Annotated in this window: 34 protein-coding genes and 2 tRNA genes; 22 read left to right on the top strand and 14 right to left on the bottom strand. The window is 24.4% G+C overall.

Annotated elements, in window-relative coordinates; all coding sequences use genetic code 4:
• The 9 genes from mip to rbfA form a co-directional block, all read left to right on the top strand.
• On the top strand, positions 1-1,351 hold a 1,351-nt coding region (gene mip, locus U744_RS0102485; protein WP_025755514.1), incomplete at its 5' end, for an Ig-specific serine endopeptidase MIP.
• 30 nt (positions 1,352-1,381) lie between these two features.
• A complete protein-coding gene (locus U744_RS0102480; protein ID WP_025755513.1) occupies positions 1,382-2,875 on the top strand; it encodes an MSC_0624 family F1-like ATPase-associated membrane protein in 1,494 nt (497 codons plus the stop codon).
• On the top strand, positions 2,875-3,411 hold the full coding sequence (locus tag U744_RS0102475) for an MSC_0623 family F1-like ATPase-associated protein (RefSeq protein WP_025755512.1): 537 nt from the start codon (positions 2,875-2,877) through the stop codon (positions 3,409-3,411). The genes U744_RS0102480 and U744_RS0102475 overlap by 1 nt, the downstream gene beginning before the upstream one ends.
• Positions 3,411-4,313, top strand: a complete 903-nt coding sequence (locus tag U744_RS0102470; protein WP_025755511.1) for an MSC_0622 family F1-like ATPase gamma subunit — start codon at positions 3,411-3,413, stop codon at positions 4,311-4,313. The genes U744_RS0102475 and U744_RS0102470 overlap by 1 nt, the downstream gene beginning before the upstream one ends.
• A 5-nt stretch (positions 4,314-4,318) precedes the next feature.
• Positions 4,319-4,783: an MSC_0621 family F1-like ATPase epsilon subunit gene (locus tag U744_RS0102465; protein WP_156921629.1), complete on the top strand. Its 465-nt coding sequence runs from the start codon at positions 4,319-4,321 to the stop codon at positions 4,781-4,783.
• 3 nt (positions 4,784-4,786) lie between these two features.
• On the top strand, positions 4,787-6,871 hold the full coding sequence (locus tag U744_RS0102460; protein WP_025755509.1) for an MSC_0620 family F1-like ATPase-associated subunit: 2,085 nt from the start codon (positions 4,787-4,789) through the stop codon (positions 6,869-6,871).
• Positions 6,871-8,394: an MSC_0619 family F1-like ATPase alpha subunit gene (locus tag U744_RS0102455; RefSeq protein WP_025755508.1), complete on the top strand. Its 1,524-nt coding sequence runs from the start codon at positions 6,871-6,873 to the stop codon at positions 8,392-8,394. Before U744_RS0102460 ends, U744_RS0102455 begins: the two co-directional genes overlap by 1 nt.
• On the top strand, positions 8,394-9,779 hold the full coding sequence (locus tag U744_RS0102450; protein WP_025755507.1) for an MSC_0618 family F1-like ATPase beta subunit: 1,386 nt from the start codon (positions 8,394-8,396) through the stop codon (positions 9,777-9,779). The genes U744_RS0102455 and U744_RS0102450 overlap by 1 nt, the downstream gene beginning before the upstream one ends.
• 39 nt (positions 9,780-9,818) lie before the next feature.
• On the top strand, positions 9,819-10,157 hold the full coding sequence (rbfA, locus tag U744_RS0102445; RefSeq protein ID WP_025755506.1) for a 30S ribosome-binding factor RbfA: 339 nt from the start codon (positions 9,819-9,821) through the stop codon (positions 10,155-10,157).
• 22 nt (positions 10,158-10,179) lie between these two features.
• On the opposite strand, the gene U744_RS0102440 is transcribed toward rbfA, so the two are convergent.
• The 5 genes from U744_RS0102440 to U744_RS0102420 all read right to left on the bottom strand — a co-directional run bounded on the left by U744_RS0102440 (position 10,180) and on the right by U744_RS0102420 (position 14,946).
• Positions 10,180-11,814: an APC family permease gene (locus U744_RS0102440; RefSeq protein WP_245578673.1), complete on the bottom strand. Its 1,635-nt coding sequence runs from the start codon at positions 11,812-11,814 to the stop codon at positions 10,180-10,182.
• A 145-nt stretch (positions 11,815-11,959) separates the two neighbouring features.
• The gene (locus tag U744_RS0102435) at positions 11,960-12,424 is read right to left on the bottom strand and encodes a Sua5/YciO/YrdC/YwlC family protein (protein ID WP_025755504.1); all 465 of its coding nucleotides are present in this window, start codon (positions 12,422-12,424) and stop codon (positions 11,960-11,962) included.
• Positions 12,425-12,436: 12 nt separating this feature from the next.
• Positions 12,437-13,036, bottom strand: coding sequence for a hypothetical protein (locus U744_RS0102430; protein WP_025755503.1), 600 nt, complete (start codon positions 13,034-13,036; stop codon positions 12,437-12,439).
• Positions 13,020-13,724: a 23S rRNA (guanosine(2251)-2'-O)-methyltransferase RlmB gene (gene rlmB / locus U744_RS0102425; protein ID WP_025755502.1), complete on the bottom strand. Its 705-nt coding sequence runs from the start codon at positions 13,722-13,724 to the stop codon at positions 13,020-13,022. Before rlmB ends, U744_RS0102430 begins: the two co-directional genes overlap by 17 nt.
• Before the next feature lies 1 nt (position 13,725).
• Positions 13,726-14,946, bottom strand: coding sequence for a class I tRNA ligase family protein (locus U744_RS0102420; protein ID WP_025755501.1), 1,221 nt, complete (start codon positions 14,944-14,946; stop codon positions 13,726-13,728).
• Positions 14,947-15,246: 300 nt separating this feature from the next.
• Here U744_RS0102420 and rpoE point away from each other — a divergent pair, with 300 nt between their 5' ends.
• The 6 genes from rpoE (at position 15,247) to ftsZ (ending at position 20,661) form a co-directional block, all read left to right on the top strand.
• Positions 15,247-15,495 carry a DNA-directed RNA polymerase subunit delta gene (rpoE, locus tag U744_RS0102415; RefSeq protein WP_025755500.1) on the top strand — a complete coding sequence of 83 codons (249 nt, stop codon included), beginning with the start codon at positions 15,247-15,249 and terminating at the stop codon, positions 15,493-15,495.
• Between the two features lie 9 nt (positions 15,496-15,504).
• Positions 15,505-16,371 (top strand): class II fructose-1,6-bisphosphate aldolase, encoded by an 867-nt coding sequence (fba, locus tag U744_RS0102410; RefSeq protein ID WP_025755499.1) that lies wholly within the window; start codon positions 15,505-15,507, stop codon positions 16,369-16,371.
• A gap of 149 nt (positions 16,372-16,520) precedes the next feature.
• Positions 16,521-16,973, top strand: a complete 453-nt coding sequence (locus tag U744_RS0102405; protein ID WP_156921627.1) for a division/cell wall cluster transcriptional repressor MraZ — start codon at positions 16,521-16,523, stop codon at positions 16,971-16,973.
• Positions 16,966-17,865 (top strand): 16S rRNA (cytosine(1402)-N(4))-methyltransferase RsmH, encoded by a 900-nt coding sequence (rsmH, locus tag U744_RS0102400; protein WP_025755497.1) that lies wholly within the window; start codon positions 16,966-16,968, stop codon positions 17,863-17,865. Before U744_RS0102405 ends, rsmH begins: the two co-directional genes overlap by 8 nt.
• Before the next feature lie 16 nt (positions 17,866-17,881).
• Positions 17,882-19,093, top strand: a complete 1,212-nt coding sequence (locus tag U744_RS0102395; RefSeq protein WP_025755496.1) for an MAG3720 family protein — start codon at positions 17,882-17,884, stop codon at positions 19,091-19,093.
• An 11-nt stretch (positions 19,094-19,104) separates the two neighbouring features.
• Entirely contained in the window at positions 19,105-20,661 is a 1,557-nt protein-coding gene (gene ftsZ / locus U744_RS04515) for a cell division protein FtsZ (RefSeq protein WP_025755495.1), read from the top strand.
• Between the two features lie 145 nt (positions 20,662-20,806).
• Here the strand turns inward: ftsZ and U744_RS0102385 are convergent, their stop codons facing one another.
• The gene (locus U744_RS0102385) at positions 20,807-22,477 is read right to left on the bottom strand and encodes a hypothetical protein (protein ID WP_156921625.1); all 1,671 of its coding nucleotides are present in this window, start codon (positions 22,475-22,477) and stop codon (positions 20,807-20,809) included.
• Between the two features lie 105 nt (positions 22,478-22,582).
• On the opposite strand from U744_RS0102385, the gene U744_RS0102380 reads away from it, so the two are divergent.
• Genes U744_RS0102380 through pfkA form a run of 3 tightly spaced genes read left to right on the top strand, consistent with a single transcriptional unit; the run spans position 22,583 to position 26,882 of the window.
• A complete protein-coding gene (locus tag U744_RS0102380; RefSeq protein ID WP_025755493.1) occupies positions 22,583-25,072 on the top strand; it encodes a valine--tRNA ligase in 2,490 nt (829 codons plus the stop codon).
• Positions 25,060-25,890, top strand: a complete 831-nt coding sequence (locus U744_RS0102375; protein WP_025755492.1) for a bifunctional 5,10-methylenetetrahydrofolate dehydrogenase/5,10-methenyltetrahydrofolate cyclohydrolase — start codon at positions 25,060-25,062, stop codon at positions 25,888-25,890. The genes U744_RS0102380 and U744_RS0102375 overlap by 13 nt, the downstream gene beginning before the upstream one ends.
• A gap of 17 nt (positions 25,891-25,907) precedes the next feature.
• A complete protein-coding gene (pfkA, locus tag U744_RS0102370) occupies positions 25,908-26,882 on the top strand; it encodes a 6-phosphofructokinase (protein ID WP_025755491.1) in 975 nt (324 codons plus the stop codon).
• A gap of 61 nt (positions 26,883-26,943) precedes the next feature.
• Here pfkA and U744_RS0102365 read toward each other — a convergent pair whose 3' ends face one another.
• The 4 genes from U744_RS0102365 to ligA all read right to left on the bottom strand — a co-directional run bounded on the left by U744_RS0102365 (position 26,944) and on the right by ligA (position 32,882).
• A complete protein-coding gene (locus U744_RS0102365) occupies positions 26,944-28,845 on the bottom strand; it encodes a YbhB/YbcL family Raf kinase inhibitor-like protein (RefSeq protein ID WP_025755490.1) in 1,902 nt (633 codons plus the stop codon).
• Positions 28,846-28,982: 137 nt separating this feature from the next.
• A complete protein-coding gene (locus U744_RS0102360; RefSeq protein ID WP_025755489.1) occupies positions 28,983-29,501 on the bottom strand; it encodes a hypothetical protein in 519 nt (172 codons plus the stop codon).
• Between the two features lie 170 nt (positions 29,502-29,671).
• Positions 29,672-30,652, bottom strand: coding sequence for an aspartate--ammonia ligase (locus U744_RS0102355; protein ID WP_025755488.1), 981 nt, complete (start codon positions 30,650-30,652; stop codon positions 29,672-29,674).
• 10 nt (positions 30,653-30,662) lie between these two features.
• On the bottom strand, positions 30,663-32,882 hold the full coding sequence (gene ligA / locus U744_RS0102350) for an NAD-dependent DNA ligase LigA (RefSeq protein ID WP_036431849.1): 2,220 nt from the start codon (positions 32,880-32,882) through the stop codon (positions 30,663-30,665).
• Positions 32,883-32,950: 68 nt separating this feature from the next.
• Between ligA and U744_RS0102345 the strand changes: the two genes are divergently transcribed.
• The gene (locus U744_RS0102345; RefSeq protein ID WP_025755486.1) at positions 32,951-34,102 is read left to right on the top strand and encodes a trigger factor-related chaperone; all 1,152 of its coding nucleotides are present in this window, start codon (positions 32,951-32,953) and stop codon (positions 34,100-34,102) included.
• Between the two features lie 36 nt (positions 34,103-34,138).
• Here the strand turns inward: U744_RS0102345 and U744_RS0102340 are convergent, their stop codons facing one another.
• Positions 34,139-34,930 (bottom strand): alpha/beta fold hydrolase, encoded by a 792-nt coding sequence (locus U744_RS0102340; protein WP_051449498.1) that lies wholly within the window; start codon positions 34,928-34,930, stop codon positions 34,139-34,141.
• A gap of 113 nt (positions 34,931-35,043) precedes the next feature.
• Here U744_RS0102340 and U744_RS0102335 point away from each other — a divergent pair.
• A tRNA-Ser gene (locus U744_RS0102335) sits at positions 35,044-35,134 on the top strand.
• A 54-nt stretch (positions 35,135-35,188) separates the two neighbouring features.
• Positions 35,189-35,279: transfer RNA gene (locus tag U744_RS0102330), tRNA-Ser, on the top strand.
• Positions 35,280-35,341: 62 nt separating this feature from the next.
• Here U744_RS0102330 and U744_RS0102325 read toward each other — a convergent pair.
• A complete protein-coding gene (locus U744_RS0102325; protein ID WP_025755484.1) occupies positions 35,342-35,896 on the bottom strand; it encodes an inorganic diphosphatase in 555 nt (184 codons plus the stop codon).
• 81 nt (positions 35,897-35,977) lie between these two features.
• Positions 35,978-37,162, bottom strand: coding sequence for a phosphoglycerate kinase (locus tag U744_RS0102320; RefSeq protein ID WP_025755483.1), 1,185 nt, complete (start codon positions 37,160-37,162; stop codon positions 35,978-35,980).
• Positions 37,163-37,326: 164 nt separating this feature from the next.
• On the opposite strand from U744_RS0102320, the gene U744_RS0102315 reads away from it, so the two are divergent.
• Entirely contained in the window at positions 37,327-38,334 is a 1,008-nt protein-coding gene (locus tag U744_RS0102315; protein ID WP_025755482.1) for a nicotinate phosphoribosyltransferase, read from the top strand.
• Between the two features lie 51 nt (positions 38,335-38,385).
• On the opposite strand, the gene U744_RS0102310 is transcribed toward U744_RS0102315, so the two are convergent.
• Positions 38,386-40,950, bottom strand: coding sequence for a PTS transporter subunit IIABC (locus tag U744_RS0102310; RefSeq protein WP_025755481.1), 2,565 nt, complete (start codon positions 40,948-40,950; stop codon positions 38,386-38,388).
• Positions 40,951-41,079 lie beyond the last annotated feature (129 nt).

Genomic DNA, 41,079 nt, shown 5'->3' with positions numbered 1-41,079 from the left:
CAAAGATATTGCGCTTCAAACATTTCAAACTAGTTTTTCAAATAAAGCATTTGATGAAAATGGTAAAGAAATTGAAAGAACTACTAATGTAGGTCATGGAACTATGTGAATTTTGGATTATCAAAAAAGAAATGATGAAAAATATCCAACTAAATGATACTTTGCAACTAATTTACATGTAGCTAAACTTTTAACAAATAACACTGTTTCAATTAGATTAACTAGATTAAAAGAAGATGCTCCAATTCATGCTAAACTAAAAATTGCACCATTTGATACAGAACATTTTGAATCATATACAATACCATTATCTAATAATAATAATAATAATAATAATAATAATCCAGCTAAAATTATTTTTACAGGAAATGATTTCCTTAAAAAAGATCCTAAAGACTATCTTGCAAAAAATCAAAAAGAAAAATTTAAAAATGCAAAAGAATTTGTTGATTTTGCTGTAATTGAAATTGATTTTGAAAAAATTAAATTAGATTCTAATTTTGTTTTAAAAAATTTAAGCAAAGATAAAAATGGACAAATAAGCGCAAGCCAGTTATCTGAACGTGTAACTGCAAATTATGCAAATCAAAAAGATAAACAAATTAAATTTTTAAAAAAATCATATTTAAATGATTATAGTCAAATAAATGTTCCTTTACTTTCAAAGCAACTTGCATCATATAAAGGAGATTCATTGTATGCACTTGGATATCCGATAGCAATTTATGATGGATTTTTAGATCAATATGAAGACTCATCACAAATTAAAGAAAATAAACACAATTTTAGTCTTTGAATAAATTCAGATGCTAATTTTTATGATAATATCAAAAAAATTGATGAAAAATATATTCCAGAAAAATCCAAATGAGATAAAGGGGATTATTTATCATATCAAATTGGTTATAGAAATTTTATTGATAAACCAGGGATTTTAGATGAATTTATTTCCCATGCACACAGTGGATCTAATTTTTTTGAATACAATGGTGTACAATTAATTAATTTTGGACTTTCATACACTCCAAAACATTATTCTCCAGGTGGGGGTGCATCTGGATCATCAGTTAGAAATCAAAATAATGAATTAGTAGGAATATTCCATACAGGGAATCCTTCAACTAATACTGGAGTGGCTTCAGCTTTTAGATCAGAAGGATACGATTATAAGGGAATATATGGATTATATAATTTGCCTCAGTATGATTTAATTTTTGGTGGAGGAAAAGATCAACAAAATTCATATCGACAAGCACTATCCAAAATATATCAAAATTTAAACAACATTAAAACAGCATTATTTTCTAATGGTTTAAATGAAATTCCAATTGAATATAAATTTAATAAATAAATTTTGTTCTTTAATTTAAGAAAGGATTAAATGAAAGAAAATCAACTATTATTTCAAAAAAAATTTTCTTTAAAGATAAGCAATAAACAATTATTAAAAATTTTAAATTGTTTTTTAATTAGTTGACTGTTTTTAGGTAGTTTGTTTTTATTATTTTTTTACAAAAATACTATTTTTCAACATGAAACTTTTTTAAATATTTTTCTTGATTTTAGCACGCCCACAACAAGAGAAATTAATTTTCTAATTTTATTTAAGTCATTGTCATTGTTTTTTATATTTTTTTACTCACTTGCAAAAAATTATTACAACCTTTTTTTATATAAAGAAATTTTAAAAAAATACTTTTTTTGATTTGTAATTTATTCACTTTTTTCGATTATTGCTTTTGGTTTGCTACTTGGATTTAATCCATTTAGCATCGGATATGCTGAAGCTTCAAAGCAAATTAATTTAATTTATTCTTTTTTTTATTTATCTTTTATTTTTATTTTTTTAGTAATATCAAATATTGCACAATTGTTTCATTCATATATTGTCTTTAAAAAAGTAAAACCATTAGATCACATTAATAAATGAGTGTTTATAATCAATGCTATTTCACAAGTAATTATTTTAATATTAGGAATATTATTATTTTATTTTTTAATTGAAAAAGATTTAACCACAAATCGAAATACTATTTTAAATAAAGGACAAACATTTGAATTTTTACAAACTTTATTTTCAATAAAAAGTGCTAAAAATTTATTAATTATTATTTTTAGTTCAATTGGGTTGGCAATTTTGATTTTTGGAATTAATTTAGTTAAAATTTTTGCAATATTAACAAAAAAAGAAAACATTTTTTTATTTAAAAAACAATTTATTTTTCTATTGAGTATTACTTTAGCTGCTTTAATTTGATATTTATATTTATTAATTAAAATCAACAACAAAGCAAATGAATTTATCATCTCTGAAATTAATTTTTCAATTCTTTTTGGAGGTATTTTAACCTTAATTGTATTATCTAGCATTAGTTATTTTATTTTAAATCACTTAAAATGAACTAAAACTAAAAACAAAATTATAAATGAATTTTATTTATTTGTTCATTTATTTGTTATTTGAATTTCAGTGTTAATTTTTTACTATTTTTACTCAGAAAATTACTTTTGAATTAACATTATTGTTTTTATTGCTACAACTATTACTTTTCTAATTTTAATTATGCATTTAAACAAGAAAATTAACATAACTTTAAAAATGATTATTTTGCTTGTTATTTTAGTCGGAATTTTAATTGAAAATATCCTTGCTCATGGAATTAATCAAATTATTTTATTAGCTGATAATCAACAATTGCTCATTTTTAGTCAACACTTTTCATTTGGATTTATTTCTATTGTTTTAATTTTAGTTACTTGTCTATTGTTATTGTGTAGTAGTTTGATTGAATTTTTTAATTTAAACCTAAGCTTGTTTCAATTTAAAAAAATAACTTCAAAATCAAACAACCAAACTAAAAAGGAAAATAAATAATGACTAAAATATTTAAAAATTTAATTAAAAAAAACAAAAATCAAATTAAAAAATATGAAATAATGTTCCCTTTATTTGATTTATTTAAAGAATTTAATGAACTAAAAAATTTGGATTATTTTATTTCATATGATCAACTAATGTCTTCAGTTTTATTTAAAACTAGTTTAAGTTTTAATAGTGATATTTATCTAAAATATCTTTCAACTTATAGCTTGGCGCTTGAAAAAAAATACCAAATGATTTATAAAACATTTATTATTTCTTTTGGTATTGATAGTAGAATTGGAAATAAGTTTTTAATCCCAATTGTTCAAAACAGTAAAAATGATAGTATTGATTTTGTTATTTTTACTTCTTCATCTAATTTAAATGAAAATTATTTTTATGAATGTTTGAATAATGAAATAAATGCACTTTTACAAAAATCTAAAATTATTGAAATTTTACCTTCTATTTTAATTTATTACTCAAAAAATTCTAAAACATTAAAAATATCTATTGATAAAAATCAAGTTAGTGAGATTAAAAAATAATGCATTTAAAATTAATTACTAAAAAGAAAAATAATTTAATGAAAATTAAATCAAAAGTTAATAATGAAAAAAATATTTTACTTATTAATATAAATAAATTAAACAATAGATTAAAATTTTACATAAATAATGCTTTTATTAATAAGGAAATTATTAAATCCTTATCAAATAAATACAATATAATTCACCCACTAATTGAAAAAAAATCAAAAAAAAATTTTTTAGTTTATTTCAAAATAAAAAAGCAAAACTCAAAGCATTTATGAATATATTTAAAAGAAGAACAAAAATATTCAACTGATTCATATACACGTTATGAAGAAATGATTCTAGAACATGTTAAAAAAAAGAAAATTGATTTTATTGCTATAGGTGAAAAATCTCTTGAATTTTTAAAAAAACATAAATTAAAAGTAATTAATTTTTTCTCACATGAAAACAAAAACATTGCTTCTGAATTAGCTTTAATTATTAAATTTTTATATTTAAATGAAAACTATTCACAAATTAATTTTGTATTTAATTCAAATAAAAATTATAATGGATATTTTACGATATTGCCAATGAACCAATTTGACATTAATAAATTAGTTGTTAATGAAAAATTAAAAAAAGAAATTAATTTTTCTGAATTTAGTATTTATCCTAACATTAATGAATTTATTGAAAATAGTTTTAATGTATATTTGGAAAACTCAATTAAATCATTAATTATTGAATCAACTTTTTATAATACAAAAAATAATTTAGTACGAACTAAAAAAATTATTAAAGAACTTGATGAAAAAATTTCAAAAATAGCACGTCAAATTACTAAGACTAAACGTGAAAATGAAATTGAAGAAATTGTGATGATTACCAAAAATAATCAAAAATTTCATCAAATAATTGAAGAGGTTTAATGATAATGAAACAAACTAAAAAACACATATACAAAATTATTATCAATTTCACTGAAAATAAAATTTGAACTATTTTTAATGCTGAACTAGAACTTTATTTAAATGATGAATTAAAGTGGATTAAGCTAAATAAATTATCAATTGCAAGTTTTGAAAATATTTTAGTTAAAATTCAAGATCACTATGAAAATAAAATTTATTATATTTTTTTAAAAAATGCAAATTTTATTGCAGAAGATAATAAAATTGAAATTATTTCAAGTAATGAATTTAATTATTATTATAAAACAAATAAGCAAAATAAATTAAGTGAAAAAATAAAAATAACTAAAAAAGAACTTTCATATTTTAAGACCTTAAATAAAATTGAAATTGCTATTGAAAATATCATTAAAATAAATGAACTTAAAACAAAATTATACACACTTGAAATGATTGAAAAATTTTCACTTAGTAAATGAGAAAGTTAAACAATGAAAAAATTAAAAAAATATGTTCGACACTTTTTTTTGTTATTAACATTACCTGTTTCAATTGGATTAACTACTCAAATAAGTGTTAAAACAGAAGCAAAAAATGATTCAAAATTTAATGATTTTTCTAAATTAGTTGAAAATGCACTTAATAAAGCTTTTAGTGAAGCAATTAATATAACAATTTCTCGACTTGAACAAATTCAAAATCAATTAAAAGAAAATAATGAAATAAATTTTCAGGAAAAACTACGTAAAATTTATTATCTTGAAGTTGTTATTGCATTTTTAAAAACAAATAAAACTCAAATTATTCAAAATCGATCTAAATTTGGTTTTAATACTATTTTTTTAAACACTCTTTCAAATGAAAGAAAATATCAAATTGGAACAATTACTTTTCAAGATGAAACTTATAATAATGTAATTTTTAAGTTAGGAAATAATTTAACTGATTATAAAAACTTTATTGGAAATAATGGAACTTTAAAAAAAGAAAGTGATGAAATTAATATATTAAAAACAGAAGATGTCCAACAAATAATTGCAAAGTATTCAAATGAAATGCAAAAACAATTTAAAGATATTATTTTTAATGAAAAAGATATTGACAATTTAAATGAAAATTTAACCTTTGAAACTAAAACAATTACTCAACTTGATGGTTCTTCAATTAGCGCTCTAACTTTTAGTCCTCCAAAAGAATTTAAAAATTGAGATGAATATTTAAAATTAAAATATCAAGATAGATTTATAAAGTTTGATTTAGAACAAAATAAATTAAAAGATAATGAATCAAAAAATCAAAAAGATAATTCAACAAATGAAATTAATCCAATTGATTCAATTGAAAATGAAAATACAATTTTTGAACCAGTTGATATTGAAATTGAAAAATTAATTGAAAAACTTCCAACTTTACCTGCAAATTTAAAAGCTAATTTTATAAATTTAGATTTAAACAAAATTAGTTCTGATGCTAATTTAGAACAATATTTCTTTTTTGATAATCCGATTAACACTAGATTTAAATATAAATTAATTAAATTATCAACAACATCAGAAAATTCATATTTAGCTGATGTTGAAATTTCTGATTCAATAAATCCAGAACACAAAAGAACTTACAAAATTAAATTAAATAATAATAAAAGCTATGGATATCAAAAAATTTATGAATCTTATGTAAATGAAATTAAAAATAAATTTATTCAACTTTATAAGTCTTTGCAATTAGATGAAAATTTAAATTTTAAAACAATTGAAGTATTTAATTTAGCAAATACATTAATTAATTTACTTAACACAATAGTGCATGATCTTTATTATAATGAAACTTTTTCTTTAAAAAGAGATAATATTATTGATAAATATGCTTCACAAATAAATTCAAACACTTCTGAAAAAGAAATACATAAAATAGTAAATCAATTAAGTATTCAACTTATAAGTTCATTAAAAACATCAAAAATTAACAATAATGCACTTTTTTCTGTTTTACCCAACACTTATAAAAGAGCTTTAAAACGTTACAATGAGCTATTTATTCAGAAAAAAGACCTTTCAAAAAATTTAAAACAGTTATTTGAAAAAAATAATTTAAATACCACAGTTTTTTATAAATTAATTGAACAAACAAAAAAATATATCACTTTAGCAATTAATCATTCAAATTCATTAACTTTTGATACTTTAAAGTGATATGATAATTACACTGAATTACTAAATAAAATTTCAAATAATTATAACTTAATTAAAGATTTTATAAAAGATGCTTTTCAAGAAAATAATCAAAATAAAATTGATGAGAAAAAATTATTTCAAAGATACAATCAAGCAAAACTAGAAATAACAAATGCTAGCTATCAAAAAAAATTATTATTAATAATTTTAGGCTCAATAATGTTAATTTTTGGATTATCTTCAATTGCTTTACTATTTTTTAATAACATCAATAAAAAACAAAACAACAAACTTAAAAAATGAATCACTAAAACAAATATTATTTTTATTTTACTATCAACAGTTATTTTAATTTGCTCAACTGTTTTAATAGTTTTAGGAATAATTGAAGGGATATTATAATGTTAAAAATTAATGCTATTTTTGACTATATTGTTGAAATTTCAGGAAAATACAATTACAAACAAAGACAAAATTTTATAGTAAAAAATTTTCCTCACAATAAAATGATTTTAATTAGTGCATCTAAAAATAATGCTTTTCTTTTATCTGATAATAAAATATTGGAAAGTATTAAAATTGGTGATGAAGTAATTGAAGATAATACTAAAAATATTGTAAAAACTAGTAAAGAATTTTTTGGAAAAATAATTGATATTGAAAATAATATTATTTTTCCAAAAAATAAAAACATTAATAAATTATCTTTTTATCCAAACCAAAATTCAATTTTTGGTAATGCTCATAATTTGATGACTGTTAAAACTTTAAATGAACAATTATATACTGGAATCATTTCTTTGGATTTATTAATTCCAATTGGAAAAGGACAAAGACAATTAATAATTGGAGATAAACAAACTGGAAAAACACATATTGTAGTTAACACTATGATCAATCAACTAAAAAATAATGTTAAAACAATTTATGTTGCTATTGGTCAAAAACGTGAAGATCTTTCAAAGTTGTATCAAACTTTGCAAGAATATGGTGCCCATGAAAATACAATTATTATTGATGCTCCAGCAACTAGTTCTTACCAACAATATTTAGCCCCTTATATTGCTATGGCGCATGCTGAAAATATTTCATATCATGAAGATGTTTTAATTATTTTTGATGATTTAACTAAACATGGGAATATTTTGCGTGAAATTGCACTATTAACTGATAAACCAGTTGGAAAAGAAGCTATGCCTGGTGATGTTTTTTTCTCGCATTCATCCTTGCTTGAAAGAGCTGGTTCATTTGTTGATCGCAAAACAATTACTGCTCTTCCAATTTTAAAAACAGTTGATGGTGATATTACTAGCTTATTAGCTTCAAATTTAATTTCAATCACTGATGGACAAATTGTAACTAATATAGATTTATTTTCAAATGGAAGATTACCAGCTATTGATTTAGATTTTTCGGTTTCAAGAACTGGAAGTTCAGTTCAATCTAGAACAATGACTAAAATAGCAGGTGATATTGGAAAAATTTATCGCTCATATAAGCGTAATTTAGAATTAGCCCAGCTTGATTTTGATTTTAACAAAGAAACAACATCGCTAATTTATAAAGGTAAAATAATTGACAAAATGTTTCTTCAAAGAGGTTATTCATTATATTCAAATAAATTTGTTTTACTAATGTCAAAATTAATTTTATGAGATACCTTGAAAGGAATTACAAATCAGCAAAAAGCAATGACATTTTTAAATGTATTAATTGATAACAATCATGAAGCTAAAACAGCTTTTGAAAAAATTGAAAATAATGAAGTATATGATGAAACATTAATTAAAAATTTTTTTAGATATGCTTTACTTCAATACTCAAAAGCACAAAATTTAAATTGGCAAATTGATGTTGAACATAAATTTGTTGATTTTTCAAAAGAAGAAATGAATAAATTAATAAATTTGGTAGGTAATAAATAATGCAATATGGACAAATTCTTAAATTTTGAAATGATGTTGTTGAAATTCATTTTGAAGAAGGTTATCTTCCAAAACTTAATACTATTTTATCTTTGCACAATAACAAGACCTTTTTATTAGTTAAGCACTTAATTAATAAAAACACAATTATGGCTATTGTTATTTATTTAGACAAAGAAATCACTTTAACAGATCAAGTAATTAATACTGGACATAGCTTTTTAGTTCCAGTTGGAATTGAAGCTCAAAATAATATTTATGATTATCGTGGAACCCCTTTGATAACCAATAGAATCAATAAACCTAAATACATTGAGATGAATTCAATTATAAACAAGGAAAGAATCATAAATCAAAAGGCAGAAATTATTGAAACAGGAATTAAGGCTATAGACTTTTTTATACCAATTGTAAAAGGTTACAAACTTGGTATTTTTGGTGGAGCTGGAGTTGGTAAAACTGTTTTAATGAAAGAAATAATTTTTAATATTAATAAAAATAATTCACAAACCTACAATATTTTTATTGGTTCAGGTGAACGATCTCGTGAAGCTATTGAATTATTTAATGAGCTTGAATCTTCTAACTTGATGAAAAATTCTAGCATGTATGTTTCAAAAATGAATGAATCTCCTGGAGCTAGAATGTCAATTGTACCAATTGGTATTACAGCAGCTGAATATTTAAGAGATATTGAAAAAAAAGATGTTTTGCTTTTTATTGATAACATTTATCGATTTGTTCAAGCTGAAAATGAAATTAGCTCATCAATGGGTAAAAAACCATCAATTGGTGGATATCAATCAACCTTAGAAAGTGATATTGCAGCAGTACAAGAAAGATTATTTAAAACTGAACATGCAGGAATCACTTCATTTCAAACTGTATTTTTGCCAATGGATGATATTAGTGATCCTTCAGCGGTGGCACTATTTAATCACTTAGATGGAAATTTAGTTCTTTCTCGTGCACAATCAGCAAAAAATATTTTTCCTGCTTTTGATCCTTTAGCTAGTTCTTCAAATTCAGTTGACCCAAAAATAATAGGTCAAAGACATTTTAATGCTATTATTGAAGCAAAGGCAATACTAAAAAAATATAAAGATTTAGAAGATGTTATTTTAATTTTAGGTTTTGATGAACTAGATCATGAAAACAAAAATATTGTTAAAAAAGCTCTCCAACTTGAAAATTTTTTCTCACAAAATTTTTTCATGACTGAACATTTTACAAAAGAAAATGGAATTTATGTTCCTCTTAATGAAACAGTAGAATCAGTTATTCGAATTTTGCAAGGCGAATATTTAAATCAAAGTCCTGAAATTTTTAGTTACATTGGTTCAAATTTAAAAATTTTAACTGATAAGGAATTAATTTTAAAATAAAATTTAAAATTATTAAACTTCAAATAGTATAATTCAAATATGAATAATATAAATCTCTCACGAAAAGAATCTCAACTTCAGCAAATTCTTGCAAATATTTTAACTTATGATTTAACTAACTCAAATATTATTGATCCAGTAGTTATTGATGTTAAATTATCTTCTGATTTATCATTTGCTAAAGCCTATGTTACTTTATCAAAAAATAAAAATAAAGGTATTAAATCATTAAATAATGCTTCAGGATATATTCGCACAATCTTATCAAAAAACTTAAAGTGAAGAAAAGTACCTAAAATTATTTTTTTACTTGATAATGTAATTGATCATGGAATTTTAATTGATAGCATTATAGGAAACTTGAAAAAAGAAAAATAAAATCAAACATTTAAGTTTGATTTTATTTTTCGTTATTTTTTTTAAGTTTATTTTTTAAAAAATCAGCTTCTACTTTATAAAAATTATTTTCTTTTTCTTTTAAAATTTCTTCTTTGTTATTTAAATTAATAACTTCATTTTTAGATTCATTATTTTCTTTGACATCTTCAACTGTTAATGCAAACTCTTGAATGATGTTTCTCTTGAAAAATACTTTTTCTAAGAAGTAATTTAAAAATGGTATGGTTACAAGTGTACTATAGAATATAATGTATAAAACTAAAGGAATATATCTTGCAATTGTTGCTTCTTTGCCTCCATCTTTAAATACTCCTCATGAAGAAACAAATTTTAGATTAAACAAATCAGTAAACATTGCTACAATGTATGAAAATTCTACAATTACAATTCCTAAAATTGCTATAGCTGCAAAGCAGTAAAATAAAATATTGTTTATTTTTCCAGTTTCAGAAAGTTTATGACGCTTAATTGTATACAAGAAAATAACAAGCGCATAAACAACAAAAAAGAATATGGTTGGAAAATTTGACATTCCATCAATTAGTTTATCATGATTTAAAATTAAACTTGGTACAAATAGTACAACTGATCAAATAGTCATTGTTACAATAATATAAATTCATTCAGTTTTACGTGTTCCAATTTTAGATTTTAATGTCTTACTTGCAAAAATTCCATTAGTGCTAATTAAATTTGAAATTTCATTTTTAAATCCTAGTGAAATACCATTTAATACTCCGTATGATGAAACCAAAATAAAAAAAGTTGTTCCAGCAACAATGTTTTTTTGTACATTTGTTGATAAAGTCGCTTGAAGCAATCCTCAAACAAAACCTTGATTGTGTAAGATAGATGAAATAGCAAAAAGAGAATACAAAATTACAACTGAACTCATTCCTAATAAGATAATTCAAAATAAATTTTTTCTAGCATTTTTAATTTTATTTCCAATAGATCCTGCAATTAAAAATGCATCATAAGCAAATAAAATTGAAGGTAAAGCAATAATAATTCCTTTTATGCTAAAAAATGTTTTTCCGCTTGTAAAAGCATTAAAACTTCCATCAATATTATTTGTTTTAAACATTACAATTCCAGCTACAATAGCAACTAATAATGGAATAAATTTTATAAAAGTAATAATTGATTGAATTATACCTGAAGCTTTAAGTGAAATATCATTAAGAATTAAAAATAACAATCCAAATAAAATTCCAGTTAGAACAATAACATATAAAGGCACTTTTTCAAAATCAAGCGCCCCAACTTGCCCTAGAAAAAAATAAAATATTTCAGAGACAAAAACACCAATTGAAATAAATAATATTCCAAAATAGAAAAATGAATATGTTAATGAAACTCCATATCCAAATTTAGTTCCACCAACTTTATAAGCTCAACTTGATAATCCTGATAATCTTGTTTTTTTAAATCGACTACATTCTGCAAAACTTATAGCTGTAGCAAGTGAAATTAAACCACCAAGAACTCATGCAACAAGTCATGATCAACCATCACCTCCTGTAGCTTTCGAAACTGAAAAATTTTTAAAGAAAATTCCAATTCCAACTACAGAACCAATTAACATCATAAGAGCAAAGAAAAAACCAATTTTTTTTCTTTTTTCAATTGACATAAAAATCCTTTCTTTTTAATGAATTTTAAAAAATTAATTATAAATATTTTAAAAAATATTATCATATTTTCAAATATATAAACTAAAATATATAAAAAATGTAGCATTATAATGCTACACAATACAATAAGTAATATTATTTTAGTTAACGAATAGTTATTTCATTTGTATCTAAATTAATCAAAGAACTTGGAATACCAGATGGAATTCCAAAATCATAAACATTTTTAATTAATGGAAAAATAATTGATGCCTGATTAATATTTATTGGTTTTTGTCCTGAAATATTGGCGCTAGTAACATACATTGGTCCATTTTTTAACAAAAAATCACATAATAATTTATTATTTGGCATTCTAAAACCCTGATTGTTAACAATAATGCTATATGCTCCGGGTCAATATTGTTTGGCCGTTTTAGTTGCCTGTTCATTTCATTGATCAAATAACTGAGCTTGTTCAAGAGAACCAACTAAAATCATTATTTTTTTATCGTTTGGTCTTTTTTTGATTTCATATAATAAATCAAGTGTTTGTTTACAAATAGGACCACCTATTCCACAAACTGTATCTGTTGTAAAAATATAAAGTGAATCATATTTATTTTCCATTAAACTCCTTTTTTAATAATTTTGAAATAAATTTATTTTATGATTAATTGAACGAATTATTTTATTTTTTTGATACTGAGTGTAATAGTTATTTTTTTTATTTTGCATTTCAGATTGTAAATATTCATATTCATGAGCAGAAATAATTTTTTTAAGAACATCTAAATTGTAAATTCGATAAGAATCATTTTCAGTATTGCTTAATAAAATATTATGTTTAAGATTGTCTAAATTTAAACTTTTGTTAGTTAAATTTTCTTCAAATTGAAATTGTTTTTTATTAATTGTATTAATATAATTAATCATTTTTAATTTAATTGTATTTCAAAAATATGCTACAAATGGTAAATTTGGAAATTTTTTTCAATTTGAAATTATTTCTAAAATAATTGAGTAAATATAATTTTCAATTTCTAAAATTTCAATTGCATTGTTAAAAGAATACAAATTTAAGACTTTAAAAGCTAATCCTTTTAACTTATATTTAACCTTATCACAAATATGTTTAAATAAATGAGCTTGTTTAATTTTATTAAAATCTCCAAGTTCAAAATATTCTATAACTTCGTTTTGAATATTATTTCTATGTATTAAATTATTTTCTTTTTTCATTTTGAATAAAATCAAAAAGGATTATACCAGTTGCAACTGAAGCATTTAAAGACTGAACTGTCCCAAACTGTTGAATATGAATACTTTGATCAATTACTGATAAAACACTTTTTGACACCCCATTTGCTTCATTACCTATTATTAGTAATGTTGGTTTATTATAAATAATTTCCTTATAAGAAATTGAATTTTTATCTAAAGTTGTTGCATAAGCTCAATAACCATTTTTTTTAAGCTTTGTAATTGTTGAACTTAATGAATTAACTTTATAAAAATTCATATTTACAAATCCCCCACTTGAAACTTTTAATACTGTTTGACTAATTTGAGCTGAATTAGTTTTAGGAAAAATAATATCTTTAATTCCAGCGGCATTAGCTGTTCGAATAATTGCTCCAAAATTGTGCGGGTCTTGAATTCTATCTAAAACTAAAACACAATTTGGTTTTCTTTTAGATAAATATGATATATCTTGATAATTTAATTGTTCCAAAATTGCAATAAAACCTTGATGATTTTCTTTTGTAAAAGTTTCAATATAAGTATTGCTAACTACTTTAATTAAAACATTAAATTGTGAAAATAATCCAATATTTTCTTTCTTAGTAAGATAAATTAACTCAACTGGAAGATTATTCTTGCATGCTTCAAGAACTGAATTTTTTCCGCTAATGATAATTTTAGACATCTTAAAAAATACCTTCTTTAATTAAAATTTCTCGAATTAAATCACTTTCAGTAAAATTTTTTTCTTTGCTTAGTTTTTCTCACTTTTTCATCATTTCAAGATATTTTTTATAATCAAATTTTTTAAAATTAAATTCTAAATCATTAAAAATTTTAACTAATGTACCATTAGATTTAAAATCAGTTGCACTTTCTTTAATTAATTTATGTATTAATGTCATAAAATCAGAAAAATTAAGTTCAAGTAAAAGATTCATTGCACGCTTATATACATCTTGGTAGTGAGGTAAAATAAAATGATGATTTTTATAATTGTTAAAATAAATTTTTTTAATTTTATTAATGATTTTATTAACATTATGAATTAAATTATCATCAATATTAATAATTCCAGTAAAACTATTAATTAAAATAATAAATTTCAAAACATCTGGATCATATTCTTGTAAGAAATTTTTTGCTAAAATGACATTTTGAAATGTTTTTGACATTTTAACACCATTTAAATTAAGCATTCCACTATGAACTCATTTTTTAGCAATATTATTTCCTGTTAAAGCAAAAAATTGAATATTTTCATTTTCATGATGTGGAAAAGTTAAATCAACTCCACCTCCATGTACATCAACTCCTTCTGAACCGAAATTTTTATAAATTAAAGCACAACACTCAGTATGTCATCCAGGACGACCATATCCAAATTTTGTTTTGTATCTAATTCCATCAATTGTATTTTTTCAAATTGAAAAATCAGCTTGATGTCTTTTTAAATATTCAGTTTCTTGATACTTCATATTTTCTAATTTTTGATTAGAAACTAATCCATAATTTTTTTTATTTTTTTCAACATCAAATCAAACATTACCTTCTCTGTCTTTGTATGCATTTTTACTTGAAATCAAATTTTCAATAAAATTTTCAATATAAATTAAATTTTGAGTGACAAACTCAATTTTAGAGATAGTGTCAATATTTAATTTTTTTAAAATTCAAAAATACTCTATAGTATATTTTTGAGCAATCTCTTTTTCAGACACATTTTCTTGCAAAGCTCTTTGAATTATTTTGTCATCAATATCTGTTATATTATGCACAAATTGAAAATTTTTCCCTAAATTTCTAGCGGCCTTTAAAACTAAATCTATTGATAAAATTGGTCTAATATTCCCAATATGAACATGATTGTAAACAGTAGGCCCGCAAACATATACTTTATAAAACATAGTTTAATTATAATAATTTTTTTATATTTTAATCTTAATAACAATAAAAGTTTATTTAAAAAAATTATTTAATTTAAGTTTAAAACCACATAAAATATTGATTTTTCAGTTTTTCATAAATTAAATTAATCAAATCAAATAATTTGAATATTTTAATTTATAATTTATGGATAGACAATAAACTACTTTAATTAGTATTTAAAATTAATTTACAAACAACATTAAAGATAAATACTTCAAAAAAGAAAATATAACAAAAATCAAATAATATATAATGTACATAACTAAGAAAGGATTCATATGAAAACAATGTTAGATATTGCAATTGAAGTTATTTCTCAAGATAAAGAAAAAAATTATTTATTTAATGAAATTTTTAATGAAGTGGAAAAACAACTAAAAGAAATTTGAACATTAAATTTAGTAACTGAAAAGACTAATTATGAATCAATTAGAGAACGTAAAATTGGTGAACTTTACACTTTATTAACAGTTGATCGTCGTTTTGAAAGAAATCAAGATGGTACTTGAAAAAATAAATTATACTAAGGAGCCAAAATGAAATTAGTAAATGCAACAGAAATGCTTAAAAAAGCAAAAGAAGGAAAATATGCAATTCCTCATATTAATATTAATAATTTAGAATGAGCAAAAGCAGTTTTACTGACAGCTCAAGAATTAAATTCCCCAATTATTATTGCAACAAGTGAAGGAGCAGTTAAGTATATGGGTGGAATGAATGTTGTTTCAGGAATGATGAAAGGATTAATGCAGGATCTAAACATCACAGTACCAGTTGCATTGCATTTAGATCATGGTTCATATGAAGGTGTCAAAAAGGCATTGAATGTTGATGGCTACACTTCAGTTATGTTTGATGGCTCACATTATTCATTTGAAGAAAATTATAAAAAAACCTCTGAGTTAATTCAATTAGCCAAAAAAAAATGTTTTTCTTTTGAAGCAGAAGTTGGAACAATTGGAGGAGAAGAAGATGGAATAATTGGAACTGGAGAATTTGCTGATCCAATGCAAGCTCAACAAATTTCAGCTTTAGGAATTGATGTTTTAGCTGCAGGAATTGGAAATATTCATGGTCCATATCCACAAAATTGAAAATCACTTAGTTTTGAAACTTTGCAAAAAATTTCTAAATCAGCTAAAATTGGAATTGTTTTACATGGTGGTAGTGGTATTCCTAAAGAACAAATTCAAAAAGCGATTTCACTTGGAGTAACAAAAATTAATGTTAACACTGAGTTGCAACAAGCCAATCACAAAGCACTTAGAAAATATATTTTATCTAATAAAGATTTAGAAGGGAAAAATTTCGATCCAAGAAAACTATATAATCCTGGTTTTAAAGCAATGTGTGAAATAGTTAAGGAAAAAATTCTTGAATTTGGTTCAAATAATAAAGCTTAAAACAATATAAATAAATACCCCAATTTTGTGGGTATTTTTTTCTCCTCCATTTAAGTAATAAAAAAATTTAAAAAAGTGATAGAAAAAATTTTAACTTTTAAGATTATTTTTGTAAAAATAAAATAAATAATGTAAAATTATGGTGGATAGTGGGGAGAAGTGGAATGTATGGTCAACATGTAAGGCACTTAGATGATAAAAATAGGATTGCACTTCCTAATGTATACAAAGCAGCATTAGGAAATACTTTTTTTATCACTAAAGGCATTGATAAAAACTATGAACTAAGAAGTGTAGAAAATTTTCAAATTTATTCCAAAAATTTACAAGAATTTTCTCAATTAAATTCTAAAGGAAGACATTTTAATAGAATTTTAATGAGCAAAGTAGTTGAAGTTAATGTTGATAAACAAGGAAGAATTTTGATTCCAAAATTTGTAATTGATGAACTTACTATCCAAAAAGAAGTTATTTTTGTTGGAACAGGTTCAATAATTGAACTCTGATCAAAAGAAGGATTTGAACAATTTGAAAATTCTTACAGTGATGAAGATTTAGCGCAACTAGCAGATTACATTTCTAAAGTGGACATCCATGAATAAACTACATTATTCAGTTTTGTTAACAGAAAGTGTAAATGCCTTAAAAATTAAAGAAAATGGTATTTATGTTGATCTAACATTAGGAATGGGTGGTCATTCTGAAGCTATTTTAAAAAATATTACAACTGGGAAATTATATTGTTTTGATAAAGATGATTTTGCACTTAAATACAGTCAAAAGCGTCTTAACTTAACTAATTCTCATTTTGAATTAATTAAAAGTGATTTCAAAAATATAAAATCAGAATTAAACAAAAGAGGAATTTTTAAAGTTGATGGTATTGTAGCTGATCTAGGAATATCTTCACCTCAAGTTGATGATAAAACAAGAGGCTTTAGTTATAATAAAGATGCTAAACTGGACATGAGAATGGACACTTCTCAATCATTAACAGCCTGAAATGTTGTTAATGAATATGATGAAAAATCAATAGCTGAAATTTTATGAAAAAATGCTGATGTAAAGCTTTCTAAAAAAGTTGCGAAAGTTATCATAGAAAATCGACCTATTGATAATACATTAAAATTAGTTGAAGTTATCAAAAAAGCATACCCTGCAAAAATTTTAAAAATTAAAAATCCTGCTAAAGCAATTTTTCAAGCCATAAGAATTGAAGTTAACGATGAATTAGAATCATTAAAAAAAATGTTAAATGATTCAACTGATCTTCTTAAAAATGGTGCTTCTCTAGCAATTATAACTTTTCACTCAATTGAAGATCGAATTGTTAAAAATCATTTTAAAAATTTAATTGATGATAAAACACCTTCAAAATTACCTATTTTTGTAGAAAAAAAATTTGTTGCCAAACAAATTAAACCAACAAAAAAAGAAATTGAAGAAAACCGACGTTCACGTAGTGCTAAATTAAGAGTATTACTAAAAAAATAAAATTAAGGAGGTATAAATGAATGAATTGTTTGCTAATTTTTATATTCAAAGAAATCAAATTATTTTTTCACCAATTGAGAAAATAAATGGCAATTATTTACTCAGTCAAAAATTAAATAAAAAAGTTATTATGCCAAATAACATTTTTGATTTTGCTGAATTTATAGAAAATACAAAAAACAATTTATCTAACCTTCATAATTTTAAAATTAATATTAATTTAATAATTGATGATTCAGAAATTGAAAATATCGCTCATAATTTAATTAAAACAACAATTTATGGAAATCAAATTGAAAATTTTAATAATTTAGAAAATGATATTGAAAAAATTGTTAGTAATAAAATTAGTAATCACTTAAAACAAAATAATGCAATTTTAGTTGGATCAAAAATCAATTATGAATATTTGTTATATAAAAATAATAGTCAAGTAAAAGTTTATAATGCTTTCCCTAAAGGGAAAAAATTTGAAAAACTTATTATCAAAACTTCATATTTTTATCAATTTGCTACTTTTAAGTACAATGACATATTATCTGTTTTTAAAGCTTTACCAAATGAAAATATTAATTGCATTTTAAAAAGTCAAATTACAGCATCTTTTTTAAAAAATCAAAATTTAGTCAATTTTGCATTTGATGTTAATAAACATTTTATTTCAATGGCACTTGTTTATAATGGTGTTATTATTAATTATCAAAAAATAATGGTGGGTACTATTAATTTGATATTTAAAATAGCTAAAACATTACAAATTAGTTTCAAAAATGCCCAAAATAAACTTAAATATGTGTTAATTAATTTTGCTGAAAATAAATTTATTGAAGATGAAAATTTAAAAAAAATATTTGAGATAGTTAATTTATTTGTTCTACAAATTCAACAACTAGCAATAAAATTAATTAATCAAAAGTTTTTACCAAAAGAAAAATTAAACATTTTATCTTTTAGTGGTGAATTAGATTGAATGAATAATTTTCTTGCTAAAAAAACTTCAATTAAGGAAAACTTAGGTTTTGCTAGTTTGGCTAATTCAAATAATTTAATACCAAAAAATTTAGATACAAATAATACAATTATAGAAGGAGCAATGGTTTTTGTAAATAAATATTTATCACAACCATCCAATCCAGTAAATACTGTTTCAAGTTATTATAACCTAAAACAAGTAAAAAAACACAAAATCTCATTTAGAGATTTATTTGCCTTTAAAAAATTTATTTAAGGAGAAAAAGTATGTTTGATGAAATTCAAGCAAGTCAAGAAAAAATTGAACAATCCAATCTTGAATCAGAAAAATTAATTGATCGTAATACTGCTGGAATTGTTCTAAAAGTTATTGGAGTGGGTGGAGCTGGAAATAACGCAATTCAAATGATGAAAAAAGATCATTTCAAAAATGTTGAATTCATAGTTGCAAACACTGATGCTCAAGCCTTAGCTTCTAACGATTGTCAAAATCAAATCCCTCTTGGAAGAGATAACCGTGGATTAGGAGCTGGTTCAGATCCTGAAGTTGGAGCAAAAGCAGCAAGAGATAGTTTAGGAGAAATTGAATCTAAACTAAAAGGTGCTGATGTTGTTATTATTGCTGCTGGTTTTGGTGGTGGAACAGGAACTGGTGCTGTTCCAATCATTGCAGAATCAGCTAAAGCTTCTGGTGCATTAACTCTTGCAATTGTTACTACGCCATTTTTATTTGAAGGTCCAAAAAGAAGAAGACATGCCAAAGAAGGAATCGCCAAACTTTCTAAACATGTAGATTCATATATTGTTCTTTCAAATGATAAGTTGGCTAAAAATTATGGTGAAATTCCAATTGAGGACACATTTGAACTTTCAAATATTTCTTTAAAAAATATAATTTTAGCCATTCATGATATTTTATATCGTATTGGAAGAATTAATATTGATTATGCTGATGTAAGAAAAATTTTAGTTGACTCAGGTATAACCATGGTTGGAATTGCCTCAGCTACAGGTAAAGATCGTGCTGAAAAAGCTGTTGAAAAAGCATTTGATCAAAATCTTTATGAAACAGTAATAACTAAAGCAAGCAAAATGCTAATTAATATTCAACATGATCGTAAAACTTCATTGAATGAAATTAATCGCGCTATCACAAGAGCTCATGAAATTTTCAAAGGTTCTTATGATGCTGATGATGAAGATTTTGAAGTAATTAGTGGATATGAGTTAGTTGATACAAAAGATAATTCAGAATTTTTTAAAGTTTCAATTATTGTAACTGGTGAAACTTCAAATGATCCAACTAATTTAAATAAATTTAATTCAATTAAACCTAAACCAACTATAACTCAAGCAGCTAATGAGTTTATATCAAAAGAAACTCCAGTAGTTGAAGTTGAAGAAATTAAATCAATAGAAAAAACTACTGAAATACCAATAATTCATTCTCAAGAAAAAATTCAAGAACACATTCATATGGTTGATTACAAACCAATTGAAGACACTTTTGAACAAGATTTTCAAACTAATGAATTTTCAAGTGAATACTTTGATGAACCAGGTGATGAAATTCCTGAATCAGTTAGAGAATATGAAAATGTCTTTGGTGAAAAAAGAATTTCTAACTTTGAAAATAATGTAAGTATTTTTACACCAAAAACAAATGATTCATTTAACAAGCAAAATTTTTTAAACAATAAAAATGACACTATGGAAGTAAATAACTATCTATCAAGGTCAGAAGAAATGAGTGAATCTGAAAAAAAGCAACATGAAGAGAATTTATTAAGAAAATCACCAAAAGATAATGATGATTGATATTAATTATAAGTTGATGTCTTAGAAAATAAGTAATTAGTATATCATTATTTTTGATGAAAAATTTATTAAATTCTCAAGCATTACTCTGTAATTGCTTAAATTAAAACATCAAGTTAATAAACTTGATGTTTTTTCTTTACTTTAAAAATTAAATTAATTTAAGTTTTAAAACAATTGGTTCAACAAAATCAATTCCTATTTTAATATTATCTCCATTTATTTCTGGTTTTTGACCTGAACTAGTTTTAATTTGTTTTTCAAAAATTTGATTGTATTGAGCATCAGTTAAAGGTACAAAAATATCAACATAAGAAAATTCATCAGTTCCATTAGTTTTTAAATTATTTTTATTAGCAATTAAATATTCTTCTTGAGAATTTAAAAAATATTTTGCATCAATTTGAGATTTTTCAAAAAAACTAATAGCTTTAAAATCATTAGTTAACTGTTGAAATTCTAAAATAACCTCTGATTTATCATTTATTTTTATATTAATGTGATAATTTAATTTTGTTAAAACCACAAAATTTTCTAATATATTTTTTATTTCATTATCTATTTTTTTTAAATTTTCAGTTGCTGAAAAATTAATTTGATATAAATTAATCCCTTTTTCTTTTAATTGAAAAAAAGGTAGGGTTAATTTTAATAAATGTTGATATTTTTTATCTTTTATTTGTGAACCTAAACTTAATTTATTTTCATGATCTAATTTTATATTTTCAAATCCTGAGGCATTTGCATTAAATATACTTGCAACTGAGTAATTATTACTATCATTTATTTTTATCTTAACTGTCTTTGCATTAATTAAATCATCAATTAAGTAATTGTCATTAATAAAAATATTATCTTTATACTTATCAATAAAATTTTGAATATCATTTTTAGCTTTAACTAATTCATCATCAGAAAATAATTCAGAAAAAATTTTAAAATTAAAAATTGAACTATAAAAATTTTGTGGTGTAAATCTAAATTTTCATAAAACAGGATCTTCTTTTTTACGACTTTTTAATAACTGTTCAACAACTAATTCACTATATTTTTTTAAAAAAATTGATATTTGTTCTTTTAATTTTTTAACTTCATTTTTTATAATATCATTTGCATGATTGTTAAATGGTCCAGTTTTTAATTTATTATCAAAAATAAAATTTTTCTCAACTAATTTATTTTTTAATTCTGAAAATTGAGAATTTACTTGCTTAAAATATTTATTAAAATCTTTAATCTTATCTTGACTTTTTAATTTTATATTGCCAAGATTGTTTAATTCATTAATGCTTTTATTAATTTCTTTTCAATAAAAATCCACTGTCATTTTTTCAACCTTTAAAATAAGCATAAAAAAATCTTTAAGAATTTTATTTGCAGTTTCTTTATTTACTTTTTTAGGCTCGTATTTTGAAATTTTACTTAAATTAGATACTTCTTCAATTACTTTGTCATAAAATGAATTTATAAATCTAGACAAATTAAAATAAAATAAATATTCCAAACTTACATTTTCATCTTTATCAAATTCAGAATATTGTTTTTCTAACAACGAAAACAAATAATTGAAAAAATTTTCAATGTTACCAATTGATTTTTCAAGTTCTTTTTTATCTTGATTGTTTATTTTACTAAAATCAAAATTATCTTTAAAATAATCTATTAAATTAGTTTGAAATTTTTTTAAATCATTATCAATAAAATTAGAAGCCGATTCAACGTCTAATTGGTCATTTTGATTTTCTTTAGCACAACTTGCTGCCACTGAAAAAAATGAAAGAGTTGCTAAAGGTGTTATTAGTTTTAAAAGTTGTTTTTTCATTTCAATACCTATCATAAAAATACTATTTTTGGAGTATAATATAAAATAATATTAAAAATTATAATTTTTTTAAAAAAATTCATTATTTTTTATCATTGGAGTTATATGGAAAAAAATTATATTCATCAAAAAGTAGAATCTGGAATTGACATAAAATGACAAAAGAAAAAATTTTTTATGCATCATGACAAAAGCAAAAAACCATTTTCTATCTTACTTCCTCCTCCAAATGTAACTGGAAAACTACATTTAGGTCATGCATTAGATTCATATATTCAAGATACAGTCATTCGATATAAAAAGCTTAAAGGCTTTGATGTTATGTGGTTGCCCGGAATGGATCATGCTGGAATTGCAACCCAAAGTAAAGTTGAAGAAGTTTTGTATCAAGAAAACAAACTTACAAAACATGATTTAGGTAGAGGTTCTTTTATTGAAAAAATTTGAGAGTGAAAAGATCAATATGCAAATATTTTTCGAAGTCAATGATCCAAAGTTGGTCTTGCTTTGGATTATTCAAAAGAAAGATTTACTTTAGATGAAAAAAATAATAAAGCTGTTAATAAGATTTTTATTGACTTGTATAAAAAAGGTCTTATTTACAGAGGTGTTAAAGCAATTAATTGAGATGTCAAAATGCAAACAGCTCTTTCAAATATTGAAATTATTTCTAAACCAGTTGAACAAAAAATGTATTACATTAAATACCCTATTGAAAACTCAAATGATTATTTAACAGTTGCAACTGTTAGAACTGAAACCTTATTAAGTGATGTTGCAATCGTAGTTAATCCTAATGATAAACGCTATTTTAAATATTTAAATAAAAATGTAATTCATCCATTAACTGGTAAAAAAATTCCAATTGTTAGTGATGAATATGTTGACATGAGTTTTGGTTCTGGAATAATGAAACTATCAGCTCATGCTGAAACTGATATTGAAATTATTCAAAAATTAAATTTAGAAATTTTTGAAACAATTGATCAAAAAGGATATATAAATTATCCAAATTCTCCTTTTGATAAACTTGAACGTTTTGAAGCTAGAGAAAAAATTGCAAATTTTTTAAAAGAAAATAACAAACTTGAAAAAATTGAAATCACTATTTCCAATGTAGGATTTAGTGAAAGATCAAAAGTTCCAACTGAAATTTTAGTTCGTTCACAATGATTTGTTAAAATGAAAGAATTAGCTCAGTTGATTTTAGATGATTTAAAAAATAAAAATTCTGTAACCTTTTTTCCAAAAAGATTTAAAGATGTATTAAAAAAATGAATGGAAAATATTCATGATTGAACTATTTCAAGACAATTATGATGAGGACATCAAATTCCAGCTTGGTATGATTTAAAAGGTAATGTTAAAGTTCAAGAAAAATCACCAGGTAAAAACTGAGTTCAGGATCCTGATGTTCTAGATACATGATTTTCTTCTGGAATTGCTCCATTTAGTTTTTTAGGTTGGCCAAATAAAACAAAAGATTTAGAGCGTTATTATCCCTTTTCTTTGCTTGTAACTGGTTATGATATTATTTTCTTTTGAGTAGCTCGAATGTACTTTTTTGGTAAACAATTTATGAAACAAAAACCATTTAAAGATGTTTTGCTTCATGGTTTAATTCGAGATCAATATGGTCGTAAAATGTCAAAATCACTTAACAATGGAATTGACCCAATGAAAGTAATTGATAAATATGGTTCAGATGCACTTAGATGATTTTTAATCACTAATACTTCTCCTGGTTTAGATATTCGTTTTTCAATTGAAAAAATTGAAAGTGCATGAAAAATTAATAATAAACTTTGAAACATAGCCTTATATATTAATTCACTGCCTGAAAATAAAATTCAAAGAAAAAATGATATTGATTGATGAATTAATAATAAATTAGCTGAATTAAATAAAGACATTAATAAAGCTATGAAAAAATATGATTTTACAATTATTGGCGCTAAAATTCAAAGTTATTTATTCAATGATTTAAGTGGTTGATACATTGAAATGATTAAAAGTAATTATTCAAAAAAAAGTGCTTTAGAAATTTTAAGAAAAACTCTAATTATTCTGCACCCATTTTTACCTTTTATTACTGATAGACTTTATTCTGAAATTTTTAAAAAAGAGCTTCTTGAACAACAAATTCCAATGATTAGAAATAACAAAAATGTCAAATATATTGATTTAATCATTAACATTGTTACTGAAATTCGTAAATATCGTGAAATTAATTTTATTTCTAAAAAAGATTTAATTTTTTATGATGTTGATTTTGAAATTGATCAAAATACTCAAAACATCATCAATTCAATGGTATTTGCTAAACGATTAAAAAATCATGATTTTTTAATCACTTTAAACAAAGGTAATTTATACATTAAAATAAGTCAAGAATTAAAAGAAAAAAATAAACAAATTTTACTTGATAAAATCAATTTTACAAAAAATGAAATCACAAGAGCTCAAAATATTTTAAGCAATTCAACTTTTTTACAAAAAGCACCTAAAAATAAAATTATAGAAGAACAAAATAAACTAACAAAATATCAAAATGATCTAGAAAAATATCAGGAGGAATTAAAATGCAAATATTAATTAGTGGTAAGGAACTTGCAAAAAAAGAATTGCAAAAATTAAAAGACAAACTAATTGAAATGAATTTGCCTCGCAAACCCAAATTAGCTATAATTCAAGTTGGTGATAATTTAGCTTCAAATAAATATGTGCAGCAAAAACTTGAAAAATGTGAATTTGTAGGTATTGAAGGTAAATTATTTAAATATCCAGAAAATATTACTCAAAATCGTTTATTACAAAAAATGGATGAAATTAATGAATGAGCTGATGGAGTTATAGTTCAATTGCCACTTCCTAAACATTTACCTTCTCAAGTTATTTTAGATGCTGTTCCTTATGATAAAGATATTGATGGTTTAACCACTAAAAATGAATTTTTTTTATACAATGAAGCTGGAAAACATTTTGTTCCTGCTACTGCAAGAGCAGTGCTTGAACTAATGGAAGAATATAAAATTGAAGTTGAAGGAAAAAAAGTATGCGTAGTTGGAAGAAGTCACTTAGTTGGTAAACCTTTAGCGCACATTATAAAACGTCGTGGTGCTAATGTGGCTACTTTTAATGAAGAAACTGGAATTCGAGGAATTGAAAGTGCTGATATTTTAATTGTTGCTATTGGTGTAGCCCGTTACATTAAGGCTGAAAATGTTAAAAAAGATGCAATTATTATAGATGTTGGAACTAACTTAGATGCTAATATTTCAGATGAAATTTATGGAGATGTTGATTTTGAATCAGTTAAAGATAAAGTTTCAGCTATCACCCCGGTTCCAGGAGGAGTTGGACCAATGACAGTTGTTTGTTTAATTAAAAATTTAATTGATACTATTTCATAAAATTTAAAGGAGACTTAATGAAAAAGATTGCTATTTTAACTTCTGGAGGAGATGCCCCTGGAATGAATACTGCTGTTGCTATGATTGCTAAAACAGCTAGAGCCAATAATTTAGAACCATATGTTGTCATTGAAGGATACAAAGGTCTTTATTACAATCAAATTGAAAAAGCTAACTTAGAACAATTAAATTTATCTGCTTCAAGAGGTGGAACTTTAATTTATTCAGCTCGTTTCCCTGAATTTAAAGACCCACAAATTCGTCAAATTGCAATTGAAAATCTTAAAAAAAGCAATATTGATTCACTTGTTGTAATTGGTGGGGATGGTAGTTACAAAGGAGCGCAACTTCTTCATGAAGCTGGTGTAAAAACAATCGCTCTTCCTGGAACTATTGACAATGATATTGCTTCATCAGATTTTACAATTGGATATGACACAGCCTTAAATACAATTGTTCGAGCAATTGATCAAATTCGTGATACTGCAATAAGTCATAAAAGAATTATGATTGTAGAAGTGATGGGAAATCTCTGTGGTGATTTGGCTTTATATTCAGGACTAGCAACTGGTGCTGAAATTATTGCAACTAGTGAATATAAAATGCCAGTTGAAGAAATTGTTGCTAAAGCTAAAGAATTAACTTTAAACAGGCGAAGAAGAAGTATAATTATTGTTGTATCTGAAAAAATTTATGATTTAAAACAACTAGAAAAAGAAATTAATCAAGCAACTGGCTGAGCAACTCGTTCAAATCCTTTAAATCATATTCAAAGAGGTGGAAATCCTTCTGGTCAAGAAAGAATTAATGCTTCATTAATGGCCATTAAAGCTGTTGAATTACTTTTAGAGCAAAAAAGTGGACTTGCTATTGGTAATATTAAAAATGACATTATTGCCATTCCAATTTTAGAAGCTTTAAATTTAGAAAATAAATCTAAAACTAAAGCAGTTGAAAAAGCCATTAAATTCAATTTGATTAATAAATTTTAAAAAGATGATAAAAAAATAGATGATGAAATTCAATCATCTATTTTTAATTTAATTTTTATTTTTATTTTTCAACTTTAAATTTATACACACTTGATTCAGCTAAAACATGTCCCCGAATTTTTGCTAAAACTTTAGTAACAGTTGCTTTTTGATTTTGAGCTGTTAAATCATTGTAAGCACTTGGTTCTAAATCAGTTGCATAAACAAAAATTGTATAAAATCCTTTATCATTATTACCTTGTTTTGGAGCAATAGCAACAAATCCATCTTTAACACTTTGTTGCATTACTCTTTCTTTTAATGCTATATGTTGAAAACTATTTTGAATTAACTTATAATCTAAGTTTAAAATTTCAGTATTTTTAAAAGGTATTTTTACAGTTACTTTTTCTTTATTTGGTTGTGCAATTCCATAAGCACCAAAGTTTACAAGCGGGCTTTTATCAGTAGGAACTTCTTGACTGTTGTTAATTAATACAACATAACTTTTTGCTTCTTTAACTTTATTAAATTCAACACTTAATTCTTTATCACTATTTGATGCAACTAAATTTTTATTTGAATCAATAGTGCTCAAAAATTCTTTAGGTAAGCGCTTTGGCCCTTTTTCATTTGATGTTATTTCAATTGCATCTGAATTTATGTTTTTAACAAGGAGTTTAACTCCTTTTACTAATTCAACTTCATCTTTATAAAATTTACCACTTAATGAAGTTACATTATTATAGTCATTTGATTGATAAGAGTTATTATTAATTTTTGGAGCAGTAGCAGTAAGACGACCAAAACCACCTTTTCCATTTGGGATTATATTTGCCCCAATTAGAGCTTCAGCATCAGCTAATGTAGGTGAAGAATTGTTAGTAAAATCATCTTGAGTGATTACTTTTTTCAAAGGAATAATTTGAAATTGATAATTGTGATCTTTATCTGGGGGTGCTGGTTTTGCATATTCTCTTTTTGAGAGGCTATTTTCAAATTGAATTAACTTATCACTATTTGGCTTTCCAGCATCAGCAGGAATTCAATTAGCATTATCTTTAGTAAAAGCAACTCAATGAATAAATGGTCTTCCTGAAGCATCATAAGCTTCAATATCAATCATAACTATTGCATATGAAGCAGCATCTTTAATTTTTTGTCACTTTAAAGCTGGGCTTTTTTCAATTTCTTGTAACTTAAAAACTTGATTTTGATCAATTGATGAACTTTCTACTTTAAAAAAAGGAAATCCTTGAACTTCTTTATCTAACTGCATTAATTTCCTAACTTCTTTTGTTTCAAAAGTTTTTACTTTTAGTGTGCTGGTAAGTGGAATTTCTAATCCCGTACGAATTCATACACTATGAATTTCATATGTTTTATTTTCTTTTAATGTATCATAAGTTGCTTCAAATTTATTAGATGTTCCAACTCTATTTAAACGAATATGTGGTTCATGATCTTTTTCTTTTGTATTAATAATTATAGTTAAATTTGAAATACTTGATTCTAATCCTTCAGCTTCAACAGAAATAGTTGCACTAGTTTTTGTAACATTGCTAAAATCAATGCTTTTTACTGATGGTTTTACTAGATTTGTTGTTTCAAGAGTTTTTGATTTTAATTCATTAGTAAGTTTAATAAATAAAGATGAATGAATTCATACACTATGAATTTCATATGTTTTGTTTTCTTTTAATGTATCATAAGTTGCTTCAAATTTATTAGATGTTCCAACTCTATTTAAACGAATATGTGGTTCATGATCTTTTTCTTTGGTTTCAAGAACTATGGTAAGCTGTGAAACAGTTGATTCTAGTCCTTCAGCTTCAACAGAAATAGTTGCACTAGTTTTTGTAACATTGCTAAAATCAATGCTTTTTACTGTTATATCTTTTGCTTGACTTACGCAAGAAGCACTAATAATTGGGACTGCAATAATTGATGAAAATCCCAATGTTAATAAATATTTCTTTTTCATAATACCCTAAATTATAAATCTTTAAAATTAAAAAAGTCATTTTTTTTAAAAAAATTCTGAAAAAATGTTGTTTTATATTTTTTAACATAGCAAAATGTAAACAATTGCACAAAATACTTTTTGTTAAAATGTATTATTTATACATTGAAATTGTTATTTAAAAGTATACGTATGTTTTTTATTATTGCATTTGCTGATCTATGAAATTTAATTCCTTTAAATAGCATAATCGGAGGAAAGAAAATAGAGATTCATAAATTATTATATGATTTTTCTGCAATTGAATATAAATGTAACAAATTTTCATACAAATTAGAATTTGATTGTGTTTTAATATTTAAAATGTTTTCTGTATTTATAATGTAAAAAATATTTTTTACTGTCTTCATTTTACTTTTACTTATAATCAAAAAAATAATTATTAAAAATTTTGGTGTAAAAACAATAGCAGGAGGATATATTTTTGAACTTGCAAAATATCCTATTGCAGTAATTGCTATATTCAATGTAATCATAACTAAAATAAAAATCTTAATTTTCTTTTTTGTTTTAACATATTTATTTAATTCGTGTTCTATTTGAAAAATAGTTTTAGTTAAATTTTCAGCTAAATGTTCTTTGTTTTGTTTTTTATTTAAATTTTTATTGATCTCCATAAAAATACCCTTCTTTATTAATTAATCAAAGCAATCAATTATCAATTAAATATAAACAACAATAATTTATTTGATTAAATATTAAAATTAACTAAATTATAAAAAAAAAAAAAAAAAGCAACTTTTTAATGCTTTTTTTTAATTAATTTAAGTATTATAAACATTTATTTTTACAAGAGATTAATATTATTCTCAAAGCAATATTTTTTAGTTTCTTCATCTCAAGTTGAAACTTGAACTTCACCAATATGTTTTTTCTCAAGTAATAGCATTGAAAGACGACTTTGTCCAATACCTCCTCCAATTGTAAAAGGTAATTCATTGTTTAAAATCATTTTATGATAACTTCCCATTTTATCATCACTAACACCTAAATATTCTTTTTGACTTGCAAGTGAATTTGCATCCACTCTAATTCCCATTGATGAAATCTCCAATGCAGCATCATTAATTTTGTCATAAAAAACTAAATCTCCATTTAAATTTCAGTCATCATAATCAAATGCTCTTTTTGAATGTTCAATATTATCAGGAAGTTTGTATCCAATTCCAATTACAAAAAATGCTTTTACTTTTTTAGCAAATTCATTTTCACGTTCTTCAGGAGAAAAATTAGGATACATTTCGTATAATTCTTTGGCAGTAATAAATGTTAATTCTTCTGGAAAATCATAAGTTAATTGTGGAAAATCTAAAATTAATTCTCTTTTAACAAATTTAATTGATTCATAAATTTTTTTAACAATTTCTTTTAAAAAATTGATATTTCTTTGAGATTTTTCAATAATAATTTCTCAATCCCATTGATCAACATAATATGAATGCTTATAATCTAAAAATTCCTCCTTGCGAATTGCATTCATATCAGCATAAATTCCTTCATTTGCACTAAATTCATATTTTTGTAGAGCCATTCTTTTTCATTTAGCAAGAGAATGAACAATTTCATGGTTTTCATTTGTATGTTTAGGTGAAAAAATAACAGGCTGTTCTCCATTTAATCCATCATTGATTTTAGTTTTACTTTTTACAAATAATGGCGCGCTTACTCTTGTTAATTTTAATCTTTTATGTAACTGTTTTGAAAAATCAAATTTCAAATCATGAATTGCAAGTTGTGTTTCTTTAATAGTTAATTTTGAGCGATACATTTTAGTCCTTTTATTTTTTAATTAACATATATAGTTGATTTTCATCAATTATTTTAATATTATTATTTTTTGCTTTTGCTAGCTTATTTCCAGCATTTTCACCAACTAATAAATAATCGGTTTGATTTGATATATTACTTAAAATTTTACCACCATTCTCAGATATTATTTTTTTAAAATAATCTCTTGATTGTGACAATGTTCCAGTGATTACAAATGATAAATTTGCCAAGCTAGTTCCTTTTTTGGTATTTTGATATTCTAAAGTATTATCTAAAAAATTTAAAAGTTCAATATTTTCTGCATTACTTAAAAAGTTTTTAATGCTTTCAACAATTGAAGTTCCGATTGTTTTAATTTCAGTTAATGAATTTAAATCAATTTTTGTTAAATCTAAAAGCCTGTCAATTCGATTGCAAATTAATTCAGAAACTTGTGCTCCAACGTTTTTTATTCCAATTGCAAACAAAGTTTTTGGCAAAGTTGTTTTTTTAGATTTTTCAATACTTGAAATAATTTTTTGAATTCTTTTTTTTGCCATATTTGGTAATTTATTTAATTCTTTTTTTCGATGTTCAAGATCATATATATCAGAAATTTTTTGAATAATTCCATTATTGTAAAACAATCTGATATTTTCTTCTCCTAAATCAATAATATTCATTCCTTCTCGAGATGCAAAATGAATTAATGAACGAATAATTTTTTCATTACAAAAATCATTCTTGCAAAATTGATCAACTAAGTTTTCTTTTTCAGAAAGCAAATAATTACATGAAGGACAAAATAGTATTTTTGTAAAAATTGATTGTGTGTGTTTTTCAACTAATTCAATTACTTTGGGAATTATTTCTCCTGATTTGATCAGCTTAACACTATCTCCAATGTTTAAATTAAGACTTTTAATAAATTCATAATTGTGCAAAGTAGCAGCTCTTACTGTAGTTTGATTGAGTTGAACTGGTTCAAGTCGAGCCAAATAAGTAATTTTCCCGGTTCTTCCAACTTCTGCTGTAATATCAATAACCTTAGTAATAGCTTCTTCTGTTTCATATTTAAAAGCAATAGCATATTTTGGAAATTTTGAAGTAAAACCTAATTGATTTCAATGCTTTATTTCATTAACTTTGATAACAAAACCATCACAATCATAAGATAAATTTTGCTTGATATTTTTAAATGAATTAATTTTATTTATTACTTGTTCAATTGTTGGTGCATTAAAAATATACTCATTAGTTTTAAAATTGAGTTTTTTTAAAAAATTTAAAACATCAATTTGAGAAAAAATATTATGCTTTTCAGGATCAACAATTTCATACACAAAATAACTTAGTTTTCTTTGTTTTACCACATTCAAATCTAATTGTCTTAAAGTTCCACTTGCAGCATTTCGAGGATTTGCAAATATTTTTGGTTTAGTTTTTATTTTTTCAGTTTTTACAAATATATTTTGCTCAATTAAAACATCAGTTTCATTAATTTGTTTTTGAAGCTCTTCAAATGACAAATTAAAATTATTTTTGTAATTTAAAATTGTATTTTTAATCTTTTTCTGATAGCTCAAAAATTTTATATCTTCATTTATATTAATTAACATATCAAGAATGTTTTTTAATGTTTTCAAATTATCATTTAATTTATTTTCAAGTTTAAGACGTTCATTTGCTAATGAATAATTTGTCTTGCTTAAATATACTTCACCACGAATTTCTAAGTCATTGTAATAATTAATTTCATAAGGTAAATTTGTAATGCATTTAATATTATTAGTAACAATTTCTCCAGTTATACCATCCCCTCTTGTAACTGCTTGGATTAATTTTCCATTTTGATAATGAAGAGAAATTGATAATCCATCAATTTTTGGTTCTAAACTATATGATATGTTCTGATTGTTTATTGTTTTAATATTATCATTATGAAACTTAATTACATCATCAATAGAATAGGCCTTATTTAAAGAAAGCATTGTTTTTGTGTGCTGGAATTTTTGAAATTTAAAAGAAGGTTTTCCTCCCACTTTATTAGTTGGAGAATTTTTTTTCTTTAGTTCTGGGTATTGTTTTTCAAGAGCTAGTAATTCTTGATAATGAATGTCGTACTCTTGGTCTGAAATTGAAGGAAAGTCTAATTCATAATATTCATAATTTCAAAAATTAATCATTGAAACAAGTTTTGCAATTCTTTTTTTTGCAATAATAATTTGATCTTTATCAGGTAAATTCATAATAATATATTATATATTTACTGAGTTAAAAAATAGTATATTTGATAAAATAAATTGCAAGAGGAAAAATGAAAGAATTATTTGAAAAAATTACCATTGATAAACAAAAATGAATACAAGCTCAAAATGAAGCTTTAAATAATCTGCAAGCACAAAGCAAAACAGACCCAAATATTAAAATCAATCAGCAAATGATTTGACAAAATGCTTCAAGAGAAATTATTAGAAATAAACATGATTCAATTTGAAAAAAATATTTAGAACAAGATGAAATTTCGGCTATTTATTTAAGACCAATCACCATAATTGATAAAATATCTTCTGAAGAACTTGATTTAAATTTTAAAATTTATTATTTTGATGAATTTGATAAATACAATTTTGACATAACTCCAAATGCTAAACTTAAGTTTCCTGAAAATCACAATCAAATGATTGATGATTTTATTAATAATTTTGTTAAAAGTTATAAATTTAGAAAAGTGTTGCCTGCTGAAATGAAAATTCAACAAGGTCATTTAGTGTATTTAAATGTTACAAATCAAAATAACCAAACTAACTCACTTGTTATAAAAATGGGAACTGACCCAAATAATCCACTTGAACAAAATTTATTAAATAAATACAATCATGATAAATTTGAAAGTGAATTTTTAAATCAAAAATGAAATTTAGAAATAACTGAAGCATTCTATTTTGAAGAAAAAGAAATAACTGATGATAATGCAAATGAAATAATGGGGAAAAATTTTAAAAACTTAAAACAAGTTAAAGATGAAATTGAATTAACAACTCGTGAACAAATTTACAGCAATGCATTATATGAATATGGAACAAATATTTTAAAACAAATAGTTGAAAAAAGTCCAAAACCAAACATTCCACAAGATTTAATTGCACATGAAATAGAAGAATATAAAAAACAATTTGGACCTAAACCTTCAAATCAAGAAATAGAAAAAAATGTAATTGGTGCAATTTTGGATTATTTTTGACAAATTTTACTTAAAAACAAATTTAAACTTAATTTTTCAGAAGATGAATTTAAAAAAGAAGTGGCCTTTGCTCAAGGTTTTTTACCTGAAGAAAGTAGACATCAAATTCAACCACAAGCTATTGCAAGATCTTTATTAATTAAAAAAATTGCCTTAACCTATTTAAAGCAATATGAGTCTGAAATTTTTGAAAAAAATAAAAAATACACTTTCATTGAAATTTAAATTAATTGAATGAAAAAATGCTATATATAGCATTTTTTATTGCGCAATAAAAGTATTTAAAATTTTTAAAAACTCTTCAGGGGATTCTTCAAAAACCATATGTCCTACATTATTTATGACCTTAATTTGTATTGTTGAATTATGTTGAGTAAAATATTTTTTAGCTGGTAATGTAGGTATAACAGTGTCAAATTCACCTAAAATTAACAATGAAGGAATTGTAATTGATTGAATTCCTGATTCAATTAAGTCAAAAAGAGGTTCTTGAGGTAGTGAATAGCCTAATTTAAGAATATATTTATTAGTAAAATTTTTTGAATTAAATGTTTCTCTATATTTTTCAAATGCTAAAGTATCAACAAACGAATTATCATAATAAAGTGATTTTATAAAAATTTTATATTCTTCAAAATTAGTTGGAAAATATGTTTTTAAGAAAAAATCTTTTTTTATTCTAGCTGAACGATTCATAGGACTAATAAAAACAATTTTTGAAATTAATTTTGAAGCTAATTTATACACCAATGAAATAATTCCACCACCCATTGAATGACCAATTAAAATAACATTTTTTAAATTATGAAAATTGATAAATTCAACAACTAATTGTGCATAATATTCAACACTCATTTGTTCAAGTGTTGCAGGAGTACTTGAACATCCAGGCAAAGTAAAACAGTAATAATTTGCATTAGGAATTTTTTCAAGTATTGATAAAAACCCATTGCATGAACCATTAAAACCATGTACCATAACAATTGTTTTTTTATTATTTTCATCAAAGTATGAAATTGAAGGATATTTTCATTTTTTTAAATTTGATTGCATATTATTTCCTTGTTTAATATTGACTAAATAAATTATAATACTTAAAAAATTAATTAATAAATTATTGTTTTAATTTTATTTTCCTTTAATTATGTTATAATATTTTAGCAATTGGAACAGTACTCAAGAGGCTGAAGAGGCGGTCCTGCTAAGACTGTAGGGGAGGCAACTCCCGCGGAGGTTCAAATCCTCTCTGTTCCGCCATTTTTTTATTCTCTTTTTTAAGTTAAAATCTCACACTGAAAACCACAAATAACTGGAACAGTACTCAAGAGGCTGAAGAGGCAGTCCTGGAAAGACTGTAGGGGAGGCAACTCCCGCGGAGGTTCAAATCCTCTCTGTTCCGCCATTTTTCATTAAATTATAAAACAACATAATAAAAACTCGGAACTAGCCGAGCTTTTTTTGTATTTAATTTGTATATTTTTCAGGATGTTTTAGTTTCATTAATTTAATAAATTCTTGTTTATCCATTGATCCATATTTATCCATCAATAATACACACTCTTTGTATTCTTCTAGAGCTCAATTAACATCTTCAAAACCATCCACACTAGTAATTCCTGGTTTTTTTCAATTTTTATATGTGCTAAAAAATGTTTTTACAGTATCTAAAAATGGAAGCGGTAAATCATTTAATTTTTTAATATTTTCAAGGCGATAATCATCAGCATGCACAGCAATTAATTTAGTATCAGTTTCTCCATCATCAACCATTTTCATGGCACCAATAATGCGTGCTTGTAATGAAGTTCCAACTGCAAAAGTTTCTTCAGAATAAACAAGAACATCAAGTTCATCACCATCTCAATCAAGTGCATTTGGAATAAATCCATAATTAGCAGGGTATTTAAAATCTTCTCTTAAAATGCGATCAACTTCAATTTCTTTTGTTTTACGATTATATTCATATTTAATTCTTGAATCTTTTTGAATTTCAATTTTAACATTTATTATATTTTTCATATACAAATAATACATTAATTTTTTCAATTTTTATTTCAAAATGTAAAAGAAAAGTTATCTAATCATAGATAACTTTTTTAGTTATTTTCTTTGGATGATTTCAATTCCTGGTAGTTTAATTCCTTGAAGCATTTCAAGACAAGCACCTCCACCAGTTGACACATGTGAAAATTTATTTTCCATACCTAATTTTTCAACAGCTGCAACAGAATCTCCACCACCAACAACTGAATAAACACCATCAAGTGATGCTATCATTCTAGAAATGGCTAGAGTTCCTTCTTGGAAATTTTCAAATTCAGTAACTCCAACAGGCCCATTTCAAACAACTGTTTTTGCACCTTGTAAATTTTCTTTAAAAAGTTTAATTGTGTTTGGTCCAATGTCAAGTCCCATTAAATCATCTGCAATACCATTTTCCTGAATAATTGGGGTTGTATTTTTGAATTCATGAACTACTTTATGATCAAATGGGAGTACAATTTTATCTGAGTATTTTTCAAGAAAACTTTTTGCCAATGGGACAAAATCTTCTTCTACAAGCGATGTTCCAATAGGATAATTTTTAGATTTTAAAAAGGTAAATGCCATTCCACCACCAATTATCATTTTATCTGCAATTTTTATCAAATTTTCTATTACCTGAATTTTATCAGAAACTTTTGCTCCTCCTATAATTGCTACATAAGGACGCTCAGGCATATTAATTACTTTCGAAAGAGCTTCTTGTTCTTTTTGTACTAAAAATCCAATAGCTGATTCTCTAATTCGAGATGCAATTCCTACATTTGATGCATGTGAGCGATGTGAAGTTGCAAAAGCATCATTAACAAACACATCAGCTAAACTTGCTCAATAAGCTCCCAATTCAGGTGAATTTTTACTTTCAGCTTTATCATTTAAATCTTCAAAACGAGTATTTTCAAGTAAAATAATATCTCCTGGTTTCATTTGAGCAATAGTTTCTTCAACTAGTTCCCCTCGAGTTTGATTAACAAATTTAACCGGTTTTTGTAATTGTCTTGAAAGCTCAATAGCAACTGGTGCTAAAGTTTTTGTTGTTAAATCTTCTGCAGTTTTAACTCTTCCCAAATGTGATAATAAAATTACTTTAGCTCCATTTGAAATTAAATGTTCAATTGTTGGGATAACTGCTTTAATACGTTTTGTTGATGTAATAGCATGATTTTTTAAAGGAACATTTAAATCCACTCTTACAATTACTTTTTTTTCAAAAACAGAAATATCATTTAAAGTTTTAAACATAATTTATTTCTCCATTATAAATAATTTAGAATATTTAAAATAAATTTTACATTAAAACATTCAAAATTATTAAAGATTTTTGACTTTAAAGATTTTATTTTTCTAATAAAATTTATATTTAGTAAAAGCCTTTTTTAAAACATATAGAAATTTTAGGGAAACTTATGGATAACAAAGAACAATACATTGCAAGTTACTTTCATAAAACTAAGGAAATTTTAAAAAAATTTAAACCAAATAATGTTATTACTATGCAATTTTTTCAACGCAAAGATAATGCAATTTTAGCTGGAATGAAAGAAGTGCTAAAACTTCTTGAAAAAGAAACCAACACAAGTAAATATGAAATTAAATATCTTCCTGATGGTTCAAAAATAAATAATTTAGATGTGGTCCTTCAATTAACTGGTTCATATCATCATTTTGGAATCTGAGAAGGATTAATTGATGGAATTTTAGCTCGTAACACTTCAATTGCAACTAATATCTATAATTGCAAAAAAGCAGCTAAAAACAAAGAAATTATTTTTATGGGTGATCGAGCTGATCATTATTTAGTTCAACATGTTGATGGAGCTGCAGTAGCAATTGCTGGAATAAAATTAGTATCAACAGCAGCCCAAAAGCAAGAACAAATTAACAGAGATGATGAACAAGTTTTTGGATCAATGCCACATATTTTAATTCAAGGATTTAATGGTGATGTTGTAGCAGCAACTAAAGCATATCATGAATTGTTTCCAAAATCAAAATTAATTTCACTAGTTGATTATAATAACAATGTCATTGATGACTCACTCAAAGTGTGGCATGCACTTGGAAATAAAGTATGAGGAGTGCGAGTTGATACATCTAAAAATATGGTTGATCATATGTTTGATGGTGAAAAACCACAGTATGGAGTTAATCCTGAACAAATATTTCGCTTACGTAAAGCCTTAGATCAAGTAGGGGCAAATAATTATAAGATTGTTGTTTCAAGTGGTTTTGATGCAGCTAAAATTAAACTTTTTGAAGATTTAAACACTCCGGTAGATTATTATGGGGTTGGTCAAAGTATTTTTAAATTAAATAATTCTTTTTCAGCTGATGCGGTCTTATTAAATGGTAAAAATCAAGCCAAAGAAGGTCGTGGATTTAGAGAAAATGTCAAATTAATTAAATACAATTAAAAAATAAATAATGAAAAAAGCACTATAATAGTGCTTTTAATTTAACAAAAATTATCTAACTTCAATAATGTCAATTGACTTATCAGTGATATTTTTTGCTTCAGTTTTAAAAGTAATATTCTTGTGCTTACTTTCATTTAGTACTACAACAATTGGGAAGGTTTTAAGTTTTTTATCTTTAAGAAGTTTTAAATTAACTTCAGCTAATAAGTCACCACGTTTTACTTGATCACCTACCTTTACAAATGATTTAAATCCTTCTCCTTTTAAATTAACTGTATCAATTCCAATGTGAATTAAAATTTCAACACCTTCTTTTGTTGTAATTCCATAAGCATGTTTAGTTTCAAAAACAACACTCATATATCCATCAACAGGAGCATATACTTTTCCAGTTTCTTGAGCGTTAAACTTCATTGCAAATCCATCACCCATTAGTTTTTCTGAAAATACTCCATCATTAACATCTTTAAGTGCAATTAATTCTCCATAAACAACAGGACCTACTTTTAAAGGATTAATGAGTAAATTTTCTTTATTTAATTTTTTTTTATCCATATCTATCATTGTTGAATTATTTTCTATTGCAAGTGAATTTGCATCTATTTTCATTTCATGTTCAACAATGGTAGCTCTTGAACTTTTAATTTTAGCATTAAGTTGTTCAGCTACTGCTCCATAGATAGCTTGCACATGGTGTGCACCTTCTTTTTTGATTGCAACAGCACCAGTAGCTTTTAATCTATCTTCATCAACAAGTGACATATCTTTAACATCGTATCTTAAACGTGATGCACAATTATTGTAAGCAGTAATATTTTGAGTTCCCCCAAATCCTTGTACAATTTCATATGCGCGCATATCAAGTGATGAATTTAAAGATTTATCATCTTTTGATTGTAAATAATCTTTTTTGGTGAATAATTTAACAGTTTCACCTCTTCCTGGAGTTTTAAGATCTCTGAATTTAATTCAGAAATAAAATCCAAAGAAGTAAATTGGAACATATGCTAATCCAACTAATAATGTTCATCAGAAATTTGTTCCTTTAGCAACAGGAACAACTCCATAGATAATTAAGTCAAGTAATCCACCTGAAAAAATTTGAGGAATATGCACACTAAATAAATTAGCTAACATAAATGAAATAGCACAGAAGAATGCATGGAATCCTCAGAATAATAAAGGTGATAAGAACAAGAAAGTAAACTCAATAGGTTCAGTAACACCGGTTAAAATAGTGGTTATAGCACTAGGAACTACAGCACTAATTGCAACTTTTCTATTTTCTTTTGGTGCTGCAAAAATCATTGCTGCGGCTGCTGCTGGAAGTCCAAAAATCATAAATGAAAACTTACCATCAGCAAAACGACCAATTTTAATACCTAGTTGTTGTTCAACAAATTTAAATAGTGGTAATTCCTTGTTTGAAACTGATTGTACTACTTCACCAGATTTTATAACATGAGGATAAACAACACTATCAAAATCAAATTTCAATAAAGCAGTAGCTCCAGATGAATCCCCTTGGAATTTTGAAGGTTCTTTAGCAACTGTAACAATTAATTTTGCTAAATTTGCATATTCATTGTTTGCAAGAGCTGCATCTCCTGATTTTGCAAGAGAGATTGCTTCTTTTAATTTAGCTGCTTGTTCAGGAGCATCCGAAGAAAGAAATTTTTGTCATTCTTCTAAACTAAAATTAATATCTCCTCCTGCTGGTGAATATCAAAGTGGTGCATAGAAAGCATGATGTAATCCAAATGGAACAAGTGATCTTTCGACAAACCCAAAAATAAGAGATTCAAAACCATATGGAACTTTACCTAAAGCATTACCAAATCCACTAAGTGCAACTCCAATTCATGGTCACAAAATCAAGAACACAATAGCCAAAGCAGCTGCTGCAGGAACTGTTACAATTGAAACAAATCTTTTTCCTCCAAAAAATGAAAAAACTCCTGGAAGTTGAATTGTATGAAATTTATTATATATATATTGAACAACAAGTCCAACTGCTAGACCACCAAAAACAGATGTTTGAAGAGATCTAATTCCAAGAGTGGTTCCAACAACTCTATCTAAAGCTTCAGGATTACGTCCTGCTCCAGTGAAAAGAACTTTATATCCAACATGAACTATTTTTTTAATCTCTATTGGTTTATTAGTTGCTGAATTTATGATTTCTTCTTTTCCATCAGAAGTAAGTAATTTTTCAAAAACTTCTTTTGTAGTTTCTGTTATAAATACCGATTGAATTGCAGCAAAAACAGCATAACCAATAATAGCTGCAAAAACTCCAACTCCAGCTTCATCTGTAAAAGCAATAACAAAGGCCGCAGCAAATAATAATGGTAATGAACCAAAAACTGGATCACCAAGTTGTTGAATAAAATTACCAAAAGTTAAAAGTCCAGTGTTTTGACCACTGTTAGCAGCAATAGCAGCCCCAATTCCAAGCCAAAGACCTGATATAGCCATAATAGAAATTGGAAGCATAAAAGCACCTGAAATTTTTCCAAGTGTTTTTCTTATTTTAGTATTTTTACTATTATCCAATTTTCTATCTTTTTTCCCAGAAAACATTCCAGAAAATTTATCTAAAATCTTAGTCATTTTCTCCTTTCTTTTATTATTTTAAGTATTTTTTGTTACTTTAATTTTAAAGATTGAAGTAACTCTTTAATTATATTAAAAAATTAATTATTTATTAATAGCCAATGGTATAAAAAAAAAAAAAAAAAA

The organism is Mycoplasmopsis cricetuli ATCC 35279 (assembly GCF_000526955.1).
GTDB classification, from domain to species: domain Bacteria; phylum Bacillota_I; class Bacilli_A; order Mycoplasmatales; family Metamycoplasmataceae; genus Mycoplasmopsis; species Mycoplasmopsis cricetuli.
Note: the sequence above shows the minus strand (reverse complement) of the source record. Positions and strands in the feature narration are given on the sequence as shown.